Here is a 57,671-nt window from a genome sequence, read left to right as displayed (position 1 = left end):
AAATTCACCGTGTGAGGTTTTATTTTTATTATAACCTGATCATTATTTTCAAATGACTGGCCATATTGTGCAGCAACTTCAATTTCTTGTTCATCAATAACAAGCGAATAAACATACGCCGAACCAACAAAGCGACGACTTATGATTGTAGCTCGCTTGCTGAATTTGTCACTTTGGTTATCTGCCACTAATTCTATTTGATGAGGGCGCACATATATAAGCCCTGCACTTACATTATGCTTACTCTCAACATAAGATTCGACTAAACCAAATGGTGTTTTATATTCAGTTGCGGTTAACACTTCTGCGCTTAAGTATATGCCCTGACCCAGAAACTCTGCAACCTCCTTTGAACATGGAGCTGCAAAAAGCTGCTCAGGCGTGCCTTGTTGCTCAATTTTACCGCGATGCATAATGGCCAGTGTATCTGAAAAGGCAAATGCCTCTTCTTTTGAATGTGTAACAAATACAGCAGATACTTGAGTTGCCTTAATAATTCGACGTATATCAGCAATTAATTCAAAGCGTACTTGTGTGTCGATATTTGAAAAGGGCTCATCAAGTAGCAATAAACTAGGCTTATAAGCTAATGCACGAGCAATAGCTACACGCTGCTGTTGACCACCCGATAACTGGTGTGGAAACCTGTCAGCACAGCCAATTAAATGTACAAGCTTAAGCATTTCATCAACGCGTTGCTGCTTTTGAGCTTTGCTCATTTTACTAAGCCCAAATGCGATATTATTTGCCACCGTTAAATGCGGAAACAGCGCATAATCTTGAAACATCATGCCGATGTTACGGTGCTCAGGTGAGACAAAAGATTGCTCATCACTCACTAATTTACCGTCTATAAAAATAGACCCTTGCTTAGCTTCAATTAAACCTGCAATCGCTTTTAACGTGGTCGTTTTGCCACACCCACTCGCTCCAAGTAGACAAACAATTTCATCTTTACCCACCGTTAAATCTAAATCGTGAATAACCTTTGTGCCGTTATAGTGATAGCTCACGCCTTGTAAAATTAAACTACTCATTTAACTACGCTGCTCCATAGAACGATTAATAAAATACAAAGGAATAAACCCAACAATAACAATAAATAAAGCCGATATTGAAGCAAGCTCTAATTGCTCATCACTCACATACTGAAATACATGAGTAGCTAAGCTTTCAAAATTAAACGGTCTGAGCAATAGCGCAGCTGGCAACTCTTTCATACACTCAATAAATACCAATAAGGCAGCAGTGAGCAATCCTCTTCGCAGTAAAGGTAGGTGCACTAAACGCAGCGTTTGCCCTTGGCTTTTACCCATTGATTGGCTTGCCATATCAAGTGATGGACTAATACGTAAAAAACTCGACTCAATTGCTCCGTGTGCAATGGCGTAAAACCTAACAATATAAGCAATAATAATAGTAAGAATGCTACCTGTAAGCAGTAAGCCAATGTCTAAGTTATACTTCTCGAGCGCTGTGTTAATAGTGCTCTCTAATAATGTAAGAGGTAATAAAACCGCAATAGCGAGAACAGTTCCTGGCAACGCATAACCTGTGCTTGCTAAACGCCCAGGAATAAGCGGATACGCTTGCTTTGCAACACGCTGATAAAAAACCACAAAAACACTCAATGTAATGGTTATAACACTTACAACTCCCGCCACCTTTAAACTTTGCCAAGCGTAACTAAAAAACTCAACATTCCATGCTTTATCAAAGTAGGTAATGGCGTAATTTATAAGTACTGCAATAGGAATTACAAAAGCGATAAGTAAAATAAAGCTACAAAATGCCGTTGCGAGCCAAGCTGACTTTCCTTTTAATACATAGAGCGATTCGCTATTTACACTTGATTGGCGCTCAAATACCGCTTGATTACGACGACTAAAGCGCTCTGCCATTAATGCTAAAAATAACAGTAATAACATCACACCCGATATTTTAGCGGCCGCTGTAAGTGAGTAATAACCAAACCACGTATCGTATACGGCGGTTGTTAATGTACTTACGGCAAAATAACTCACTGTTGCAAAGTCGGCCATGGTTTCCATACTAATAAGTGCAAGAGCCGCCACAATTGCCCCACGAGAGAGCACTAAACTAACTTTAAAAAAGCTTTGCCAAGGAGATAGCCCCATTAACTGGCTAGCTTGTACTAATTTGAATGACTGCTCGCGAAGGGCCGTTTTAAAAATTAAAAATAAATACGGGTAAAGCACCAAGGCAATCATAACGATGGCGCCGGGTAATGTACGTATATCAAAAAACCAATAGTCGCTAGGCGATTGCCAGCCAAACCATTCTCTCAGCGCTATTTGCACCGGGCCCGCATAATCTAATAAATCAGTGTATACATAGGCAATAATATAGGTGGGCATAGCAAGGGGTAGCATAAGTGCCCATTCAAACTGTTTTTTACCCGGGAAACTACAGTAAGCCGTTAGCCACCCAAGTGGCAAAGCTATGGCGCAGCTAAGGACGCAAACACCTAAAACTAACAATACGGTATTGGTTATGTAATCCCAAAGCACGGTATCCCACAGGTGAGAAAACACCTCAGAGCTACCTTGTAGAGATTCAAAAAGAAGAAAAAACAACGGGGCCGATAGTATTAAGCCAGTCGACCACGCAAAGAGCTGCCATTTAGACAGCTTAAATTTATTAGTCATTAAAGATCGAACTTCACCTCATCAATTAGCTTAAGTGCTAACGGACGATATTTACTAATCTCATCAAGTGGCAAGCTGTCTTCTTTAAAGCTACCCCAAGAGGCAACCAAAGTTGATAATTCAACACCCGACTTAACTGGATACTCCATATTTAATGAGGCATACATGTTTTGTGCTTTGCTGTCGGTCATATACTCTATGAGCTTTAATGCATTTTCAGGGTTTTTAGCGTATTTGGTAATAACCGCACCCGATACATTTATATGTGAGCCACGATTAACTTGATTCGGAAAGTTAATATTTACGGCCTCTGCCCAACCTTTTTGTTCTTTATCTTCTAGCATTTTGCCAAGGTAGTAACTATTACCTAATGCCAAGTTACATAAACCTTCTTTAACAGCTTTAACTTGAGCACGATCGTTACCTTGGGGCTTGCGTGCTAAATTAGCCTTAACACCTTCAAGCCACTCTTTAGTTTGCGCTTCACCATGGTGTGCAATCATAGAAGCCACTAAACCTAAATTATATGGATGTTTGCCAGAGCGCGTACAAATTTGTCCTTTGTATTTAGAGTCTGCTAAATCTTCATAAGTGAGCTTAGGTAACTCACCAACTCGCTCTTTTGATGAATATACATTACGCACTCGCTTAGTAAGCGCAACCCATTGGCCATCACCGTCACGAAAGGCGGCTGGAACATTATTATTTACACTGTCACTTTTTATAGTTTGTGTTAATTTTAAATCTTCTAATTGAATAAGCGCGCTAAAGTTAGAGGTTAATACTAAATCAGCTTTACTGTGCTTGCCTTCGCGTTTAACACGCTCAATTAGCCCTTTTTTAGCAAAAACAACATTGGTTTTTATGCCTGTTTGCTTTGTAAAATCTTCTAAAATTGGCTGAATTAAAAACGGTTGACGAAAAGAGTAGATGTTAACAACATCGTTTGCAAAGACTGGTGCCGATGCAACTACCCCTAAAACAAGTGCAAATACTTTCTTCATTATTCCACCTAAATAACTATTATTATCAACGAATTCTACCGTGCTCATTCTAAAAGTGCACACTTTAAATAAATGTAAATATGTAAATAACGCCCAAAAAGGAAATACGGTGTAAGAGATGTCTTACGGATGTGACAGCTAATGAGTAAAAAACAAGATAAAAAACGACCTAAAAACAGTTAAACACATGATTCATATGTGATTTATTTTTATTACTATTGCAAAAACACTAATTGAATGTAGTTTTATCTCTATTTTAGTTGCTCTATTGCACTATAATTTACGCATCAACCAAGCAATGACGCTTATTGAGTAAAAGGAAATGGACTGCTTACTCAACCAACCAATGATTAGGTTATCAGGACAACACGGATTTTAGGACAGGCTCAGGATGAGTATCACAACGCAATGTTGTAAAAAGGACAGCGTCAGGAAGATGCGAAAAGGATAACAACAAGGCTAAGTTGTTCAACAGGATGTTGAAGGAATAAATGGACAGGCCTTTAAGGCAACACAAGGGATTGGTTAAAACAAGGATACACTAGGAAGTGTAATTAAGGATTTGGTAATAGTATTTACCCTACAGGATGTTTAGGAATTAAAGGATACAGGCCCGGACGGTCTACATTACATAGAACTAAAAAGTAATATAGTAATAAACATGGATTAGTGAAAATTGGAGTTGATTAAGTTCAATTGCAGGATGCAGAAAATTAGAAGATTCCGCAAGCGCGCCTAGAGATAGAGCGCGCTTTTCTTTGCCTAAAATTTGGGTGAGTAAAGCACTGAGCAACTATCACTAATCTTTACTGAGTAATATCGCATCCCTGCCAATCAATGCTAAGACCTTAAAATACTTTATTAATATTTTAAATTACGCTAAGTTTTTTATTAATTGCGCCGATAACTAAATAACGCAAGAATCATAAATACTCAATGGATATGAATTTTAAAACATCTCAAAGTAATACCTTTTTATGTAAAGTATCAGACGCAATTACAGCAAAACCAATTGGTGTATTTAGTGCCCAAACCCCCAGCGAAAATCCCTATAAAGCTTTATTTAACCCCAAAGGTTATAACTTTTTAAATATGCCAATGAGTGAGTTTAAAAATATACTTAACGAAATTATTCAGTTAGAACGCGACATTCGTATTAGCAAGTGGGGTGAAGGTGCTCGACCTGATGAGTTTAGCTATCAACTTAATAGAATAGCAGACGCAATTGCAACGACTCAATTTAATGGCAAAATAGACATTAGCTGCTACTTTTTGAAACGAGTTGAAGAAGCAAAAGAAATGATTGGTGAAGACTGTATCTCGTTTATTCAAGTGCATAATAGTATAAGTCAATTGTATAATACTGTTTTACAATTAACATCTGAAGAAGGCTTCAGAGCAATTCAAAATAAAGCACTTGCTCACTTAAAAAATCAGCAAGCATTTGCTTAACTTCGTAAAATTAACCTTCTAGCGGTCGGCCTTTATTGCGCTTACCCAATAAATACGCATCACGAAACTTAATAAAATGCTGCTCTAATTTTGTCGATGCATCCATTTCGCCCGCAAGTGCTAATACCATAATAGCCACTTCAGCAGTGCCTAGTTGATGTGCATGAGGGGCTACACGTAATCGGTAATCAGATAGTTTATCAGCAGTAACAGAAAGTACAGGCAAATTATCTAAATAAGGGCTTTTACGAATCATTTTTTTAGCTTCGCGCCACGTACCATCTAAGAATATAAATAGCGGCTTTTTACCTGATTCAATACTCACTTCTGTAATGGCTCTGCCCTCTTCTACATCTTCTGCGGGAAAGACGACCATAGGCTGATACTGCGAATCATTTATTAAAGCTAAAAGAGCGGGGTTAGGATCTGTTCTATCCCATCTAAATGCGTGGTTATCTGGCACTATTTCAGCAATTAAACGCCCTGTATTAGAAGGTTTAAAGCTTTCATTATGATACATCAGTAAGCATACAGCGGCCTTACAATCTGCATGCTCAACACCTTTACAAATACAGTAGTGCTTAGCAATCAGGCATTGTTCACAGCGATCTAATTTACCGCCTCGAGCATTAAACTCTCGACGAGATTCACTTATTTGTTGAGCGCGTAATGCTAAAACTGAGTTTTTCACTGTATTTACCTTCAATTAATTAAGCGCGCATTGTAACGACTTCTTGTTATTTAATCTTATATTTATCTAAGTTAAAAATAGACATAAAAAAACCCAACCGAAGTTGGGTTTTTTAAGCAAATACTAAGAAGTTAAATTACTTCTTTTTAGCTGCTTTTTTGTTTGGTAAATCAGTGATTGAACCTTCAAAAATTTCAGCTGCAAGGCCGATTGATTCATTCAATGTTGGGTGAGCATGAATTGTAAGCGCTAAGTCTTCACCATCAGCACCCATTTCAATACCTAAACCGATTTCGCCAAGCATTTCGCCCGCGTTAATACCGATCATAGCACCACCGATTATACGGCCACTTTCTTTATCAAAGATAAGTTTAGTAGAACCTTCAGTACGAGCAGATGCAATTGCACGACCAGATGCTGCCCACGGGAATACCGCAGTTTCAACTTTTAAGCCTTGCTCTTTTGCTTCTTTCTCAGTAACACCTACCCAAGCGATTTCTGGGTCTGTGTACGCTATTGAAGGAATACATTTAGGGTCGAAGAAATGCTTCTGACCAGAAATAACTTCTGCAGCAACATGACCTTCATGAACCGCTTTATGCGCAAGCATAGGCTGTCCAACTAAGTCACCAATTGCAAAAATATGGCTTACGTTAGTACGTAATTGCTTATCAACATTAATAAAGCCACGCTCATCAACGTTTACGCCCGCTTTTTCAGCATCAAGTAAGTTACCGTTTGGAGTACGGCCAACTGCAACAAGTACTTTATCGTAACGTACTGGTTCTGCTGGTGCGTTTTTACCTTCAAACGTTACGTATAAGCCGTCTTCTTTAGCTTCAACACCAACAACTTTAGTTGAAAGCATTACGTTGAATTTTTTGCTTACGTATTTTTGGTAAATTTTGATAATGTCTTTATCAGCTGCTGGTACTAATTGATCAGCAAATTCTACAACATCAATTGCAGAACCTAGCGCACGGTAAACCGTACCCATTTCAAGACCGATAATACCACCACCTAGTACAAGTAGCTTTTCTGGTACGTCTTTAAGTTCTAGTGCGCCAGTTGAATCAATTACACGGTCATCTTCTGGGATGAAAGGTAAGTTAACTGGTTTAGAACCTGCTGCAATAATCGCGTTATCAAACGTGATAGTTGTAGCGCCGTCTGCGCCTTCAACTACTAAAGTATTGCTGCCAGTGAATTTGCCGTATCCAGATACAACTTTCACTTTACGCATTTTGGCCATGCCTTCTAGTCCACCAGTTAACTGGCCAACTACAGAATCTTTCCAAGTACGAACTTGGTCAAGATCGATTTTTGGTGCGCCAAAAGTAACACCGTGAGATGACATTTCTGCTGCGTCATCAATCACTTTAGCTACGTGTAAAAGTGCTTTAGAAGGAATACAACCAACATTAAGACATACGCCACCTAATGTTTCGCGAGATTCTACTAATGTAACTTCTAAGCCCAAGTCAGCAGCACGGAAAGCCGCAGAATAACCACCAGGACCACCGCCTAGTACAACAACTTGAGTTTTTAATTCGTTGCTCATGCTTTTACCTTAATTGTTTGAACGGGACACTGCCCTAAAATTTAACTGCCATGTTTCTGCAAGGCAGAAAGAGTGAGCAGCGCACAAAGTGATGCAATTCGTACAAAGATTGTATCATTGCAAATGGTAAAAATCCCAGCTAAAAACAACTGGCTGGGATTTGATTCTATTTATTTTATTGTGTATACCAATTTTACTAAACTGGTTACATCACCAACTGGCGAATATCGCTCATGTAACTTGCAAGAGTCACAGTAAAGCGTGCAGCTAATGCTCCGTCAATAACCCTATGGTCGTATGACATAGACAGCGGAACCATTAGTTTTGGTTCAAACTCTTTGCCATTCCATTTAGGTTTCATTTCAGATTTAGATACACCTAAAATAGCAACTTCTGGCGCATTAACAATCGGCGTAAATGCCGTACCGCCGATACCGCCAAGGCTAGAGATAGTAAAACAGCCACCTTGCATATCAGACGATGTAAGCTTACCGTCACGTGCTTTAACAGATACTTCCATTAGTTCACGTGATAATTCAATAATGCCTTTTTTATCAACATCTTTAAACACTGGCACTACTAAACCATTTGGCGTATCAACAGCAACACCGATGTTAATGTACTTCTTAAGAATTAAACTTTCGCCGTCGCTAGACAGTGAAGAGTTAAATGTTGGGAAGTCTGCAAGTGCTTTAGCCGCTGCTTTCATCACAAACACAAGTGGTGTGATTTTAACGCCAAGCTTTTTCTTCTCGCTAAGTGCATTTTGCTCTTTACGGAATACTTCAAGGCTTGTGATATCAGCTTCATCAAACTGTGTAACATGTGGGATTTGTACCCAGTTACGGTGTAAGTTTTTACCTGATAGCTTTTGAATGCGAGACAGTTTTTTCTCTTCAATTTCACCAAATTTAGCAAAATCTACTTTCGGCCATGGAATAAGACCAAGCTCACTACCACCTGCGCTACTGCCTGCAGATAATTGACCAGATTCAACTTGCTTAACTAGGTTTTTAACGTAGTTTTGCACGTCTTCTTTAACTATACGGGCTTTGCGACCAGTGCCTTTAACGTTAGCTAGGTTAATACCAAACTCACGCGCTAAACGGCGAACAACGGGTGATGCATGAGCATACGCGCTGTTTTCTGTGAAGCTTTCATTACTTGCTTTTACAGGTGCTGCTTGAGCCGGTGCTGACTCAGTTTTAGCCGCTGATGCAGGTGCTGATTTTGCAGCTGGTGCAGATGCTGCTGGCGCACTGCCTGCAACTTCAAATACAAAAATTAATGAACCAGTCGATACTTTATCGCCAGCGGCTACTTTAATTTCTTTAACTGTACCTGCAAAAGGAGCTGGTACTTCCATTGCAGCTTTGTCGCCTTCAACGTTTAAGATTGATTGATCTTCTGAAACTTCGTCGCCAACGGCAACCATAATTTCAGTTACTTCAACTTCATCGCCACCAATATCAGGCACATTAACTTCTTTAGTGCTTGGTGCTGAACTTGCTGTTGAACTCTCAGCTGGCGCTTCTACAGGAGCCGACTCTTTAGCCGGTGCTGCAGATTCACTTCCTGCTACTTCAAAAACAAACACTAACGAGCCAGTTTTAACTGTGTCGCCAGCGGCTACTTTAATTTCTTTAACTGTACCGGCAAATGGAGCTGGAACTTCCATTGCTGCCTTGTCGCCTTCCACGTTTAAGATAGATTGCTCTTCTTCAACGGTGTCACCAACAGCAACCATGATTTCAGTTACTTCAACTTCATCATCGCCAATATCTGGTACAGTTACTTCTTTAATTGAAGAACCTGTAGAAGCAGCTGGTGCTGCCTCTTCAGATTTAGCTGGAGCAGCGGCTGATGTATTTTTCTCATCAGTGCCTTCACTCTCGCCTTCAAACAAAAATACTAAAGAGCCTGTTGTAACGGTGTCGCCAACGTTAACTTTAATCTCTTTTACAGTCCCCGCTTGAGAAGCAGGTATTTCCATTGATGCTTTGTCGCCTTCAACATTTAGTAATGATTGGTCAACATCTACTTTATCGCCAACGCTTACTAATATTTCGGTTACTTCTACTTCGTCGTCACCAATATCAGGTACTTTAATTTCAATACTCATTGCAAACCTCTTATGCGTACAGTGGGTTAAGTTTGTTAGTGTCGATGTTGAACTTTTTAAGTGCTTCAACAACTACTGACTTCTCAACTTCACCGCGTTTAGCAAGTTCAGATAACGTAGCAACAACAACGTAGCTTGCGTTAACTTCAAAGTGACGACGTAGGTTTTCACGGCTATCAGAACGACCGTAACCATCTGTACCTAACACTTTGTAGTTGCTGCTTGGAATGAATGAACGCGCTTGTTCTGCGTAGTTTTTCATGTAATCCGTTGCTGCAACAGTCACAGAGTCGTTTAATACGCTTGTGATAAATGCTGTTTTTTGCTCGCTTTCAGGATTAAGCATGTTGAAACGCTCAACATCTTGACCATCACGCGTTAGCTCATTGAAAGATGTTACTGAGTAAACATCTGATGCAATACCATATTCTTCGCTTAAGATTGAAGCAGCTTTGCGCACTTCAGTCATAATAGTACCTGAGCTTAATAGCTGTACGTTGGCTTTTTTACCTTCGTAACTTTCAAGCTTGTAAATACCTTTACGAATACCTTCTTCAGCGCCTTCTGGCATAGCTGGCTGATGGTAGTTTTCGTTCATAAGCGTTAGGTAGTAGTAAATATTTTCTTGGTCGTCACCGTACATACGACGAATACCGTCTTGTACAATAACAGCCACTTCAAACGCGTAAGTTGGGTCATAAGAAACACAGTTAGGAACCGTGTTTGCAAGAATGTGGCTGTGACCATCTTCGTGTTGTAAGCCTTCACCATTTAGCGTTGTACGACCCGCTGTAGCACCTAATAAGAAACCACGTGCTTGTTGATCGCCCGCCATCCATGCCATGTCGCCAACACGTTGGAAACCAAACATAGAGTAGTAAATGTAGAATGGGATCATTGGTAAATCGTTAGTGCTGTATGATGTTGCAGCAGCAACCCATGACGACATAGCACCTAACTCATTGATACCTTCTTGCAATACTTGACCTGAAGTTGCTTCTTTATAGTAAGAAACAATATCACGATCCTGTGGCGTGTAGTTTTGGCCATGCGGATTGTAAATACCGATTTGACGGAATAAACCTTCCATACCAAATGTACGCGCTTCATCTGCAATAATTGGTACGATATTTTTACCAATGCCTTTATCTTTTAATAAGATATTAAGTGCACGAACAAAGCCCATAGTAGTAGAAATATCACGCTTTTGCTCTTCAAGTAGTGGCTTAAATGCATCTACTTCTGGCAACGTAAGTTTTTCACTAAAACGTGGAATACGCTTAGGTGTGTAACCTTTAAGCTCATCACGACGCGCATGTAGGTACTTGTACTCAGGTGAACCTTCTTCAAGCTCTAGGTATGGTAATTCTTTTAATTGCTCTTCAGATACTAAGTCATCAAGACCAAGGCGTGAACGTAAATGTGCAACATGCGACATGTCCATTTTTTTCACTTGGTGCGCAATGTTTTTACCTTCAGCTGCTTCACCCATGCCGTAACCTTTTACAGTTTTAGCAAGAATTACAGTTGGACGACCTTTTGTCTCTTCTGCTTTTTTAAATGCAGCAAATAGTTTTGATGGCTCATGACCACCACGCTTAAGCGCAAAAATTTCGTCATCTGTCATATCTGCAACAAGGGCAGCTGTTTCAGGGTAGCGACCAAAGAAATGCTCACGCACGTATGCGCCATCTTTAGCTTTGTAAGTTTGGTAATCACCATCAATTGTTTCGTTCATCAATTGTAGTAATTTACCTGTAGTGTCTTTAGCAAGCAGAATATCCCAACCGCTGCCCCATACAAGTTTAATTACGTTCCAGCCAGCACCTTTAAACAAGCCTTCTAACTCTTGAATAATTTTACCGTTACCCATAACTGGGCCGTCTAAACGCTGTAAGTTACAGTTGATTAAATAACAAAGGTTATCTAGTTTTTCACGTGCAGCAAAAGAAATAGCACCACGCGATTCCGGCTCATCCATTTCACCGTCACCTAAAAACGCATATACACGTTGGTTTTTAGTGTCTTTTAAGCCACGACCATCTAAGTATTTTAAGAATCGTGCTTGATAAATTGATGAAATAGGACCTAAACCCATTGATACCGTAGGGAACTGCCAAAACTCAGGCATCAACTTAGGGTGTGGGTACGATGGTAAGCCTTCGCCATCAACTTCTTGGCGGAAGTTATCTAGTTGCGCAGCCGATAAACGACCCTCAACAAATGCACGTGCGTAGATACCTGGAGAAATATGACCTTGGTAATAAACTAAGTCACCACCGTCTACATCATTTGGTGCTTTAAAGAAGTGGTTAAAACACACTTCATAAAATGCAGCAGATGATTGGTAAGACGCCATATGGCCGCCTAAGTCGAGATCTTTTTTAGATGCACGTAGAACGATCATAATCGCGTTCCAACGTATAATTGAACGAATACGACGTTCAAGATTTACATCACCTGGGTAAGCAGGCTCTTGATCTACAGGAATAGTATTAACGTAGTTCGTGGTAATACCCGTTGGCATATCAACGCCGTCTAAACGGGCTTGCTCTAATACTTGCTCAAGTAAAAACTGAGCTCGTTCAACACCTTCTTCGCGCACAACTGATTCAAGAGCTTGTAACCACTCTTGTGTTTCTAGCGCGTCTACGTCAATTTTATTGACTTCAGACATATGGAGGTTTCCTTATGTTTAAAATACGAATATTGTTAATTTAATATCACAGCTACTTAATTTGTGTGTTCAAAGTAGTTATGTACTAACTTAATTTTGTTTAGTGCGTCTTAAACTACGTTCAATTCGCGAATGCTCTTTGCCTGCTTCAAGTAGTGCTTCTTCGATAAATGCTAAGTGCGCATTACTTGCTAAACGGGCTTGTTCTGGATTACCGTCAATAACGGCATCCATTAATAAACGCCTGTGTTGGGCTAACTGACTGCTAATATCTGACTTTTTTAATAGAACAGTTAAATTTTGCAATACATTTTGCTCAAGCAGCGCTTTCATACCTCTAACTAAATGCAGTAACACCACATTGTGCGAGGCTTCTGCCACGCTAAAGTGAAATGCATTAATTGCTTTTGCTTTTTGCTGTAAATCATCATTAACTAAGGCAATTTCATCAAAGCTTTGTTTTACTTTGCTAAAATCGTTGCTGGTCCCGCGCAGTGCTGCGTAGTAAGCAGCAATCCCTTCTAATGCATGACGAAATTCAAGTAAATCAAACTGCGACTCAGGGTGTTTACTAATCAAATCAAAAAGTGGATCAGTAAGCCCTTCTTCGAGCTGATTTTTTACAAACGTGCCGCCACCTTGGCGACGCGTAACTAAACCTTTCGCTTCTAATTTTTGAATTGCCTCACGCAGTGACGGGCGAGACACTTCAAATTGCTTTGCTAGTTCACGCTCTGGTGGCAACTTTTCACCTGGTGCTAACGAGCCTTCAAGAATCATATTCTCAAGTTGCTGTAAAATAACATCAGATAATTTTGCCGCTTTAATCTTTAAAGACATGAATCAACGTCCGCGTTGTATAAATACCAAGAGCCCATAAAACGGGGCTTTAAGTAGTATGATTTACCCAAAAGGTAAATTGGTCATACCAAAAATTTTCAATACGGTATCAAAAACACTATTAGCTGTCAATTTACAGGTAGTTTGAGCAATTAAAGTAGCGTAACGCATTTTGAACGAAGATCAAACAATGCGCAATTTACAAAAATTGTTATAACGTATTTGGGATGAAAACAATTGGTCTGACCAGAATAAATTAGAATATTAGCTCTATTTTATTGTACTTAAAAACTGCAGGAAGAGATTAAAGCACCTTACATTGCATAAGGTACTTTATTAAAAAAGTATTAACTTAAGACAGCCCACCAAATAATGTAAGCAACGCTATAAGTACTAAGTAAAATAATACATTGCGCTTAACAAGTTTAATCATACACGTGGCCTCGTAGGTACAGCCGTAATAACGCTTTTCAACTTGCTCTGCAGCAAGTGCAGTACATGTTACTACTTCGCGATTTGGAGACTTAAAGTTAAGCACGTAACGTAGCCAACAACTTGTGCCTTTATTAAAGTTACCTATTACTAAATAGCCAAAGCTGGTGATGCGTGCAGGCAACCAGTCAAGCCAGAACAGTAGTTTATGTATAAGTTTAAAACGCTTAGCAAATATTACTTTATGATCTTCTTGTACTAAATCAGCTAAAGTACGTACCAGTGCATATAAAACCGCGCCTGGCGCACCTAAAACAACAAACCAAAAAATCACCGCACAGTAAAATCTAAAGTTTACCCATGCCAATGTTTGCCCAAAGGTTTCGCCACCATCTTGATCATCAGTACGCTTTTGACCTATTTGCAGCGCATATAAAGATGCAGCAGTACCATCATCTCGCGTTAAGGCATTTAAGTAAGACTTATATAAAGCACGCTGCTTGGCACAACCAAAGCAAACCAAAAGCACAGCAATATTAATAGCTAACTGCCATAGTACAAAATCAGATAAACAATAAATAAACGCTATTGCTATTACTGGAAGTAACAGCCAAATTAAAAAGCCCGGAGCAGAACTAAATAAGCCTTTGTCACCTAGTAGCTTATTAGAGCGATTTAAATAACCATTTGTGTAATAGCTTATCTGCCAGTAATTAGACCGAGCCCCTAAACGCTCCAGAATTAATGCAATTATTATAGAAACTAAAATCATGGGAATAACTCTCTTAACTTAGTTGTTCAAGCATATTAAAAAACAATGGCCAATTAAAGCTACTGCCAGGATCGGTTTTACGTCCCGGGGCAATATCGCAATGCCCAACAATACGCGAAGGGGTAATTTTTGGATAGCGTTGTATTATAGATTTACTAAGTGTAGCTAATACTTCGTATTGCGCTAAAGAGTATGGCGTGGTGTCGGTACCTTCAAGCTCAATCCCAATGCTAAAGTTATTACAAGCAGATACGCCCTCAAACTCAGATTGCCCGGCATGCCAAGCACGTTTTTCAAAAGGCACGTATTGTATAACCTCACCGGTGCGCTTTATAAAGCAATGGGCCGACACACGTAAATTTTTTAAGTCACTAAAACTCGAGTGAGCATTACAATCAATGCTACCCATAAATAACTCATCAACAAAAGGTGTACCAAACTGCCCTGCTGGCAAAGATATATTGTGAATAACCAGTAAAGAAATATCAGCCTCATCAGGGCGCTCATCAAAATGCGAACAAGGCCGCTGCGCTACAGTACTTAAAACACCGTCTAAATCTATTTTCATGATACGTTTATTATATAAATATCAAGATATACATAGCACTGATGCTAAAGGATTTATTAAAACAATGATAGTAACAAACAGGTATAAAACCCTACCTGCAAATAATTCAACCCCACACGTAGGTGCTAATTTACGTCCGCTCATGTAACGTAACTTTTGAAATTAAAAGCGAGGTATAAAACCTCATCTACAGGTAATACAAACCCACACGTAGATACTAATTTACTATAAGCACTTATCTTTATATTGGTGAAAAGGCAATCGCTTCTCTTTCTTTTATAAACATAGTAAAATTTGCCTAATTTATTAACGCTTATGAGCATTCCATGTCTATTTCGCACACTCTTATTACTCAGCTTGTTACTCTAGCACTTGACGAAGATTTAAATTATCAAACAGCACAAGAAGGCGATATTACCGCGCAATTGATCCCTCAAAATGAGCAAGCAAACGCCAAAGTAATCACCCGCGAAGACTGTATTTTTTGCGGAAAAGACATCATCCTTGAAGTATTTAAACAAGTAGACCCAAGCGTTAAGGTTAATGTACTTATTAATGATGGCGACGCAGTTAAAGCAAACAGCACATTATTTACAGCCACTGGTTCAGCGCGTTCAATATTAACTGCCGAGCGTACTGCACTTAACTTTGTACAAACGTTATCGGGTACAGCCACTACTACAGCACATTATGTAAAAGAGCTAAGCGGCACAACAACGCAACTACTCGATACACGCAAAACCATACCAGGCCTTAGAGCACTTCAAAAATACGCAGTAAAATGTGGCGGCGGTGCAAATCATCGTATTGGTTTATTTGACGCATTTTTAATTAAAGAAAATCATATAGCGGCTTGTGGCACAATAAACAAAGCCGTAACTCAGGCTAAACAAAATCACCCAAACAAACCTGTCGAAGTAGAAGTAGAATCACTCCCTGAACTTAAGCAAGCAATTGAAGCTGGCGCCGACATAATTATGCTCGACAACTTTAGCGTAGAGCAAATTAAGCAAGCTGTAATTTTAACCAATAAGCGCGCAAAATTAGAGGTTTCAGGCAATATGACCCTAGAAACGCTCAAAACTTATTCACAAGCAGGTGTCGATTTTATATCAAGCGGGGCATTAACAAAAAACTTACAATCAATCGATTTGTCGATGCGTTTTGAACAATTTTAAAGCAATAATGGGTAATTAATACCGCTAATTAATTGACAAGTTAAGTAAAAAAGCATTAAATAACCCAAAAGGCTTACTTTGTAACAATTTGTTAAATTAAATCGCTTTTTTATAATAAGATACGTGCTAAATACTAAAATAAAATGGTAGACTAATTCTGTTGTACTATTTTATTTAAAAAGATAGTCATAAATAACTAGTACCTTTGGTTTTTAAAGACATAATTAAAAACTTAAGCAACTAAACTACTTACTTTATGCCTATACTATTTGTTGCTACAACATGTAGTGCTCTTAGTAAACTTTTATAGCTAGTACTAAACATAATGAATTCACATACGGCTTTTGTGTTTCATACTCTAAAGCTAAAGTGTAATAAAATTAAATTTAAGTAAAACTGTAAAGTAAATCAGTTAAATTAAGTGAGGCATTTTGCCGCTTAAGTGATTTAAGTTACAAAAATCTATCCTTTAGGAGAGGAAACATGAAAACAATGACTCAAAAACAACAGGGTTTCACCCTAATTGAATTAATGATTGTAGTAGCAATCATCGGTATTCTTGCTGCAATTGCATTGCCAGCATATTCAAATTACCAAGCATCATCTAAATTAACAGCGGGATTAGCTGAAATTTCAGCAGGTAAGACAGGTTTTGAAGTTGCTGCAAATGCAGGCGAAACACCTGACATTGCAGATGCAGGATTACAAGCCAGCACTGCGAACTGTGATATCACAGTAACAGGAACAACTATTGTGTGTGCAGTCAAAAATGCGCCAACTCAAATTGGTACATCTGCAAAAATCACTTGGACTAGAACCTCAACAGGTGCTTGGTCATGTGCAACAACTGGTATTACTGCCGCAAATAAAGATTTAGCCCCAAAAAGCTGCCCACAATCTTAATCATATATTGATTACTAAAAGCGCCTAATTTGGCGCTTTTTTAATGCGTAAGAATCAGCATTCATGAATATAGTAAATATAATAAAATCATCGCTTATCAGCTTGTTTTTTCTGTGTACGCTAATACCTTTAATACCCATAACTTCTTACGATTATCATAATCACCAACGTATAATTCAAATAGCTTTTTTACTTATCACAAGCCTTTTAGTGCTTACTGCTTTTTTAGGTAATAAAAAACCTACTTTTAAGCTTTCACTGAATAATAAAAGCAGTGTGTTGTACTTAATTTTTATTTTCAGTGGCTGCTTATCTGCACTGATGAGTATGGAGCAAAGTTTTAGCCTGCTGTACACGCTTCATATAAGCTTACTTATTTTAACTATGTATTATGTAAGTACCATAAATGACAAAAGGTCTATTTTATTTATCATTTATGCATTATTGATAGCTCATACGAGCTTAATTTTAATATGCCTACTTAATATAATTTTTACACTTTCTGAGCAGCAACCTTTAAATCCATACATAATTTACTCAGGCTTTATTAATATTCGCTTTTTTAATCAAGTACAGGTATTTATTCTTCCGTTTTTAGTGTTACTCCTAAAATTTAAAAGCATACAGCGCATTGTATTTATTATTTTATTTTTAAACTTATTACTTATATTTATTGGGCAAGCTCGCGGGGCTTTACTCTCATTTTTAGTTTTCTCTATTTTTGCTCTCGCTTTAAAAACTACATTAAAAAAACAAGTACTTATTGGATTAGTCTGCTTTGTTTTCAGTTGTATTACTTTTTATGTTTTGGATTCATTAAATAGAGGAGGTGCTGAAATACTACGCACATCCACCTCGGGCCGTATTGATTTATGGTTTAATACTCTTTCTAACCTATCTTTAAAACATTTATTTATCGGCAATGGTCCTGGAGTGTTTGAAATGTCACTTGGAAGTTCAGCTCCTTTTAGTCACCCTCATAATTCATTAATTGAAATTTTAAATGAGTGGGGACTAATCGCCCTTATATGTATTTTAACAGTTGTTTTTACAACCTTTAGAAAAGCGATTACACATTTAAAGCAACATAAAAAAGATATCATTACTGAAAGCCTCTTTTACTCTTTTGCTATAGGTATTACATACTCACTATTTTCTGGTGTGCATGTAATGCCGGTTTCGCAAACACTCTTATTTATAATGTGGGGGGTGCTACTTGGTAGAGTTGATAAAAAAAGAGGCAAAAGCATTTCAATAAATAAAGACTTAAAAGCTTTAGTAACCATTTTATTTGTTTTTGCATGGTACCTTTACTTACAAAAAGCGATAAGTATTTATAATAACATTAACCCTGATAAGGGCTATATTTACGGACCTAGATTTTGGTCCGTTGGGCAACGATTTTAAAGCACCCAACTTTTCTACCAAGAATCATTAGTTTAAGTTATGCTTATAATAATGAAGTTTTAAACCAAATTCAGCTGGGTACTCTTAATGGCAAAAAAACAACAAGATAAAGGCCTCGATACTTTTCAGTGGGTCGGTGTAAGTGCACGAGGGAAAAAACTTGAAGGCGAACTTACAGGAAATAGTATTGCATTAGTAAAAGCTCAACTTCGTAAACAAGGTATAACACCTTCAAAAGTAAAGCGTAAAGCAAAACCACTGTTTGGTATTCAAAGTGTTCAAAAGGTAACCCCTAAAGATATAGCACTACTTACTCGCCAAATTGCGACTATGTTGATGGCGGGAGTTCCTTTAATACAGGCCATTGAAATGATTGGCTCTGGCTCGACCAATAAAAGTGTCGCCAAATTAATGGAAACTATTGCTGATGAAGTCAAAGCGGGACAACCACTATCTACAGCACTTAGAAAACACCCACGTTATTTTGATGATTTATATTGCGATCTTGTAGCCTCTGGCGAGCAATCTGGTGCACTTGATAAGATATTTGACCGAGTTGCTTTATATAAAGAAAAGTCCGAAGCACTAAAATCTAAAATTAAAAAAGCGATGTTTTATCCTATTTCAGTATTAGTAATTGCCGGCATTGTAACCTCAATACTATTAATATTTGTAGTGCCGCAGTTTCAAGATATATTTGCAGGTTTTGGGGCAGAGCTTCCTGCATTCACTTTGTTTGTTATTGGCATATCAGACTTTATGCAAGCATATTGGTGGATGATATTAATCGCTATTGTAGCTTTTGGATACGCTTTTAAAGAAGCCAAGCTTAAAAGTTTAAAACTCAGAGATGCAACCGACCGAGCTATACTAAAACTGCCTGTTATTGGCATGATTTTAAATAAAGCAGCTGTTGCTCGCTATGCACGAACTCTTTCGACTACATTTGCTGCAGGTGTGCCGCTGGTTGATGCGCTTGACTCTGCCGCAGGGGCTTCAGGTAATGCTGTTTATCGTTACGCTATTTTAGATATCAAAGTAGAAGTGAGCTCAGGTAATCAAATGAACTGGGCAATGCGTAACTCAAAAATATTTCCTGATATGGTAATACAAATGGTTGCGATTGGTGAAGAATCTGGCTCACTAGACGGCATGCTTGCTAAAGTAGCGACTATTTACGAGCAAGAAGTTGATGATGCAGTAGATGGCCTTTCAAGCCTACTTGAGCCACTTATTATGGCCGTACTGGGTGTACTTGTTGGTGGCTTGATTGTTGCGATGTACTTGCCTATTTTCCAACTTGGCTCTGTTATTTAATTACTAAAAATAACAATTTACAGAAAATAAAACAGGGGCTTACTTTTTGGTAAGGCATAGCTATTAATGTCTTCTCATTTACTCTCTTTTATTTCTCTTTGTGATAAATACTTCACTTAATTTTTAAACGCTTAATTTTTAAAATAATTTTCAGGTAATATGATGCAAAGTATTATTGAAGTAATGCAAAGCCAGTTGTGGTTTTATTTAACCACTATTGGCTTAATTAGTTTGTGTATTGGTAGTTTTTTAAATGTGGTTATTTATCGCTTACCGTTGATGATGCAACGTGAGTGGCAAAGCGAATGCCGCATATTGCTAGATGATGAGCTTACAGCTAATAAATCTAAACAAGCCAATATCAATAAGCCTTTTAACTTAGTAAAACCCAACTCTACCTGCCCTAAATGCAAAACAGCCATAAAGCCTTGGCAGAATATCCCTATTATTAGTTGGTTAATACTTAAAGGTAAATGCGCAAGTTGCAGTAATCCTATTTCGGTCCGATACCCTGCTGTAGAGCTAATTACTGCCCTATTAAGTTTAATTGTTGCCTATAGCTTTGGTGCGACCGAGCAAGCCCTTTTATATATTTTTGTAACGTGGATATTGGTAGCTCTGACCTTTATTGATATTGACCACATGTTACTGCCAGATCAACTTACACTTCCGCTTGTTTGGCTTGCACTTATTGCCTCGGTAATGGGTTACACAATTACACCTACCGATGCCATTATTGGCGCAGCTTGCGGTTATTTAAGCTTATGGAGCGTGTTTTGGCTATTTAAGTTATTAACCGGTAAAGAAGGCATGGGCTATGGCGATTTTAAATTGCTTGCTGTATTTGGCGCTTTGCTTGGCTGGCAGTCATTACTTACAATTATTCTGCTTTCGAGCGTAGTAGGTGCCATAATAGGTATTGCACTGTTGAGCATACAAGGTAAAGACAAAGCAACGCCCATTCCATTTGGCCCTTATTTAGCGATAGCAGGCTGGATCACCATGCTTTGGGGCAACCAAATTCAAGGCGCTTATTTTAATTTAATTGGTTATTAAAATGAGTGAGCAAATAACTAAAGTAAACAGCTGGGTATTAGGTTTAACAGGCGGTATTGGCTGTGGTAAAACGGCCATCAGTAACATGTTTGAAGAGCTTGGTATTACAATAGTTGATGCCGATATAATTGCGCGCGAAGTCGTACTCCCAAATAGCAAAGGGCTAAAAGCGATTACAGCCCGCTTTGGCAAAGATATTTTATTGCCTGATGGCACATTAAATAGAGCAGAGCTTCGCGAAAAAATATTTACTAACAACAATGATAAAGAATGGCTTAATGCGTTGATACACCCTCTTATACGGATAAAAATACTAAACGATTTAAATAATGCAACTAGCCCTTATGTTGTTTTAGTAGCGCCTTTATTGTTTGAAAACAACCTTGATAAATATTGCGACCATACCTTACTTATTGACGTACCAAGCTGTGTACAAATAGCGCGTACAGCAAAACGTGACAACACAAGTCGTGAGCAAGTTAAAAGTATTATTGCCTCGCAAATGTCACGTGCCGATAAACAGCAAAAAGCGGATGATATTTTAAATAACGACCGTAGTTTAAACCTAGTGCATATAGAACTTGTTGATCTGCATAAAAAGTACCTACAATATGCATTACACAACAAAACTAACTCACATTAACACTGTCCTAACTCACACAAACTCGTATTTTAGTTAGTAAAATCACAACAAAGAATGAAAGGTGATGTAATCACCTTCTTTTTTCTGATAAATTGCTTACTATTGAAGGAATAAAACAGGTGCGCAATGAATATTAACTCACCGTTATTGAGAAAATTTATAACCCTTGGCCGCATTGATGCCGACACGGTTAAAAACAAACAAAATGAATTTGCCTCAACAGCTGAGCTTATTTCTAAATGTGGAAAAATCGATAGTAAAGATTTAGCTGAACAATGCATTGATTTGTTTCGCGTACCTTATTTTGATTTAAAAGACTTTGATCCTACAAGAATCCCGGCCGATCTCGTAAAAGAAAAACTCATACGTAAACATCACATTTTACCGCTTGTTCAAAAAGATCGAAAAGTTTATATAGCAGCATCAGACCCAACAGATTACGGTGCATTCGAAAACTTTGAGTTTAGTACCGGTCTTTCATGCGAAATTGTTGTTGTTGATTATATTCAACTCGATAACAAAATTGAGCAATTACTAGATGCCACTGGCAGCTTAAATCTAACTGATGACGAGTTTCAAGAATTTGCTGACTTAGACTCAGAAAGCCAAAGAGATACAGCACCACAAGATGACGATAAAGATGATGCGCCTATCATCGTATACATCAACAAAATTTTAATGGATGCCATTAAAAAAGGCGCCTCTGATTTACATTTTGAACCGTATGAGCACAAGTACCGTATTCGCTTTCGTATTGATGGCATTTTGCATGAAGTGGCAAGCCCACCTAATACATTAGCAACCAAGCTTTCTGCGCGTATTAAAGTAATGTCGCGACTCGATATTGCCGAAAAACGCAAACCACAAGATGGTCGTATAAAGCTAAAAATTACTGAACGCAAAAGTATCGACTTTCGTGTAAGTACCATGCCTACCTTGTGGGGCGAAAAAATAGTAATGCGTATCCTTGATTCATCAAGCGCTATGTTAGGCATTGATGTATTAGGCTATGAGCCTGAGCAGAAAAAGCTCTACATGGACGCGCTTGCCCAGCCTCAAGGGATGATACTTGTAACAGGGCCAACGGGTTCTGGTAAAACAGTATCGCTATACACAGGTTTAAATATACTAAACCAACCTGAGCGTAATATTAGTACTGCGGAAGATCCGGTTGAGATTAACCTTGAAGGTGTAAACCAAGTACAAATAAATATTAAAGCCGACATGACTTTTGCCAACGCACTGCGCGCATTTTTACGTCAAGATCCTGATGTAGTTATGGTAGGTGAAATACGTGACTTAGAGACCGCAGAAATATCAATAAAAGCGGCGCAAACAGGTCACTTGGTTTTATCAACATTGCATACAAACTCAGCGCCGGAAACAATCACTCGTTTATTAAATATGGGTGTACCCGCTTATAACGTAGCAAGTTCGATTAGCTTAATTATAGCCCAGCGTTTAGCACGTCGCTTGTGCCCTAAATGCAAAACGCCAGAACAACTTCCGAGTGAAGAACTTGCTCGCCAAGGATTTAGTGCCGAGCAAATTGAAGAAATGACGTTATATATGCCTAAAGGGTGTGATAGCTGTACTGATGGTTACAAAGGGCGTGTGGGTATTTACGAAGTAATGCAAATTACTCCTGAAATAGCCCAAATTATTATGCGCGGTGGTAATTCGCTTGAAATAGCAGACGTATCACTTAAAGCCGGTTTTAATAATTTACGTTTATCAGGTTTACGCAAAGCAGCCGATGGCCTTACATCCCTTGGTGAAATTAACCGCGTAACCAATTTTTAAAAGTCCCACAGTAAAAGATATAAGGCTCTAAGCGTTAAGCTCAGAGCCTTATAGCTAGAGACTCATATCTAAGTAATGTAATATGCACCAAAAATTTGTAGAGAGTAATTTATGCCTACTGTTGTAAACTGCCCAACCTGTAAAACTAAAGTTGAATGGTCAGAGCAAAGCCCATTTCGCCCTTTTTGCTCAAAGCGCTGCCAACTAATTGATTTAGGTGAATGGTCGTTCGAAAATAATAAAATTTCTGCACCAATTACCTCGGCTGAAGAGTTTAGCCAAGACATGATAGAAGATATTGAGGCAATGATGGCTAAAAATGAAGATGACTTTTTTAAATAATTTATCTTCATAATACCCTAAATACAAAAACCAGCATTACGCTGGTTTTTTAGTATTTACAAAAAAGTAAAATTAACTTTTTTGTTTACGGTGCTTTTTATTCATACGCTTTTGCATTTTAGCAAACTTCTCTTTTTGCTCAGCGTTAAGCACTTGCATTACTTGGTGTTGTGTTTTTAGTTTAATTAAACCAAATTGCTCACCTTTTGCATGACGTTCATTTAATAGCTCTTTTGCTGCATTTTCGTCAAATGTCGCAGCCGAAAGTAATGCATCCATTTTTGCTTTGTGCGCTTCACGCATCGCTTTGCGGGCTTCTTTATCGTCGCCACGCAGTGCTTTCATTTGTGTTTTTTGCGCTTCAAAAATAGCCTTTAGCTTAGTTTGCTGCTCATCTGTTAGGTTTAATTTTTCAACGCCGCGCTCAGAAAGTAAAAAACGAGCTTGAGAATGGCCTTGCTTATGTCCGTCGCCTTTAGCTAACACGCTACCAGCACCAAGCGTTGCTGTTGCTAAGCCACAGATAAGTACTAATTTTGAAAGTGTGTTTAATTTAGTCATAATCATTACCTTAATATTGGGTTGGTTGTGGCTGCTAAGCCAGTGAGTTAACTATACCTAACTCAACGCAAAGTAACGCAAAGCAGTGTAAAGGTTGTGTAAAGATTCACCTTTGCACTATTTAGCGGGTAAAATAACGCTATAAACAACTCTAAGGGTTTGTAAATGAAACTATTAATGATTGATGATGACACTGGCCTTTGTGAGCTATTAAGTGAATATTTAACTGCCCAAGGGTTTGAAATACAAAGCGTACACGACGGTGAACAAGGCCTTAAACTAGCACAAGCAAATGACTACGGCCTGATATTGCTAGATGTAATGTTACCAACGCTTGATGGTTTTGAAGTACTTAAACAACTTAGGCAAACAAAACTCACACCGGTAATAATGCTTACAGCAAAAGGTGAAGACTTTGACCGTATTTTTGGTCTAGAGCTAGGCGCTGACGATTACATTCCAAAGCCTTTTAATCATCGTGAATTACTAGCCCGCGTAAAAGCAATAACTCGCCGTATAGAGCACATTAATAGCTTAAATGTAGCTACAACTAGTAAGTTACTCGTTAATGGCATTACTGTTAACCTTGCAGCTCGAGAGGCCTCAATAGACGGCTCTACACTAACGCTTACTGGTACAGAGTACGAAATACTCACGCTATTGTGTAAAAATGCAGGTGAAGTGGTTAGTAAAGAGCAAATTAGTGAAGAAGTACTAGGTAGGCGTTTAGCTTCTTTTGATCGCTCTATCGATATGCATGTAAGTAATATCCGCAAAAAAATAGCAGAGCATATTCCAGGTGAGCGAATTAAAACAATGAGAGGTACGGGTTATGTCTTTATCCAAGGCGAATAAAAGCACTTACTTTGCTTGGTTAAAACACCCTGGGCACTACCTGTTTTTTAAAATATTTATTTGGTTTTGGTTAACTATAATCGGCACCGTTGCAGCGCTTATATTTTTAAGTAACATTACCGCTATTAACGCGGTAACTAACGAGCCGCTTTATGGCCCTATGAAAAAAAACTTAATATATACCGCCAAAAGTATCGAGCGCACTGCTATTAAACATAAGCGCAGCCTAGGCGATGTATTAGTACACCCTCGCCTATCAAAGCGTAAACTTTTATACTTAAGCGCAGCTCAAAGCGAAGACTCCCTTAGTAGTAAAGAGGTGCCAGAGAGCATCGACTTAAGTTTATTAAACTTTACTCAAAATATGTCACCACAAATTATTTTTACTGAAAAATATCAAGCCTTCGGCCCTGTTAATATAAACGTGCCTGAAGGGAGTTTTTATCTTTATGAAATAGATATTAACCATCAACCGCCGCTATTAATGCGCTTTAAGCTTATGCCTAATTGGATGAAAATAGTCATCGCAATTGTTGCCTCTCTTATTTTAAGCTTTGTATTTAGCCGTAACTTAATAGCCCCTATAAATAGTCTTAAAAAAGCAGCTATTAAACTATCAGCGGGCAACCTAAGCGCAAGAGCCGACATTTCTGTAAACCGAAAAGATGAGCTGGGAATACTTGGGCGAGACTTTAACAGCATGGCCAATCAGCTAGAGCTTTTAATTAGTTCACAAAAACGCTTATTAGCCGACATATCACATGAGTTACGCTCACCCCTTACGCGTTTAAAAATGGCTACCGGTCTTGCGCAAATGCAAGCTAACGACGCTAGCCAATCGTATTTATTACGCATAGAAAAAGAAGCAAACCAACTTGATAAGATGATTGCAGACGTGCTGCAAGTTTCTCGCTTAGAAGCAAAAAGCCAAGCGCTTTCACTGCAAAAACAATCATTACAAATAATTGTAGATCACGTTATTAACGATGCGCAGTTTGAAGCAAAACAAAATAATAAGCAGCTAAATATAGTGGGCGCTGTAGAGGTAAATATTAATTGCGACGAAACACTTATTGCCAGTGCGCTTGAAAACCTACTTCGTAACGCTATTAAATACGCAAACAATACAATTAGCATTACTCTAAAGCACACAGATGCCATTTATATAGAAATATGTGATGATGGCTCTGGTGTGCCAGATAATCAACTGAGCAAGCTTTGTGAGCCCTTTTTTAGGCAATCAGATGCGCGGGATCGCGTAAGTGGTGGTACGGGTTTAGGGCTGGCGATTGCTAAAAATGCTATTACTGCGCATGGTGGCAGTTTAGTATTATCAAATAAAGAACTAGGTGGCTTGTGTGCTAATATAACCTTGCCATTAATAAAAGAGTAAAGCATGTTTTATAGTTCAGAAGCCCAGCTTGAGAGCAATCAAGAGGCCATTAATGTTTTTTATACTTCAAATTTAATTAAAAGCTACTTAGATACGCCATCAGGAAAGCTATTTTACGCATACGCAATCCCTAAAAACGCGACAACCGCAATAGTAGTAAGTACAGGGCGTATTGAAGGCCTAGAAAAATATAAAGAACTACTCTGGGAGCTGTATTGTAATAATTTTGCTGTGTTTATTATGGATCATCAAGGTCAGGGCCGCTCTTACAGGCACCTTAAAAATAAACATAAAGGCTTTGTAAAACATTATAATAACTACAGCAGTGACCTAAATAACTTTGATCAGCAAATAGTTTCAAAACATTGGCAAGGTAAAAAAATCATGCTGGCTCATTCAATGGGTGGCGCCATTGCTATTGATTATTTAGCAAAATTTGAAAATAGCTATAAAGGCGTGTTTTTGTCTGCTCCTATGTTTGATATTTTTACAAAAGACGTACCAAAAATACCAACGAAGTTTATTGTTAAATTAGCCACTTTACTTGGTTTACACTCTTGCTATGCATTTGGACAAGGCAACTACAACCCGATCCCATTTACCGAAAACGTACTTACTAGCAGCGAGAAGCGTTACACCTACTTTAGGCAAACCTATAAATTAGAACCTAACATACAATTAGGTGGCGTTACGTTTGGCTGGCTAGCAGCTACGATATCGTTTTTAAAGTCTGTTGATAACCTAAACGTACCAATCCCTTTGTTTATAGCAAGTGCAGCTAGCGATACAGTGGTAAACAACGAAGCACAGTACAGTCTTGCAAAAAGGCATGCTCATGCAACGATTGAGAGTTTTGAAGGCGCTAAACACGAGCTACTTTTTGAACGTGACGAAATTCGAAAGCCGCTATTAACTAACTTTTATCAATTTTGTGATTCGGTGACGGCTTAACAAGTACTGACAAAGGGTCGAGGTGGATCAGTATATCTACCTCCGACTCAAAACGTTCTTTGAGCATTGCCTCTACTTCATCAGCCACATTGTGCGCGCGAATCAAACTCAAATGATCATCAAGCTCTAAGTGCATTTGAATAAACTTAACTTTACCGCCTTGGCGAGTACGAATGTCATGCACGCCATGCACATCAGCATGGGCTCTGGCTATGTCAAATATGCTTTGTTTTTCGTCATCCGGGAGCTCTTTATCCATTAAGTGATCGGCACTATCGCGAGCTATATCCCAACTGTTATAAAGTAAGTAACCCGCTACACCTATTGCAAAAATAGGATCTGCATACAACACGCCATAATAAGCTAACAAAATAGCTAACAGCACAGCAGCGTTTAATATTAAATCGCCTTTGTAATGTACTGAGTCGGCTTTTATAGCAATTGAATCGGTATACTTAACCACTTTGTTTTGTACAAATACAATGACGAGCGTACACGCAATAGCAAAAATACTTACCCATACACCTAATAAAGAATGGCTTAACTGTATAGGATTAAATAACCGCTCAATACCATGAAAAGCAAGTAGGCAACCTGAGCCTGCAATAAATGCGGCTTGGCCTAGTCCTGCAAGTGCTTCAGCTTTTCCGTGTCCAAATCTATGATCATCATCCGCTGGGCGCAGTGCGTAACCCAACACTAAAAAGCTCATTGCGGTGGCAGTAATATCCATTAACGAATCAGTTAACGAGCCAAGCATTGAAGCTGAGCCAGAAGCCAGCCAGGCCCATGTTTTTGCGCCGATCATTAAGCTAACCATGACCATGGTAACAATGCTGGAAGTTTTAACCCAAAATTCGTAGCTACGGTTATGCACGCGTGTATCCATTAATCACTGTATTGAATGTGTTGAGTATATCATTTTTTTAAAAGGTTTCGTGTATACTGCCCTTCGTCAAACTACAGATTATTTTATAAGGCTCATTATGCTGGATATTGTTTTATACCAACCTGAAATACCGCCTAACACAGGTAATATTATTCGCCTATGTGCCAATACTGGCTATGCATTACATTTAATTGAGCCATTAGGTTTTGAATGGGACGATAAACGCGTGAAACGTGCGGGCCTTGATTACCATGAATTTAGCCATGTTCAACGCCATGCCTCATTTGAGGACTACCTTGAGAAATGCAAACCTAAAAAAGTGTATGCCTGTACAACTAAAGGCAGTCAATTTCATCATGAAGCAAGTTACGAAGCTGGCGACTGTTTAGTGTTTGGTCCTGAAACACGCGGCCTGCCTGATGAAATGATTCAAGCATTACCAAACGATCAGCGTGTACGTATTCCTATGCAAGCAAATAGTCGTAGTATGAACCTGTCAAATGCAGTCGCCGTGTTTGTTTACGAGTCGTGGCGTCAGTTGGGCTTCCCTAACGCCCAGTAAATATAATCCGTTAGGCAATAAAAAACCGACATAGTGTCGGTTTTTTAGTTAAGGCCTAGCTCAAGCGCTTATTCAGCGCGTTGTTCTCGTCCTAAAAGAGCCATAGCGGCTTCTTTCATGTCTTTATTTTCATAAAGTACTTTATAAATTTGCTCAGTGATTGGCATTTCTACGCCAGCACGCTGCGCTAGTAAGTACACTTCTTTAGTGTTTCTAAAGCCTTCAACTACTTGGCCAATAGACTCAATAGCAGCATCAACGCTCTCGCCTTTACCTAACGCCAAACCAAATCGACGATTACGTGATTGGTTATCTGTACAGGTTAGTATTAAATCACCAAGGCCTGCCATTCCCATAAAGGTTTCTGGCTTAGCACCCAAAGCACAGCCTAAACGAGTGAGCTCTGCAAGGCCTCGGGTAATGAGCGCGGTACGCGCATTAGCACCAAAACCTACACCGTCCGAAATACCGGCGCCAATTGCAATTACATTTTTAACCGCACCACCGAGCTGTATACCAATAAAGTCATCATTGTTATACACACGGAATGAGCGACCACAATGAAGTAAATCAGCCAGTTGCTGCGCAAATTCAGGTGACGTAGAAGACACTGAAATAGCTGTAGGTGACCCCATCGCCATTTCTTTTGCAAACGTAGGACCCGAAAGTACCGCAAGTGGTATGTCATCACCCAATTCTTGCAAAGCAACTTCTTGTAACAAACGTCCAGTATTAGGCTCAAGCCCTTTAGTTGCCCACGCTACTTTAGCACCCTCTTGCAATGCAGGTTTTATCTGCGCAAGCGTGTCGCCAAAAGCATGGCTTGGCACAACAACAAGTACAATAGCACTGCTAGCAACGGCATGTTGTAGGTTAGCTTCAAGAGTAAGAGTATCTGGGAAAGGAGCATCAGGTAAGTAACGTTGATTTTTCCGCTCAGCTGCAAGCGTGGCAACGTCGTCGCTATTTCTTCCCCAAAGTGTCACCTGGTGACCATTTCGGGCTAAACAAATAGCAAGGGCGGTGCCGTAAGACCCCGCCCCTAATACAGTAACAGCTGTAGTTGCTGTACTCATAAGTTATGCGTCTGCTGAAGCCTGGTCAGCTTGCGCAGTACGTTGTTGCATGTATTGTGCAAATAACGCATCAAAATTAACTGGCGCAAGGTTAAGCTGTGGGAAAGTACCACGGTTAACAAGATTTGAAACAGCTTCACGTGCATATGGGAATAACACGTTAGGACAAAATGCACCTAGCATGTGCGCAAGTTGCACTTCTTCAACTTCAGCAATAGTAAAAATACCTGCTTGTTGAATTTCACATAAGAACGCAGTTTCTTCACCAATAGATGCAGTTACAGTTAGCGCTAAAACAACTTCAAATACACCTTCGTCCAACTTGTTTGAGCGTGTATCTAGGTCTAGCTTAACTTCTGGTGTCCATTCTTTTTGAAAGATGGCCGGAGAGTTTGGCGTTTCAAACGATACATCTTTAGTGTAAATGCGTTGAATAGTAAATTGTGCGCCAGCTTCTGCAGCTGCTACGTTTTGATTTTCTTCGTTCATTGTTATTCCTAACTTGTTCGTTATTATAATTAAATTAAGCGTTTAGCTTAGCGTCAAGTTTACCTTGCGCTTCAATAGCCATCATGTCGTCGCAGCCACCGATATGTTCATCATTAATAAAAATTTGCGGTACTGTGCTTGCACCACCTGCTTTGGCAATCATTTCATCGCGTAGCTCAGGCTGCACACCAATATCATAATTTGTGTATTCAACGCCTTTGCTGTTTAAAAGCGAAAGAGCACGCTGACAAAATGGACAATACGCCTTGGTGTATAAAACAACATTACTCATAATAAATCCTCTATCGGCCTAGCTAAATTGATTAGCGACCTGTTGTAGTTGGTAAGCTGGCAGATTGCCACGCCCCCATGCCACCTGCTAATAAGTAAACTCGTTCAAAACCAGCTTTACTCATAGCGGCTGCAGTACCTTGGGCAGTCATACCTGTAGTACATACAACTATAATGGGTTTAGTCTTGTACTTTTCAAGGCTTGAAAAGTCAGATTTTTTCGCATTCTCTGGGCTCAAATGCTCAGCACCAGAAATACGCCCTGCATTAAACTCTTTTTGCGCACGTATATCGATTACTTGACCGTCATCACGGTTAATAAGTAACGTAAGCTGCTGAGGATTTATTTGACGAACAGCTGAAAGCTTACTCTTTATCCAGCCACTAACAATAAGGAAAACAATACCAACCCAAGCAAGGCTTAAAATGGGATGATTTGTAATAAATTCAATATATTGATCCATTCTACTTCCACTATGAAATTATGTTTTAAACCTAGGGCGTGTTGGCCTTTGTGGATTGAAATTTGTTCAATCTAGGGGCGATTAAATCGCGGCGCGAGATTTGTAACCTAGTGGGCTAAGTAAAAACCGAGCAACAAAGAGGTAATAGTCCCTAGAAAGAACCCAACGGGCAGCGTATGTTTGGTATTTATGCTACGTTATCGCCTATTTATGGGGAGTAACCACACTTCATAGGCTCTGCCTTGCCTAAAAACCAAACATACTGCTGCAAATTCAACCACCAAAGTGCAACACGCCCTAATATTTTAAGGATTTTGTACTTTAGCCACGCAAGTATACCCAAACCAACCTAAAATGCGAGTTTAGGAGCACTTAGAGGCGTTTAAAAAACGATAAAGCCCCCCCATATATAGTAGTAAGTGAAAAAATTTAATATCTTGTTTTCAATGCTGATCCTAGCTTAAAAACACGGTATGCTAAAACCACGCTAATAAACCTTTTTAGGTGCACAGTATCCATCAACAGATACTAATTTTCAGGAGCTATTATGACAGAGCATAAAAAACCACTGGTATTAATGATTTTAGACGGTTGGGGACACCGCGAAGATATGCAAAGTAATGCTATTCTTGCAGCTAACACACCTGTATTAGACAACTTATGGGCCACCCGCCCACACACATTAATATCTGCTTCGGGTTTAGATGTTGGTCTTCCTGATGGTCAAATGGGCAACTCAGAAGTTGGCCATGTAAACTTAGGTGCAGGGCGCATTGTGTATCAAGATTTTACCCGTATCACCAAAGCAATTAACGATGGCGAGTTTGATTCAACCCCAGCCTTAGTTGAAAACATAGACAAAGCAGTAAGTGCTGGTAAAGCGGTTCACATAATGGGTCTTTTAAGCCCAGGTGGTGTGCATAGCCATGAAGATCATATAGTTGCAAGTATCGAACTGGCGGCAAAACGTGGTGCTAAAGAAGTCTATTTCCATGCATTTTTAGATGGCCGTGACACACCTCCACGTAGCGCAAAAGCATCCATCGAACGAATTGAAGCGTTATTTAGTAAACTTAAGTGCGGACGTTTAGCATCACTTATTGGCCGTTACTACGCAATGGACAGAGACAACCGTTGGAACCGTGTAGAAAAAGCTTACAACGTAATGACGCTCGCCGAAGGCGACTTTAATTTTGATAATGGTGTTGAAGCACTTAATGCAGCGTACGAGCGCGACGAAAACGACGAGTTTGTAGCAGCTACGACTATTACGCCAACAGGCGCCACTCCGGCTTCAATAAACGATGGTGACACCGTTATTTTTGCTAACTTTAGAGCAGATAGAGCCCGCGAAATTACCCGCGCTTTTGTTGAGCCTGAATTTGATGGTTTTACTAAAAAAAGAACGCCAGAGCTTAGCGCATTTGTAATGATGACAGAGTATGCAGCCGATATAGACGCACCTGTTGCATTTGGACCTACACCACTAATAAACGTACTCGGTGAATGGTTTGAAAAAAATAATAAAACACAGCTTCGTATTTCAGAAACCGAAAAATACGCACACGTTACATTTTTCTTTAGTGGCGGACGTGAAAGCGAATTTAAAGGTGAAACACGCGAGCTAATTCCTTCGCCGCAAGTAGCAACCTACGACCTACAACCTGAAATGAACTCAGAAATGCTAACCGACAAACTGGTAGAAGCAATTAAAAGCGGTAAATACGATGCTATTATTTGTAACTACCCTAATGGCGATATGGTTGGTCACTCAGGTGTATTTGAAGCCGCTGTTAAAGCTTGTGAAGCTGTAGATAGCTGTATCGGACGTGTTGTTGATGCGCTAGAAGAGTTTGGTGGTGAAGCACTAATTACAGCCGATCATGGTAATGCTGAGCAAATGGCTGATCTCAAAACAGGCCAAGCACATACTGCCCACACTAGCGAACCGGTGCATTTTATTTATGTTGGTCGCGATGCAGAGCCAATGCAAGGTAAAGCCTTGAGTGATGTAGCCCCAACAATGCTTCACTTAATGGGTATGGAGCAACCAAAAGAAATGACTGGTACGCCTATCATGATGTTGAAATAACACATGAACAAACGTATTAACCGGTTAATTAAGTGCGGTTTGATACTAACTTCATTAGTGGCTGCATCTGCAGTTGCTAATGAAGATCGTACTAAAAAAGACTTATCAGAGGTTCAAAATGCACTTGAGCAAAGCCAAGCTGAATATAACGCCCAAAGAAAAAAAATAGCGTCGCTACAAAAAAATCTAAAAAGCCATGAACTCGATATAGCTAAAAATGCTAAAGCACTTAACATGGCAGAGCAATCCGTAAAAGAGACTAAAACACAGCAAAAAGAGTTACAAAGTAAAGCCGATGAGCTCGATAAAAAGCACACTCAGTTTCAGAAAATTTTAGCCGCGCAACTCAAAAGTGCCTATATGGCCGGTGGCGACGACTACTCTAAAATGCTGTTGAATCAAGAAGACACAGCAAAGTTTGAGCGCACACTTAGCTATTACAATTACTTAAATAAAGCCCGTATTGAACAAATCGAAGATCTAAAAGATCTTCAACAGCAAATAGTACAAAACCAAGAAGAGCTTGTTAAAACACAAGAAAAACTAGAGCTTTTATATGATGAACAAAAAAGACGTCAAACTGCATTACTTAATGCACAAAGTGAACGCCAAGCTAATCTTAAAAACTTACAAGCTCAGCTCAACAGCACTAAAAGCTCAATAAATTATTTAAAAGAAAACCAACAAACTTTAGTAACAACGATTAAAGAGCTCGAAAAAGAAAAAACACAAAAAATAGAATTACTTGGCCTAAATAAGAGTAAGGGAAAATTAGACTGGCCGAGCAAAGGCAAGTTAGAGCACACATTCGGCCAACGTAAGCATGGTGGTATTGATTGGAAAGGCGTATTAATTGGTGCAAAAGAAGGCACTAATATTAATAGCGTGCACAACGGGCAAGTTGTATTTGCCGATTGGCTAAAAGGTTATGGATGGGTAATTGTTGTAGACCATGGTGAAGGTTTTATGAGCCTATATGGCCACGCTCAAACGCTACTAAGAGATGTAGGGGATATGGTACGTGAAGGCGAAACCCTCGCTTTAGTAGGCCAAAGCGGCGGACAGGCAAGTTCTGGTCTATACTTTGAAATACGCCACAAAGGACGCGCAGTAAATCCTGTAAAATGGTGCAAACGTATTTAATTAGATAAATCGCTGCATCGCCCTGGAGCAGCTGATGACAACTAAAAAACACACAATAAATACCGTTAATAAAAAAAGTGCAGACTTTTATATAAGTCTGTACTTGCTTGTATTACTAACCCTAATTACCTTTACTAGTAATGCACTAGCAAGCTCAATTAAAGATCTTAAAAGACAACAAATAGACGAAATACTCTTCAACATTCATACCTATTACGTTGAAGATCTCACCTTACAAAATAGCCACCATATTAAATATAACAACCAACAGTTTGAGCGTTTATATTCAAAACTCGACTCCTATTCTAAGTACTTAAATGAGTATGAATTAGCCTCATTATTTGATAACACAAATGGTCGTTACACAGGTATTGGTATAGAAGTTAAGAACATAGACGAGAATATGACTATTGTTAACGTGGTTAATAATTCGCCCGCAAAAGCGGCAGGTATTTTACCAGGCGATATTATTGTAAGTGTAAACAACAACGCAGCCCAAAACCGTACTATCGACGAAGTAGCAACACTAATAAGAGACAGTGAATTTTCGAGTATAGATATAATTGTAAATCGCGATAACAATAAAAACCCACTCACTTTTCATGTCACACGTCGCCAAATAAACCTCGAAAGTGTAACAAGCGAACTTTTAGATTTTGGAACTGGTTACATAGCTATCAATAACTTCTCTAACCACACATTACATGAAGTTGCACTACAAGTTGCCGCCCTGCAAAGCCATTTTGGCTACCCACTTAAAGGCTTAGTAATTGATTTACGTGATAACCCAGGGGGGACATTACAAAGCGCAGTGGCTGTATCAGACCTATTTTTACAAAGTGGCACTATAGTGACGACTAAAGGACGTTTTTACGATGCTAACCAAGCATTTTATGCAAAGCGTGGAGACATTCTAAAAAATGCGCCCATAGTTGTGCTTATAAACGAAAATTCTGCCTCTGCAGCCGAAATACTTGCAGCAGCACTTAAAGATAATAACCGAGCAACCATTGTTGGCAGCCAATCTTTTGGGAAAGGCTCTGTACAATCACTCATTCCACTCGGTGATGGCAATACCGCATTAAAGCTCACCACAGCGAAATACTTCACACCGTTAGGTAAATCGATTGATGGAATAGGAATAACCCCAGATGTGGCGGTTAATCAAACAAACCTTTCACAAAGTAATAAAGCCGTTATAATAAAAAATGAACACACTAACAATAATGCGCAATTACTTACTGGTAATCTAACCGATTTACAGTTGGTTAAAGCCAAACAATTACTCAGCATGCAATAGCTTGTATAAGTGTATAAATAAAGCTAAAAAGATAATAAAAACTATAAACGTGAAAATAATAAAATGGCTAACATTAGCTATTTGTTTTAGCTCTGCAACAATTAGCGCCAAGCAAATAGCAATAGTGATAGACGATATAGGCTATCATCAACGGGACTTAGAGTTCCTTTCCTTACCTGGGCAATTGTCGTATTCAATTTTGCCCCATACCCCTTATTCGCAAATTTTTGCAACACTTGCCAGTCAATCAAATAAAGAGTTATTGCTTCATGTACCTATGCAAGCACTTAACGGTAAAGAACTAGGGCCTGGTGCGCTTACTTTAAATATGAATAAAGAGCAGCTTCAGCAAACTCTTGGAACAGCTCTCGCTAGTTTACCGCAAGTTAAAGGCGTTAATAACCACATGGGCTCAGCGCTTACGCAAAAAAGCCAAGCTATGAAGTGGACAATGGAAGTACTTAAAAAGCGTCATTTATATTTTTTAGATAGTCGCACAACCGATTTGAGTCAGGCACAAAATGCCGCTAACTTTTTGGGTGTTGCTAATATTAGTCGCCAAGTGTTTTTAGACAACATAACTACACCAGAACAACTGCAGCTAAGGCTTGAAGAGTTAAAACAATTAGCCATTTCCCATAGCTTTGCCATTGCAATTGCTCATCCCTACCCTGAAACCATCGAATTTTTACGCCATGCCTTACCAGAGCTAACTAAGCAAGGTTTTGAACTCGTACCGGTTTCGCAATTAGTTGAACGTAAGTACATTCAGTTAGCGCATGCTGAGAGAAAGGGAGTGAGTGCTAGGTAATATAAGCTTTAAATAATGCTATATCCGAATAATAAACCAATACCAATTCGCTTAATTAAGTGGTCTATTTTGAGGGCGGAAAAACGTGTTGATAGCTAGGCAAAAAATTCACTATTCAGTTGTTCTAAATGAGACTTTTTTAACGCAGGTAGCGACACGTTTAGCCTCGCAAAATGATTAAGTATTATTGCGGATTGGTATAACCATTCAATAATGCAGAATATCGGTATTACTTGATTAGATATTTTATCGTTGGGTTTCGCTTCGCTCAAACCAACCTACTCAAAAGCAAAAAGCCCCGCATTTTCATGCAGGGCTTTTTAAATTTTGCTGCTTGAGCAATATTAGCTCATAGCGCTTTGTAACTTTTTCATCGCTGTTTTTTCAAGCTGACGAACACGCTCAGCAGATACACTGTACTTTTGTGCAAGCTCCTGAAGCGTCGCTTTATCATCAGACAACCAACGTGCGCTAACAATATCTTGTGAACGTTCATCTAGTGTTTTAAGTGCGCTAAATAAACGGGTATGCGCTTGCTCTTTCCACTGCTCTTGTTCAACGTCGTCAGCTAAGTCAGCTGCGCCATCTGTTAAATACTGTACTGGAGAGTATGTACTTGTTGGTGCATCGTCGTTATCGTCACCAGTTAGGTCAAAGCCCATGTCTTGGCCGCTCATGCGCGATTCCATTTCACGTACTTCTTTTTCACTCACACCTAGCTCGCTAGCAACAGTGCTAACCTCAGCTTGGTTGAACCAGCCTAAACGCTTTTTGTTTTTACGAAGATTAAAAAACAATTTACGTTGCGCTTTAGTGGTTGCAACTTTAACTATGCGCCAGTTTTTAAGAACAAACTCGTGAATTTCGGCTTTAATCCAATGCACTGCAAACGACACTAAACGTACACCCACTGTAGGGTCAAAACGTTTAACCGCTTTCATCAGGCCTATATTACCTTCTTGAATAAGGTCAGCTTGTGGTAAGCCGTATCCCGAGTAGCTTTTAGCAATATGTGCTACAAAGCGTAAATGCGACATAATGAGTTGCTTGGCAGCACTAAGATCGCCTTCTTCCTGAAGTCTTTTAGCAAGTTCTTGCTCTTGTTCAACTTTAAGCATAGGAATAGTGCTTACCGCTTGAAGGTAACCGTCCATGCTTGCGCTTTGTTGTCCGACTGTAAGTGCCATTGCGTATAAATCTTTACTCATTTTTCACCTCGGTGATAAACATTTGAAACTATCTTAGCACTCTTTCTCTAAGAGTGCTAACCCCAATTTAAAACTTTTTAAAAGTATAAATCAAGCAGTTTTTAGTATGTGTTTAGTCTACTACAAGCGACTGAATAAGTGATGAATTGAGGGATTGCAGCCAATTAACCTAACCGCATCACCTTATTTACAACTCATTACTTTATGGGAGGATAGTACACAAATATGACAGTTTTAGTAACGGGAGGTACAACCCAGTCCGATACGATACGCATATCAAGCTGGGTTGGTTCACTTATAGTTTGCAGGGTTTTTTATACTTTATCGGGTTCTATTTCTTTAATATATCGATTTACAGAAAGGTACGAGCCTACAAATCCTAAGCTTGTTGCAAGTAACACTAAAAAGCCGAGTTCATTAAGCGATAATCCTATTAACGAAAAACTTGTTTGATACACCCCCGCTACACTGCTCACAGCGCTTGAAAGCCACCACATCATCAGTCCTACGCATATAAAGGCAAACAAACCACCTATTACACCATACCAAATACCGGTCCACAAAAATGGGGCATGTATAAAGGTGTTCGTTGCGCCTACTAGCTTCATTACTTGTATTTCTTCTTTTTTATCCATGATCGACAAACGAATGGTGTTACCAATAATAAGTGTCACTGAGGTAAGTAGTAATAATGCGATGGTTATTACACTTTCTTTAAGTAAATCTAGTAATGCATTTAAACGCTCTAACCAGGCTATATCGAGCTTACCAAAATCAACTTCACGTTCACTTTCTAATTTAGTTAGCAGTACTTTAGCGGCATTTGGGTGTCTGTGACGTTTTGTTGGAGTAACGAGTACCACATCCGGTAATGGATTTTTATCTAAGTACTCCAAAGCTTGCCCAAAGCCAGATACATCTTTAAATTCAGTTAATGCCTGTTGTTTTGAAATAAACTCAACACTTTCCACTTCTGGGTAAAGTGCTAAACGCTTTACTAATGTTTGCGTTTCTTGCTCGTTCATACTTTCTTTAACGAACAACGATATTTCACTCGCCTCTTCAAAGCCACTACTCACTTGCTGTACGTTTTTAACGACTAAGTAAAGTGTTGCAGGTAACGTTAGGCTCAAACCAAGTACAGCGATAGTCATCATAGACGCAAGCGGCGTGCGCCACATTTCACCTAAGCTATGCACACCTTGGCGAAAAATATTAATAATAAAAAAGTAACCGCCAGCTAATACTGATTTTTTTTGCTTGTCGTTACTATTTTGGCGACCTTTAAAAAGTAAACTCATAGTGCCCCCTCAGCAAGCGGGTCTTGAAGCATACGGCCATCTTTTAAGGTTAAGCTGCGATACTTCATACGTGCAACCAAACCCAAATCATGCGTTGCGATAAGAACAGTGGTACCGTGTTTATTAAAGTCTTCAAACAACTTGAGTATTTCCATTGAAAGCTCTGGGTCAAGATTACCTGTTGGTTCATCAGCTAGTAAAATTGGTGGGGAGTTTACAATAGCTCTGGCAATACCAACACGTTGTTGTTCGCCTCCAGATAGCATTGAAGGATGACATTTCACTTTGTCAATTAGGCCTACCTTGTCAAGCGCGCCATGGACCCGTTTAGCTATTTGCTTATGGTGAGTCCCCTCAATAATGAGAGGTAATGCCACGTTATCAAAAATAGTATAGCGCTCTAATAACCTATGATTTTGAAAAATAATACCTATATCACGACGAGCATAAGGAATTTGACGCGAGTTTACTTTGTTTAAATCAACACCGTTGATAAATACACTACCTGCTGAAGGACGTTCCATTAAGCTAATTAACTTAAGCAACGTACTTTTACCCGCACCACTGTGGCCAGTTAAAAAGGCAAGTTCACCCGGTTTAATATGAAAATTAACTTTTTCGAGGGCGCGGTGCCCTCCAGGATAGGTCTTACTTACTTGCTGAAAATTTATCATCTTTTTATTATGCCAACTCCATTAACACATTAATGAAATTAGTATTCCTCGCAATTAAAAAGGGAGCTAGCTCCCTTTTTTGGTAAATTAAACGTCGTCCTCATCTTGGCTAAATAACGCATCAATAAAATCATCGCTTTTAAAAGCGCGTAAATCATCAATACCTTCACCAACACCAATGTAACGAATTGGAATATTAAACTTATCTGCAACCGCAAAAATAACACCCCCCTTTGCAGTTCCATCAAGTTTTGAAAGCGTAATACCAGTTAAACCAACACATTGATTAAACAGGTTTACTTGGCTAATTGCATTTTGCCCTGTGCCTGCATCGATAGTTAGCATCACTTCGTGCGGCGCATCAGGATCAATCTTTTTCATTACACGAGCTATCTTTTCAAGCTCTTGCATTAAATTATCTTTATTTTGCAAGCGCCCAGCTGTATCAGCAATTAACACATCTATATTACGTGCTTTAGCCGCTTGGAATGCATCAAACACAACTGATGCACTATCTGCACCTGTATGCTGTGCAATAACGGGAATGCTGTTACGTTCTCCCCAAACCTGAAGCTGCTCAACAGCTGCCGCTCTAAACGTATCACCAGCAGCCAGCATAACCGACTTACCTTCGTTTTGAAATTGCTTAGCCATTTTACCAATAGTCGTTGTTTTACCAACACCATTTACACCTACCATTAAAATAACAAACGGCTTTTTATCTTCGCTTATGACTAAAGGCTGTTCTGCCGTTTTAAGCATCGCAGCCATTTCTTGTTTCATTAACTCATAAAGCGCATCACCATCTTTTAACTGTTTACGGTTCGCTGCATCAGTTAAACGATCAATCAACTTCATGGTAGTATCAACGCCTAAATCGGCGGTGAGTAATTGAGTTTCAAGATCTTCAAATAATTCGTCGTCTATTTTTTTTCCACTAAAAATAGACGCAAAACCAGAACCTATATTAACGCGAGTCTTTAACAAGCCTTTTTTTAGACGAGAGAAAAACCCTTCTTTTTTTGGCTTTTCGGCTTTTTTAGCTTCTTCAATTGCAAGTTCTGCTGTGATACGTTCTTGTTCTAAACGCTCATTTTCTGCTTCTTCAGCTGCAATACGTTCTTGCTCTAAACGCTCATTTTCTGCTTTTTCAGCCGCAAGGCGTTCTTGCTCTAAGCGTTCATTCTCTGCTTTTTCAGCAGCAAGGCGTTCTTGTTCTAAACGCTCGTTTTCTGCTTTTTCAGCTGCAAGGCGTTCTTGCTCTAAGCGTTCATTCTCTGCTTTTTCAGCTGCAAGGCGTTCTTGCTCTAAACGCTCGTTTTCTGCTTTTTCAGCTGCAAGGCGTTCTTGCTCTAAGCGTTCATTCTCTGCTTTTTCAGCTGCAAGGCGTTCTTGCTCTAAACGTTCATTCTCTGCTTTTTCAGCTGCAAGGCGTTCTTGCTCTAAGCGTTCATTCTCTGCTTTTTCAGCTGCAATACGTTCTTGCTCTAAACGCTCGTTTTCTGCTTTTTCAGCTGCAAGGCGTTCTTGCTCTAAAATCATCTGCGCTTCTTGTTCTGCTAAGCGCTTCGCTTGCTCTTGCCTTTGAGCTTCAGCATCCGCTTGTTCTTTTGCTAATAACTCAGCATTCGCTTGCTCTATTGCAAGCTTTTCGGCTTTGATCGCCTCATCTTGTTTTTCAAGGCGTATTTGCTCTAGTCGCTCAGCCTCTACTTTTTCTGCCGCTAATCGTTCTTGCTCTAAGCGCATCTCTTTTTCTTGATCGGCTAAACGGTGCGCATGTTCTTGTCTTTGCGCCTCGGCATCTGCTTGCTGTTTTGCAAGCAATTCAAAATTGGCATGCTCAATGGCAATCTTTTCCGCGTTTTCAGCACGCTGGCGTTCTTGTTCTAAACGCTCTGTTTCAGCCTCTGCTTTTAACCGTTCAGCTTCAGCTTGCTCTTGCGCTAGTTTTTCTTGCTCTAGCTTCTGGGCCTCTTCTTGCGCTAATACTTGTTGTTTATCAGCTGCTGCTTTTTGCTCTGCTTCTTTTTTATCTGACTTGCCAAAACCGAGCCACGACATGAATTTACTTTTTTTTGTCATACTTGCTAATAACCACTTATAAAAATCTGATAAACTAAAATTTGAAATAGCTTGGCAATGCCCAGCAATAGTTGCTAATAAATACAACCATTCAAAACGTAAGTGTTTAATAGTAACACTTTTAATGCGGTTGAAAAATGAAGCTACACGTAATCGCCCATAATATTATCTGAGCTAGATACCATATACCATTTTTTAGTGAGCTAAATGAGAAAAAAAACAACGCAAAATAAAGCTGCTAACAAGCCAAGTGATGGCTTTATTAGAGTGATTAGTGGTCAATTTCGAGGCCGTAAACTCCCGGTTAAAAACGTAGAAGGCTTGAGACCTACTACCGATCGAATTAAAGAAACTGTATTTAATTGGCTAATGCAAGATACGCGTGACGCAAATGTACTTGATTGTTTTGCCGGTTCTGGTGGATTGGGATTTGAAGCGCTATCACGATATGCTAAAAGCGCTACATTTATCGAGCTCGACTCATTAGCTGCTAAGCAATTAGAACAAAATATTAGCACTTTAAAGCTCGACAACGCATACGTTAAACATACTAATTCGCTCTCCTTTTTAGAGCAAAAAAACACAAACGAAGCTTTTAATCTTGTATTTGTTGACCCACCATTTCGTAAAGATTTAGCGCAAACAACCTGCGATTTATTAGAAAAAAACCAATGGTTAAGCAACGACGCATTAATTTATGTTGAAGTAGAGGCAGAGCTAGCCGCCTTAGAAACACCAACCAACTGGTTGTTAATTAAAGAAAAAAAGGCGGGGCAAGTACTTTGCCAACTGTACCAGCGCCAAGCAAATTAATACTGTTTAACGTAATGCGTTTCTGTTAATATTGTCCTTTACATGTGGTGTTGCTTCGGATTACAATACCGCACCATTTTTGAACCACTTGATCAATGTTTGATCAACTTGAGCAACGCTCATAATTTAGGTAGGTGAATTTTTAATGCCAGTAATTAAAGTAAGAGAGAACGAACCGTTTGACGTAGCACTTCGTCGCTTCAAGCGTTCATGTGAAAAAGCAGGAATCCTTTCAGAAGTTCGTCGTCGCGAGCACTATGAAAAACCAACAGCTGAGCGTAAGCGTAAAAAAGCTGCTGCAGTTAAACGTCACATGAAAAAACTTTCTCGTGATAACGCTCGTCGCGTTAAATTATACTAATATATTAGGTCTTGTATAAATGAGCCTTTTAATAACGCTAAAAGATGCGCAAAAAGATGCGATGAGAGCTAAAGACAAGCAACGTCTTAACCCTATTCGTATGGTACTTGCTGCAATCAAGCAACGTGAAATTGACGAGCAAATAACGCTAGACGACGCAGGTATTACCTCCGTTATAGTGAAGCTTGTTAAACAACGTCGTGACTCTTACACTCAGTACAAAGATGCTGGGCGTGATGATTTAGCTGATATTGAAGCCAATGAAATAGTAGCGCTTGAAACTTTTTTACCTCAACAATTGAGTGAAGAAGAAATAATTGCTCTCATTGACGCGGCTATTGCTGATACTAATGCAGCAGGTATGCAAGACATGGGTAAAGTAATGGGTATAATCAAAAGCAAAGCTGAAGGTCGAGCCGATATGGGTAAGATTTCTGGTTTAATTAAGCAACGATTAACTGCCTAATACTCCCACATACATTAAAGTATGATTGAAGTAAACCGAGCCTAGCGCTCGGTTTCTTTGTTTTTAACTTTAATAAAAAGTACACCGATTAGGTTACTTTAAAATGAAATTTTTTATAGCTTCCCTATTTATTTCGCTGTCATTTTGGTAAGTTAAAGCACACTATATTTTGCATCAAGCAAGTATAAAAAAGTAAATTTCATATTCGTTCTTCTTATTATTTCAGGACTGTATTTTACTAATGGCCGGAAAGATCCCACGTAACTTTATAGACGATTTACTTGCCAGAACCGATATTGTCGACCTGATAGACTCAAAAGTAGGTCTAAAAAAAGCAGGTAAGGATTATCAAGCTTGCTGCCCATTTCATAACGAAAAATCTCCCTCATTTACTGTATCGCAAGACAAACAGTTTTATCACTGCTTTGGGTGTGGCGCTAATGGTAATGCAATTTCGTTTGTAATGGAGTACGAAAAGCTAGAGTTTGTAGATGCTATTGAAGAAATAGCCAGCATGCTTAACTTAGAAGTACCTCGAGAACAAGGCGCAAATTCAGCACCAGAGCGTACGGCTGCGCAAAAGCGCTCCGATTACGACTTAATGCTTCATACTGCTCGCTTTTATCAGCACCAATTAAAACACCATAGTAATTCTGCTGCTGTTATTGAGTATGTTAAAGGCCGTGGTTTAAGCGGTGAAACTGTTAAAAAATTTATGATTGGCTACGCTCCCAGTGAATGGGATGGGCTATGCCTACAGCTTGGTCGTAATAAAGAACAAAAAGAGCAATTGGTTGAGCTAAAGCTAGCTTCAGAAAAAACACCAGGCAGACAATTTGATTTTTTTCGCGATCGCCTAATGTTCCCTATTCGCGATAAACGCGGACGCGTTATTGCATTTGGTGGGCGTGTAATGCAAGCCGACCAAGGGCCAAAATATCTAAACTCGCCAGAAACCCGAATTTTCCATAAAGGCTTTGAGCTTTATGGGCTTTACGAAGCAAAGCAAGCCCATAAAAAACTTGATCATGTAATGATTGTTGAAGGTTATATGGATGTTGTTGCCTTAGCTGAACAAGGGATTGAATATGCAGTTGCATCACTGGGGACAGCAACAACAAGCGAGCACATGCACACTTTATTTAGAACTACTGATAAAGTAATCTGTTGTTACGATGGCGACAGGGCTGGCCGTGACGCTGCTTGGCGGGCACTTGAAAATGCACTCCCTTATTTAAACGATGGTAAAGCACTACAATTTGCATTTTTACCAGATGGCGAAGACCCTGACTCGCTTGTACAAAAAGAAGGTAAGGAGCAATTCGAATTGCGCCTAAGCCAAGCAGATGACTTTACCAAAGTATTGTTTAATAAATTAAGCCAAGAGGTTGATTTAACACTCGATTCAGGAAAAGCTAAACTTCTTAGTGCAGCACTTCCACTAATTGAAAAAATTCCAAGTGAGTTTTATCAAGAAAACATTCTTGAACAATTAGGACGCTTAATTGGCAGAACGCGTGAGCAGTTGAATAGCCGTTTAAAAACGCCTAAACAACAACACTCTATTGAACGTAAATTTAAAATAACACCTATGCGCCAAGCTATCGGTATATTGATCCAGCACCCTAATTTAGCTAAAAGTGTGCCGTATTTACCTGAACTTGCACAAATGAACATTGCTGGCATAGGGCTGTTATTACGATTACAAGAACAAGCTTTAGAAAAAGAAAATGTGACCACTGCGCAACTGCTCGAGTTTTTTCGAGGAACTGAAGATTACGAGCCATTAATCAAGCTTGCAACGTGGCAACATGAGATAAATGAAGAACGTTTAGAGACGGTTTTTAAAAATACTTTCAAGTTTATTGAAGATCAGTGTTTAAATTATCGACTCGAGACCCTATTAATAAAGGACAAGACACAAGGCCTTAGTAGCGATGAAAGGCTTGAGTGTCATTTGTTAATGACAGCGTTAAAAGCGACTAACAGTTAGGGTCTGTTTATCTTTCGAGGTTAAGTTTACAGCAGTGTGTTTGGTATTTAGACAAGACAGAGCTTATGTAGTGTGGTTATTCCACATAAATAGGCGATAACGCAGCATAAATACCAAACACGCGCTGCCCTTTGGGTTCGACCCAAGGGAGGTTTACTCTTTGTTGCTCGGTTTTTACTTAGCCCACTAGGTTACAAACCTCGCGCCGCGATTAAACCACCCTTGGATAGAACAAACTTTAATCCTGAAAGACCAACAGACCCTAGTCAAAATTGATTTAAACTGTTATACTGTGCTATTCACTGCGTCACATTATTCTAGTTAGCTTTAATGCAAACTACATGATGGCGCCTGTTGTATCAACTTATCAGAGTGGAAGAAACAATCTCTATGGATCCAACTCCTCAGTCACAATTAAAACTTCTGATTCAGAAAGGTAAAGAGCAAGGCTACTTAACTTTTGCAGAAGTAAATGATCACCTTCCACAAGACATTATAGACTCAGATCAAGTAGAAGATATCATAAGCATGATTAATGACATGGGTATCAAGGTTAGCGAAAACGCGCCTGATGCTGATGAATTAATGATGCAAGAAACAACGACAGACGAAGACGCAGCTGAAGCTGCCGCTGCAGCCCTTGCGACTGTAGAAAAAGAAATCGGCCGTACAACGGATCCAGTTCGCATGTACATGCGCGAAATGGGTACTGTTGAACTTCTTACACGTGAAGGCGAAATTGTAATCGCTAAACGTATTGAAGAAGGCATTAATCAAGTACAGATTTCTGTTGCAGAGTACCCTGAAGCAATCACTTACCTACTAGAGCAGTGGGATAAGTTTGAAGCTGAAGAAATGCGTTTAAGCGATATTATCGTTGGCTTTATCGATCCTAATGAAGATACAGCGCCAATTTCAGCAACTAACATCGGTTCAGAATTAAGTGCTAAGCAACTTGAGGACGACGATAAAGATGACAAAGATGATGCTGATAGCGATGATGAAGATGAAGAAGAGATAGACACAGGGCCAGATCCTGAAGAAGCTCGTATTCATTTTGAAAATTTACGTGATTTATATAATAAAGCACGTGATACGTTTGAAGCTAAAGGTCGTTCGCATCCTGAATCACAAGCAGCCATTTTTGAAATTGGTGAGCTTTTCAGAACATTTAAATTAATACCTAAACAGTTTGACCGCATGGTAAATAACATGCGTGAAATGATGGATCGTGTTCGTGTTCAAGAACGCCTAATCATGAAGCAAGCTGTTCAAATTGCTAAATTACCAAAGAAAACATTCGTTAAGCATTTTGCTAATAACGAAACTGACGCTTCTTGGGTTGATTTAGAAATTTCAGGTAACGAAAAGTATTCAGCTAAACTTGAAGAAGTTAAGCCAGAAATCATTCGTAGCATTAATAAATTATCTGTTATTGAACAAACAACAGGTTTAAGCATTGAGCGTATTAAAGACATCAACCGTCGAATGAGCATAGGTGAAGCGAAAGCACGCCGTGCGAAAAAAGAAATGGTTGAAGCTAACTTACGTCTTGTAATCTCAATTGCTAAAAAATACACAAACCGTGGCTTACAATTCTTAGATTTAATCCAAGAAGGTAACATTGGTCTGATGAAAGCGGTTGATAAGTTTGAATATCGCCGTGGTTATAAGTTCTCTACTTATGCTACGTGGTGGATACGTCAAGCAATCACACGCTCTATTGCTGACCAAGCAAGAACAATCCGTATCCCTGTGCATATGATTGAAACGATTAATAAACTTAACCGTATCTCTCGTCAAATGTTACAAGAAATGGGTCGTGAGCCAAATCCAGAAGAATTAGCAGAACGCATGATGATGCCTGAGGATAAAATCCGTAAGGTACTTAAGATTGCTAAAGAGCCAATTTCAATGGAAACACCAATCGGTGATGATGAAGATTCTCACTTAGGTGACTTTATCGAAGATACAACTATTGATTCGCCAATCGATTCGGCAACAATGGAATCTCTTCGTGGCGCAACTAACGATGTACTTGCAGGCTTAACAGCTCGTGAAGCTAAAGTACTACGTATGCGTTTTGGTATTGATATGAATACCGACCACACCTTAGAAGAAGTAGGTAAACAGTTTGACGTAACACGTGAGCGTATCCGTCAAATAGAAGCGAAAGCGCTGCGTAAATTACGCCACCCTTCTCGCTCAGATTTACTGAAAAGCTTTTTAGACGCTAAATAATTTTAGCGCTACTATATAAACTAAAAAGGCCGCTATAGCGGCCTTTTTTCTATTTGAAGGAAATAACCATGGCTTGGATCCAAATTCGTATTAATGCCAATGCTGCAACAGCTGATGCCGTAAGCGATCTATTAATGGAAGCGGGTAGCGCTTCAGTAACCTTTATTGACGCAAAAGACACCCCTATCTACGAGCCTAAAATTGGCACCGTTGTGTTCTGGGCTGATACCACAGTTATTGGCCTGTTCGAAGCTAATCATGATATGAACGCAGTCGTTGCGTTATTGAAGCGCCATGATGAGCTAAAAGACAATTTAGTATACAAAATCGAGCAACTTGAAGATAAAGACTGGGAACGTGAATGGATGGATAACTTCCACCCTATTCAATTTGGCGAAAAACTATGGATTTGCCCAAGCTGGCGCGACATTCCTGACCCTGATGCTGTAAATGTATTGCTAGACCCTGGCCTTGCTTTTGGCACGGGTACGCATGCAACAACGGCCTTGTGCCTTAAATGGTTAGAAAGCCAAGATCTGACGGGTAAAACGGTTGTTGATTTTGGTTGTGGCTCAGGCATTTTAGGTATTGCAGCTATAAAACTAGGTGCAGAGCGTATGATTGGGATAGATATTGACCCTCAAGCGCTTGAAGCTAGCCTTGATAACGCGAACCGAAATGGTGTTGCAGACAAACTCGAAGTATACCTTCCAGAAAACCAACCTGAGTTTAGTGCAGATATAGTAGTGGCCAATATTTTAGCCCAGCCACTTCGCGAATTACATAGTGTGATTTTAGGGTTATTAAAGCCAGGTGGTAAAATTGCCATGTCAGGTATTTTAGAAGAACAAGCACAATCGGTTGCTGACATTTATGCACCGTTTATTGAACTAGATGACATTGCCGTTGAAGGTGATTGGACTCGAGTAAGTGGCACTAAAAAAGCGTAATAAATCGAACAAGCAAATCTAGAGCATTAACTCAAAACATGCATGTAAAGCCTGTATTTAACAGGCTTTACTATTTTTTTACATATCAAAAAATTTTCTAGTTATCTTGTAAAAAATAAAATCTGTATGAATTTCAAACAAATCAACCTACTTGTCATGTGGTTATCAAATGTCAATACGAAAAGGGCAAAAAAAAGTTACTTTTGTTCAATTTATAGCCTTTGATTTTTGTGAAAAAAACCGTAAACTTAGCGCCCCTTGAAAAGAGGCCTATTGAATATAGTGCGTATCGGTAAATACCAACTTGAGAATAATGTAATTGTCGCGCCAATGGCAGGCATTACAGACAGACCATTCAGACAACTTTGTCGACGCTTAGGTGCGGGCTTAGCTGTGTCTGAAATGCTATCGTCAAATCCTAAGGTTTGGAAAACAGAAAAGTCGATGAACCGTATGGATCACAGCGGTGAGTCGGGTATACGCGCGGTGCAAATTGCAGGAGCAGATCCTGAGCTTATGGCGCAGGCCGCACAATTCAATGTTGCTAATGGTGCACAGATCATAGATATCAATATGGGGTGCCCAGCAAAAAAAGTGAACAAGAAACTCGCAGGCTCTGCCTTATTACAGTTTCCTGAACTTGTGGAAGAGATTATTGATGCAGTTGTTAATGCTGTTGATATACCTGTGACACTTAAAATCCGTACCGGATGGGATCCGGATAACCGTAATGGTGTAGAGATTGCGAGAATAGCTGAACGTTATGGCATTGCATCACTTGCTGTACATGGGCGTACGCGCGCATGTATGTACAAAGGTGAGGCTGAGTACGCCACGATTAGGGATATAAAACGTTCAGTGTCGATTCCTGTAGTTGCCAATGGTGATATTACATCACCAGAAAAAGCAAAACAGGTTTTAGACTATACGGGTGCAGATGCCATTATGATTGGCCGAGCCGCCCAAGGTCGCCCTTGGATATTTAGGGAGATAGACCACTATTTGCGAACTGGGGAACATTTACAGCCACCTGCTATTGCAGAGGTGCGCAGTATATTAATGGAGCATTTAACAAACCTCCATATGTTTTACGGTGAGCCAATGGGAGCGCGAATTGCTCGCAAACATGTATCTTGGTATTTGCAAACCCATGACAGTGATGGTCAGTTTAGGCGAGTATTTAATGCGCTCGACAACCCACAGGCACAGGTCGTCGCATTAGAGCAATACTTTAAAACACTAGCAGCTAACTAAGAAAGAAAGAGACTTAATAATGTTCGAACAAAACGTGACTTCTCCATTTATCACTAACCCTCATGTTCAGTCACACGAGAAACCGCAGCCATTGCGTGATGCAGTAAAAAAAGCTGTTCACCACTATTTAAAGCAGCTTAACGGTCAAGATGTGCAAGACGTTTACGACCTTGTTCTTTCAGAGCTAGAAGCGCCATTACTTGAAGAAGTAATGACATATACACGTGGTAACCAAACTCGTGCAGCAATTTTACTAGGTATCAACCGTGGTACTTTACGTAAAAAGCTTAAAAAATACGGCATGAACTAATACCAATTATATTGAAAGCGTAAGTATTCTAACGAGCTAAACAAGCCCATAACGTCGTTAAAAGTTTTTTATGTAGAATAACTACACTGCAAAATTTTTGCCTTGTTGTAGACTTGTTTTTCTATCGTTATTACTACTTACTAATCCAATACAACTGGTATTTTGCAAAAACAGCACCTTAGGGTGCTTTTTTTATGCCTACAGTTTATTAACTAAATTGCAAAATGCTCACGCTTATTGAGCCTTTATAAGTCGTTTTTTGAGTAGTAATCAGTTAAAATGCCCGCTTCTAAGCTAGCTCATTAACTGAGGAAATCAAACTACAATGGATACTCATCGTCCCATTCGTCGCGCACTATTAAGTGTGTCTGATAAAACCGGTATTGTTGAATTTGCCCGCGCACTTGAAGCGCAAGGCGTTGATATTTTATCAACTGGCGGCACATGTAAACTACTTGCTGATAACGCCATAAAAGTGACTGAAGTATCAGATCACACAGGCCACCCTGAAATCATGGATGGTCGCGTAAAAACTCTTCACCCAAAAATTCACGGCGGCATATTAGCCCGTCGCGGACAAGATGAAAGCGTAATGGCAGATAACAACATTTCTGCTATCGACATAGTTGTAGTTAACTTATACCCCTTTGCGAATACAGTCGCTCAAGAAAACTGCAGCCTTGAAGATGCCATTGAAAATATTGATATTGGCGGCCCTACAATGGTTCGTGCAGCCGCTAAAAACCACAAAGATGTAACAATCGTGGTAAACGCGAGCGACTACGACCGTGTTATTAGCGAAATGCAAAACAACAATGGTTCAACAACGTACAAAACACGTTTTGATTTAGCGATTGCCGCCTACGAGCACACTGCACAATACGATGGCATGATTGCTAACTACTTCGGTAAAATGGTTCCTGATTACACCGAGGAAGCTGCTGTAGAGACTAAATTCCCACGTACTATCAATATGCAGTTCACTAAAAAGCAAGATATGCGTTACGGTGAAAACTCACATCAAGATGCTGCTTTTTATGTTGAAAATGACATTGCTGAAGCATCAGTTGCAACAGCAACTCAATTGCAAGGTAAGGCCCTTTCGTTTAACAACATTGCAGATACCGATGCAGCACTTGAATGTGTTAAAGAATTTGACGTACCTGCGTGCGTAATTGTAAAACATGCTAATCCGTGTGGTGTTTCAATTGGCGACAATATTCTACAAGCATACGAGCGCGCTTTTAAAACAGACCCTACATCAGCATTTGGTGGCATTATTGCCTTTAACCGAGAGCTAGATGCAGCAACTGCACAAGCAATTGTTGACCGTCAGTTTGTTGAAGTAATTATTGCACCTAGTATTTCGAGCGACGCTGCAAAAATTGTTGAAGCTAAAAAGAACGTGCGCCTATTAGAATGTGGACAGTGGACAGGTAAAGCAGCTGGCCAAGATATTAAACGCGTTAACGGCGGTATTTTAGTTCAAGACCGCGACTTAGGCATGGTAACGCAAGGCGACTTAAAAGTTGTTTCTAAGCGCCAGCCTTCTGAGCAAGAACTTAAAGATTTACTGTTTTGCTGGAAAGTAGCTAAATTTGTTAAATCAAACGCAATTGTTTATGCCCGTGACGGTATGACCATTGGTGTAGGCGCAGGCCAAATGAGCCGCGTATACTCAGCTAAAATTGCAGGTATAAAAGCCGCCGACGAAAACCTTGAAGTTAAAGGTTCAGTTATGGCGTCTGACGCATTCTTCCCATTCCGTGATGGCATTGACGCAGCCGCAGCCGCTGGCATTACTGCGGTAATTCAGCCTGGTGGCTCAATGCGTGATGAAGAAGTGATTGCAGCTGCTGATGAAGCTGGCATGGCAATGGTACTAACTGGTATGCGCCATTTCCGCCACTAATCACACAAAGGGTTAAACGTTGGTTTAACCCTTTTTGTTTGCTATAAATTCACGTATTCTGATTATTCAATAACCTATTTAAAATTATAATGTGAAGGAACAAACAATGAAATTTGCGCTAAAATCGCTACTTGTAGCCACACTAACAATGACATCGACTATGGCGCTTAGCCATAACCACGAATCAAGCCTTGAACATGCACTTCAATCAAGCGAACGCAGTGCTAAAAACAGCGCTCGTGATGAATATCGTCACCCAGCTCAAACACTTGCATTTTTTGGCTTTAAACCAACCATGACAGTTGTTGAAATTGCACCCGGTGGTGGTTGGTATAGTGAAATTTTAGCGCCAGCATTAAAAGAGCAAGGCACTTATTATGCCGCGCACTTTCCTGCTGATTCATCAGTTGGCTACTACCAACGCTCTCTTGCAGGCTTTAAACAAAAAGTAGCTGAAGATGAGCGCTTTAGTAGCGTTAAAATTACTGAATTTGCACCTGTAACACATTTAGATATTGCACCAGCTGGCAGTGCCGATATGGTTTTAACATTTCGTAATGTACATAACTGGTATATGGGCAAAGATAAAAGCGGTGCATTAAGTGCATTCCAAGCTTTTTATAAAGCCCTTAAACCAGGTGGTACATTAGGTTTAGTTGAACACCGTTTAGCTGAAGAGCGTGCTGATGAAGATCAAAAAACATCAGGTTATATGAAGCAGAGCTACGTAGTAGACCTTGCTGAACAAGCTGGGTTTGAATTAGTAGCAAGCAGTGAAATAAATGCAAATCCAAAAGATACAGCCGATCACCCTAAAGGTGTATGGACGCTGCCACCAAGCTTAAGACTCGGCGAACAAGATGCTGACAAATATAAAGCCATTGGTGAAAGCGACCGCATGACGCTGAAATTTAAGAAACCGCTTTAAATAGGAATTTTCGCCATGAATGTTTTAGTCATTGGCAGCGGCGGCCGCGAACACGCACTTGCGTTTAAAGCCGCTCAAAACACCAAAGTAAATACTGTATTTGTAGCCCCTGGTAATGCAGGTACTGCACTTGAACCAAAACTTGAAAACGTAGCAATAAACGTTGACGACTTAGATGGTTTACTTAGTTTTGCACAGCAAAATAAGGTAGAGCTTACTATTGTAGGTCCAGAAATACCGTTAGTACTGGGTGTTGTTGATAAGTTTCGTGAGCATAACATGGCTATTTTTGGACCAACGGCGGGCGCAGCTCAGCTTGAAGGTTCGAAATCGTTTACTAAAGACTTTTTAGCACGTCATAAAATCCCAACTGGCGACTACCAAACGTTTGAACAGATTGAGCCTGCCCTTGCTTATTTAAAAGAGAAAGGCGCGCCAATTGTTGTAAAAGCAGATGGTTTGGCTGCGGGTAAAGGCGTAATTGTAGCCATGACGGAGGCCGATGCCGAAGAAGCTATTCGCGATATGCTTGCGGGTAATGCTTTTGGCGATGCGGGAAGTCGTGTTGTTATTGAAGAGTTTTTAGACGGTGAAGAAGCGTCTTTCATTGTAATGGTTGATGGTAAAAACGTATTACCATTTGCAACAAGCCAAGATCATAAACGCGCTTACAATGGCGATGCGGGTCCTAACACGGGTGGCATGGGTGCATACTCACCTGCGCCAGTTGTTACTGATGAAATCCACCAGCGTATTATGAACGAAGTGATCTACCCTACGGTAGAAGGCATGGCAAGCGAAGGCCATCCGTACACCGGCTTTTTATATGCAGGTTTAATGATTGACGAAACAGGCACCCCTAAAGTAATTGAGTACAATTGTCGCTTTGGCGATCCTGAAACTCAACCAATGATGCTACGTTTGCAATCAGATTTGGTTGAGTTGATTGAAGCTGCTAACCGTGTAGAACTTGATAAAACAACAATTGAGTTTGACCCACGCGCAGCCGTTGGTGTTGTAATTGCCGCTAAAGGCTACCCTGGTGATTACCCTAAAGGTGACGCTATTTCGGGGCTAAAAGTGGATTACCCTGCAGGTGAAAAAGTGTTTCATGCGGGTACTAAACAAAGTGGCAATGACGTTGTAACCGCAGGCGGTCGCGTATTATGCGCAACAGCACTTGGTAACACTGTTACGCAAGCGCAGCAACGCGCCTATGAGCTTGTTAAACAAATTAGCTGGGATGGTATGGAATATCGTACAGATATAGCTTACCGTGCTATTGCACGCGAGCAATAGCCTTAATACCTATTCATTGGTATAACCAATTAATTTAACTAAAAAAGCGCAGTTTCCCTGCGCTTTTTTAGTGCTACACTAATTAAAAGGTTTTTTAAAAGTAAATTAACGTTGGAACTAAGAACTTTACGTTACCATGCAATTGCTGTTGCCATACTGATTTTTATATTTTTTATAATCAGTACATTGGCATCAAACTTAGTCGTGCCTACACGATATACAATTGATAAAACGGCTCCAATGTACCTCGATTACGCCTACTATATTGACGAAACCAAAACTAAAACATTCGATACCATCATTAACCAACCTGAATTACTTACTCATCAACCATTTTCAGATGTTCCATGGAGCTTTAGCCAACAAAATTATTGGTTGTTTCTTGATTTAGAAAATAAAAGCCTTAACAAGCAAAATGTTGTAGCACATTTTGACAACCCTATGGTCGATCACCTTACGGTTTATCGCCTCGATAAAAATAACAAACTAGTTGAAACATACAAACTCGGCGATAAAGAAGAAGCCCTCTCTTTATTTGAATACAGCGTGCCGCATATTCGCTTTTTAGTAGAAAGAAAATCATCACAACGCCTAGTAATAAAAATAGACACAATAGGCATAAGTAAAACACCTGTAAACTTGTATCGTGATAAAGAGTTTATTGACTTAGTGCGCTCTCAAACTGGGATCTGGGGTATTTTTGTAGGCGTGCTATTGATGGCTGCGCTTTACAACTTGGTGCTTTATTTTGGTATAAAAGACCGTGTTTATTTAATTTATATTGGCTACATCGTCAGCGCTATTACACTAATGGGTGCAGTACTGGGCTTTGGTTTTTATTTATGGCCTAAGCAATGGCAGCTCTTTATTCACGAACAAATTGTGTTTAGTAATTATGGGGTCGCCTTTTTCACCCTTGCTTTTTGCACCATGTTTTTGCGCTATCATAAAGATAAATGTTGGCGTTACAAAATGAGTATAGCTCTACTTTGGCTTATGTTTACTCTTGCTGTATGTAGCTTGTTTATTCCTGAAAATATAGCGGCTCCTATATTTTTTGGTGTAATGGTACTGCTTTATATTACTTGTATTATTTTAATATATAACAAGTTACGCAGTGGTTTTAGGTGGGCTAAGTTTTATGTTTTATCATGGATACCGCTAATTTTTGGTGCGGCAATTCAACCTATGGAACTCACTGGTGTTTTACCGTATACCTTTGCAACCCGCCATGCCTTTTTAGTCGCTATTTTGTGCGAAGTTATTTTAATGGCGATGGCATTAGCAGACAGGGTAAGGTATCAGCGAGAACGTGCGCTTTACCATGCCACGCATACACAACAAACACGATTACTTAACAGCTCCAAGCTAAAACAAGCATTTATGGCACTACAGAGCCAAAATCGCTCAACAACGTTGTGTTTAATAAAAATACGTCACTTTAATTCACTCAATACGATTATTACCTCTTCTCAGGGCTACACACTTATAAAGCATATAGCCAAAGAGCTTGAATTAGAACTCAGCCATGAACGTGAATTTACAAACCTCGAAACAGATTTAAACACCAGTCCTCGCTTAGCCGATTTAAGCAGTGGTGTATTTGCCTGTATTTCTACAAAAACACAAAACCAAGAAATGCTAGAAGCACTACTGACTAAAATAATTAGTAGCCTACCAAAACAATATGAAATTAAAGGGCTAAACCTGCAGCTTAGTTACAGTATAGGTATTAGTAGTGCAGGCAAGACTAACGACTTTGAATATTGGTTAAAGCGTGGTTATTTAGCGCTTAAAAAAGCAAAAGGTAGCGTTAATCAAGTTGGGTCATCGTCAAACGGTAATAATCTGATGATGGACGTTGCTCTAGCCGCTAAGCTGCAACAAGCAATCAAAACAAATCAACTGGCGCTTTATTACCAACCTCAAATAAACTTATTAAGTAACCACGTAAGTGGTGCTGAAGCTTTATTACGTTGGCCCGACCCAACTTACAGCAACTTATCAATTGAAGAGCTAATAATACTTGCTGAACACACCGGTATTATTAACGAGCTAACACTGTGGGTAATAGAGCAAGCTTGTAAAGACATAGTTGAGCTTACTAAAAATGGCTATAACGAGCACACAATTAGCGTAAATTTAAGTGCTAAAAACTTAACCATAAATAACTTAGCCGAAAAAGTAGAAAATATTTTAATTAAATACCAAGTGCCGGCACACTTACTTAAATTTGAACTAACCGAATCGGCCTTCGTAGATAGTCAAGATGCACTTATAAAGTTAGTTGATGAGTTAACCGCATTAGGTATTAAAGTGGTACTGGATGACTTTGGGACAGGCTACGCGTCACTTAGCTACTTAGTTAATTATCACTTTAGTGAGCTTAAAATAGATAAGTCATTTGTTTTTGATTTGCCTAATAACCCAACTCACCAAGTTATTGTACAAACAGCCATTGATATGGCGCATAACCTCAATTTATCAATAACAATTGAGGGGGTAGAAACCCAAGAAATCCATCACTTGCTCAAAGATATGAACGCTGATTCCGCCCAAGGTTATTTATACGCAAAAGCACTGCCTTACACCGACTATTTACACTTCTTAAAAAGCCAATATAGCTTAAAAATGTTAGACTCCTCTTTTTAACATCTTTAGGGGCCAAGTAAAGATGCAAGGCACACTGCGTAAACTAAAATCGAGCTTAACCGAACCAGTACAATATCACTTACCTGTAGGTGAACACTTAGTAGACTTAAATGCATTTATAGGTAAGGAGCTTACGCTTACCTTTAGTGGCACTATTTTATGTTCTAACTGCGGTAAAAAAACCAAAAAAAGCTATTCTCAAGGTCACTGTTTTGTATGTATGCGCAAGCTTGCTAGTTGCGATATGTGCATAATGAAACCAGAAACCTGCCACTACGATCAAGGCACTTGCCGAGAGCCGCAGTGGGGCGAAGAAAACTGCATGATCCCACACTATGTGTATCTCGCTAACACCTCAGGTTTAAAGGTAGGTATTACCCGCCACACACAAATACCGACTCGCTGGGTTGATCAAGGCGCCACTCAGGCATTACCTATTTTTAAAGTGCAAACTCGCCTGCAATCTGGTTTAGTAGAAGTTGCATTGGCTGAATTTATTGCCGACAAAACTAATTGGCGCAATATGCTAAAAGGTCAAAACGACGCAATTGACTTAAAAGCAGCGGCAGCCGAGCTGATCCCACAAATTAGTGAAAAGCTAAACGAGCTCAGTGAATTATTTGGCGCAACAGCAATAGAGCAACTTGATGAAGATGTGGTTGATTTAAACTTTCCAGTAACCGAATACCCAACAAAAATCAGCTCATTTAACTTTGATAAAGACCCTGTTGTAAGTGGTGTTTTACAAGGTATTAAAGGTCAGTACTTAATCTTTGAAAAAGGCGTTATTAATATACGTAAATTTACGTCTTATGAAGTAACCGTAGGCTAACGGGCCATGTTAAACAGCTACCCACAATTATTGGTTATTTATAATGAGCTTGAGATAGCCCATAACCAACAAGAGCAA

Annotated in this window: 51 protein-coding genes (2 of these 51 running past the window's edge); 31 read left to right on the top strand and 20 right to left on the bottom strand. The window is 39.5% G+C overall.

Going from position 1 to position 57,671, the window contains the following annotated elements; all coding sequences use genetic code 11:
• The 3 genes in view from H5117_RS08060 to H5117_RS08050 are tightly spaced (each overlapping or abutting the next) and all read right to left on the bottom strand, a layout consistent with a single transcriptional unit that may run on beyond the window.
• A protein-coding gene (locus tag H5117_RS08060) for an ABC transporter ATP-binding protein (protein ID WP_182732907.1) crosses the window boundary here: on the bottom strand, positions 1-1,037 show its 5' portion. The gene continues 13 nt to the left of window position 1, outside the view; the window shows 1,037 of its 1,050 coding nt (coding positions 1-1,037); its start codon is at positions 1,035-1,037; the stop codon falls past the left edge of the window.
• Entirely contained in the window at positions 1,038-2,669 is a 1,632-nt protein-coding gene (locus tag H5117_RS08055; protein ID WP_182737083.1) for an iron ABC transporter permease, read from the bottom strand.
• A complete protein-coding gene (locus H5117_RS08050) occupies positions 2,669-3,673 on the bottom strand; it encodes a Fe(3+) ABC transporter substrate-binding protein (protein WP_182694322.1) in 1,005 nt (334 codons plus the stop codon). The genes H5117_RS08055 and H5117_RS08050 overlap by 1 nt, the downstream gene beginning before the upstream one ends.
• Before the next feature lie 942 nt (positions 3,674-4,615).
• Between H5117_RS08050 and H5117_RS08045 the strand changes: the two genes are divergently transcribed.
• Positions 4,616-5,125 carry a hypothetical protein gene (locus H5117_RS08045; RefSeq protein WP_259404286.1) on the top strand — a complete coding sequence of 170 codons (510 nt, stop codon included), beginning with the start codon at positions 4,616-4,618 and terminating at the stop codon, positions 5,123-5,125.
• A gap of 10 nt (positions 5,126-5,135) precedes the next feature.
• Here H5117_RS08045 and H5117_RS08040 read toward each other — a convergent pair whose 3' ends face one another.
• The 7 genes from H5117_RS08040 to ampD form a co-directional block, all read right to left on the bottom strand.
• Positions 5,136-5,816, bottom strand: coding sequence for a tRNA-uridine aminocarboxypropyltransferase (locus H5117_RS08040; RefSeq protein ID WP_024594643.1), 681 nt, complete (start codon positions 5,814-5,816; stop codon positions 5,136-5,138).
• A gap of 136 nt (positions 5,817-5,952) precedes the next feature.
• Positions 5,953-7,377, bottom strand: coding sequence for a dihydrolipoyl dehydrogenase (lpdA, locus tag H5117_RS08035; protein ID WP_002957761.1), 1,425 nt, complete (start codon positions 7,375-7,377; stop codon positions 5,953-5,955).
• A 205-nt stretch (positions 7,378-7,582) separates the two neighbouring features.
• Complete coding sequence (gene aceF / locus H5117_RS08030) at positions 7,583-9,499, bottom strand: pyruvate dehydrogenase complex dihydrolipoyllysine-residue acetyltransferase (protein WP_182737076.1); 1,917 nt, start codon at positions 9,497-9,499, stop codon at positions 7,583-7,585.
• 10 nt (positions 9,500-9,509) lie between these two features.
• Positions 9,510-12,176, bottom strand: coding sequence for a pyruvate dehydrogenase (acetyl-transferring), homodimeric type (gene aceE, locus H5117_RS08025; RefSeq protein WP_002957763.1), 2,667 nt, complete (start codon positions 12,174-12,176; stop codon positions 9,510-9,512).
• Positions 12,177-12,266: 90 nt separating this feature from the next.
• Positions 12,267-13,016 carry a pyruvate dehydrogenase complex transcriptional repressor PdhR gene (gene pdhR / locus H5117_RS08020; protein WP_002957764.1) on the bottom strand — a complete coding sequence of 250 codons (750 nt, stop codon included), beginning with the start codon at positions 13,014-13,016 and terminating at the stop codon, positions 12,267-12,269.
• A 352-nt stretch (positions 13,017-13,368) separates the two neighbouring features.
• Complete coding sequence (ampE, locus tag H5117_RS08015; protein WP_182737064.1) at positions 13,369-14,220, bottom strand: beta-lactamase regulator AmpE; 852 nt, start codon at positions 14,218-14,220, stop codon at positions 13,369-13,371.
• A gap of 13 nt (positions 14,221-14,233) precedes the next feature.
• The gene (ampD, locus tag H5117_RS08010; RefSeq protein WP_182715890.1) at positions 14,234-14,788 is read right to left on the bottom strand and encodes a 1,6-anhydro-N-acetylmuramyl-L-alanine amidase AmpD; all 555 of its coding nucleotides are present in this window, start codon (positions 14,786-14,788) and stop codon (positions 14,234-14,236) included.
• 326 nt (positions 14,789-15,114) lie between these two features.
• Here ampD and nadC point away from each other — a divergent pair, with 326 nt between their 5' ends.
• The 8 genes from nadC (at position 15,115) to yacG (ending at position 23,437) form a co-directional block, all read left to right on the top strand.
• Positions 15,115-15,966 carry a carboxylating nicotinate-nucleotide diphosphorylase gene (nadC, locus tag H5117_RS08005; RefSeq protein ID WP_182682553.1) on the top strand — a complete coding sequence of 284 codons (852 nt, stop codon included), beginning with the start codon at positions 15,115-15,117 and terminating at the stop codon, positions 15,964-15,966.
• Between the two features lie 483 nt (positions 15,967-16,449).
• Positions 16,450-16,869: a pilin gene (locus H5117_RS08000; protein WP_182737049.1), complete on the top strand. Its 420-nt coding sequence runs from the start codon at positions 16,450-16,452 to the stop codon at positions 16,867-16,869.
• Positions 16,870-16,932: 63 nt separating this feature from the next.
• Complete coding sequence (locus H5117_RS07995) at positions 16,933-18,276, top strand: O-antigen ligase (protein WP_182737044.1); 1,344 nt, start codon at positions 16,933-16,935, stop codon at positions 18,274-18,276.
• A gap of 87 nt (positions 18,277-18,363) precedes the next feature.
• Positions 18,364-19,593, top strand: a complete 1,230-nt coding sequence (locus H5117_RS07990; RefSeq protein ID WP_182737041.1) for a type II secretion system F family protein — start codon at positions 18,364-18,366, stop codon at positions 19,591-19,593.
• A 162-nt stretch (positions 19,594-19,755) separates the two neighbouring features.
• Complete coding sequence (locus H5117_RS07985; RefSeq protein WP_182720037.1) at positions 19,756-20,649, top strand: A24 family peptidase; 894 nt, start codon at positions 19,756-19,758, stop codon at positions 20,647-20,649.
• Between the two features lies 1 nt (position 20,650).
• Positions 20,651-21,292 carry a dephospho-CoA kinase gene (gene coaE, locus H5117_RS07980; protein WP_182737037.1) on the top strand — a complete coding sequence of 214 codons (642 nt, stop codon included), beginning with the start codon at positions 20,651-20,653 and terminating at the stop codon, positions 21,290-21,292.
• Positions 21,293-21,418: 126 nt separating this feature from the next.
• Entirely contained in the window at positions 21,419-23,095 is a 1,677-nt protein-coding gene (pilB, locus tag H5117_RS07975) for a type IV-A pilus assembly ATPase PilB (RefSeq protein ID WP_149603263.1), read from the top strand.
• A gap of 111 nt (positions 23,096-23,206) precedes the next feature.
• Positions 23,207-23,437 (top strand): DNA gyrase inhibitor YacG, encoded by a 231-nt coding sequence (gene yacG, locus H5117_RS07970; protein WP_002957774.1) that lies wholly within the window; start codon positions 23,207-23,209, stop codon positions 23,435-23,437.
• Positions 23,438-23,509: 72 nt separating this feature from the next.
• Here yacG and H5117_RS07965 read toward each other — a convergent pair whose 3' ends face one another.
• Entirely contained in the window at positions 23,510-23,998 is a 489-nt protein-coding gene (locus tag H5117_RS07965) for a periplasmic heavy metal sensor (protein ID WP_002957775.1), read from the bottom strand.
• A 165-nt stretch (positions 23,999-24,163) separates the two neighbouring features.
• On the opposite strand from H5117_RS07965, the gene H5117_RS07960 reads away from it, so the two are divergent.
• From H5117_RS07960 to H5117_RS07950, 3 genes are read left to right on the top strand one after another with little or no spacing between them, the layout of a single operon-like run.
• The gene (locus H5117_RS07960) at positions 24,164-24,853 is read left to right on the top strand and encodes a response regulator (RefSeq protein WP_182737033.1); all 690 of its coding nucleotides are present in this window, start codon (positions 24,164-24,166) and stop codon (positions 24,851-24,853) included.
• Positions 24,831-26,246 (top strand): ATP-binding protein, encoded by a 1,416-nt coding sequence (locus H5117_RS07955; RefSeq protein WP_182737027.1) that lies wholly within the window; start codon positions 24,831-24,833, stop codon positions 26,244-26,246. Before H5117_RS07960 ends, H5117_RS07955 begins: the two co-directional genes overlap by 23 nt.
• A gap of 3 nt (positions 26,247-26,249) precedes the next feature.
• Positions 26,250-27,197: an alpha/beta fold hydrolase gene (locus tag H5117_RS07950; RefSeq protein WP_182737016.1), complete on the top strand. Its 948-nt coding sequence runs from the start codon at positions 26,250-26,252 to the stop codon at positions 27,195-27,197.
• Here H5117_RS07950 and H5117_RS07945 read toward each other — a convergent pair.
• Entirely contained in the window at positions 27,160-28,023 is an 864-nt protein-coding gene (locus H5117_RS07945; RefSeq protein WP_182194048.1) for a cation diffusion facilitator family transporter, read from the bottom strand. The genes H5117_RS07950 and H5117_RS07945 overlap by 38 nt on opposite strands.
• A gap of 160 nt (positions 28,024-28,183) precedes the next feature.
• On the opposite strand from H5117_RS07945, the gene trmL reads away from it, so the two are divergent.
• A complete protein-coding gene (gene trmL / locus H5117_RS07940) occupies positions 28,184-28,648 on the top strand; it encodes a tRNA (uridine(34)/cytosine(34)/5-carboxymethylaminomethyluridine(34)-2'-O)-methyltransferase TrmL (RefSeq protein ID WP_002957780.1) in 465 nt (154 codons plus the stop codon).
• Positions 28,649-28,716: 68 nt separating this feature from the next.
• Here trmL and gpsA read toward each other — a convergent pair whose 3' ends face one another.
• From gpsA to H5117_RS07920, 4 genes are read right to left on the bottom strand one after another with little or no spacing between them, the layout of a single operon-like run.
• Positions 28,717-29,724 carry an NAD(P)H-dependent glycerol-3-phosphate dehydrogenase gene (gene gpsA, locus H5117_RS07935; protein WP_024597561.1) on the bottom strand — a complete coding sequence of 336 codons (1,008 nt, stop codon included), beginning with the start codon at positions 29,722-29,724 and terminating at the stop codon, positions 28,717-28,719.
• Between the two features lie 3 nt (positions 29,725-29,727).
• On the bottom strand, positions 29,728-30,213 hold the full coding sequence (secB, locus tag H5117_RS07930; protein WP_002957782.1) for a protein-export chaperone SecB: 486 nt from the start codon (positions 30,211-30,213) through the stop codon (positions 29,728-29,730).
• A gap of 34 nt (positions 30,214-30,247) precedes the next feature.
• Positions 30,248-30,505, bottom strand: a complete 258-nt coding sequence (gene grxC / locus H5117_RS07925; RefSeq protein ID WP_002957783.1) for a glutaredoxin 3 — start codon at positions 30,503-30,505, stop codon at positions 30,248-30,250.
• A 31-nt stretch (positions 30,506-30,536) separates the two neighbouring features.
• Complete coding sequence (locus H5117_RS07920; RefSeq protein ID WP_002957784.1) at positions 30,537-30,968, bottom strand: rhodanese-like domain-containing protein; 432 nt, start codon at positions 30,966-30,968, stop codon at positions 30,537-30,539.
• Positions 30,969-31,515: 547 nt separating this feature from the next.
• Between H5117_RS07920 and gpmM the strand changes: the two genes are divergently transcribed.
• From gpmM to H5117_RS07900, 4 genes are read left to right on the top strand one after another with little or no spacing between them, the layout of a single operon-like run.
• A complete protein-coding gene (gene gpmM / locus H5117_RS07915) occupies positions 31,516-33,060 on the top strand; it encodes a 2,3-bisphosphoglycerate-independent phosphoglycerate mutase (protein ID WP_182737004.1) in 1,545 nt (514 codons plus the stop codon).
• A 3-nt stretch (positions 33,061-33,063) separates the two neighbouring features.
• Entirely contained in the window at positions 33,064-34,203 is a 1,140-nt protein-coding gene (locus H5117_RS07910) for a murein hydrolase activator EnvC (RefSeq protein ID WP_182724364.1), read from the top strand.
• A 34-nt stretch (positions 34,204-34,237) separates the two neighbouring features.
• On the top strand, positions 34,238-35,503 hold the full coding sequence (locus H5117_RS07905; RefSeq protein WP_182732896.1) for a S41 family peptidase: 1,266 nt from the start codon (positions 34,238-34,240) through the stop codon (positions 35,501-35,503).
• Positions 35,504-35,552: 49 nt separating this feature from the next.
• Entirely contained in the window at positions 35,553-36,314 is a 762-nt protein-coding gene (locus tag H5117_RS07900; protein ID WP_182720031.1) for a divergent polysaccharide deacetylase family protein, read from the top strand.
• 344 nt (positions 36,315-36,658) lie between these two features.
• Here the strand turns inward: H5117_RS07900 and rpoH are convergent, their stop codons facing one another.
• The 4 genes from rpoH to ftsY form a co-directional block, all read right to left on the bottom strand.
• Positions 36,659-37,522, bottom strand: coding sequence for an RNA polymerase sigma factor RpoH (rpoH, locus tag H5117_RS07895; protein ID WP_002957791.1), 864 nt, complete (start codon positions 37,520-37,522; stop codon positions 36,659-36,661).
• A 314-nt stretch (positions 37,523-37,836) separates the two neighbouring features.
• Entirely contained in the window at positions 37,837-38,823 is a 987-nt protein-coding gene (gene ftsX / locus H5117_RS07890; RefSeq protein ID WP_002957792.1) for a permease-like cell division protein FtsX, read from the bottom strand.
• Positions 38,820-39,497, bottom strand: a complete 678-nt coding sequence (ftsE, locus tag H5117_RS07885) for a cell division ATP-binding protein FtsE (protein ID WP_002957793.1) — start codon at positions 39,495-39,497, stop codon at positions 38,820-38,822. The genes ftsX and ftsE overlap by 4 nt, the downstream gene beginning before the upstream one ends.
• 87 nt (positions 39,498-39,584) lie before the next feature.
• Complete coding sequence (ftsY, locus tag H5117_RS07880; RefSeq protein ID WP_182736992.1) at positions 39,585-41,582, bottom strand: signal recognition particle-docking protein FtsY; 1,998 nt, start codon at positions 41,580-41,582, stop codon at positions 39,585-39,587.
• A 207-nt stretch (positions 41,583-41,789) separates the two neighbouring features.
• Here ftsY and rsmD point away from each other — a divergent pair, with 207 nt between their 5' ends.
• From rsmD to H5117_RS07810, 14 genes are all read left to right on the top strand, one after another.
• Complete coding sequence (gene rsmD / locus H5117_RS07875; RefSeq protein WP_024597555.1) at positions 41,790-42,395, top strand: 16S rRNA (guanine(966)-N(2))-methyltransferase RsmD; 606 nt, start codon at positions 41,790-41,792, stop codon at positions 42,393-42,395.
• A 145-nt stretch (positions 42,396-42,540) separates the two neighbouring features.
• Positions 42,541-42,756, top strand: coding sequence for a 30S ribosomal protein S21 (gene rpsU, locus H5117_RS07870; protein WP_002957797.1), 216 nt, complete (start codon positions 42,541-42,543; stop codon positions 42,754-42,756).
• Between the two features lie 19 nt (positions 42,757-42,775).
• Positions 42,776-43,222: a GatB/YqeY domain-containing protein gene (locus tag H5117_RS07865; RefSeq protein WP_007376027.1), complete on the top strand. Its 447-nt coding sequence runs from the start codon at positions 42,776-42,778 to the stop codon at positions 43,220-43,222.
• A 241-nt stretch (positions 43,223-43,463) separates the two neighbouring features.
• Complete coding sequence (gene dnaG, locus H5117_RS07860; protein ID WP_165744708.1) at positions 43,464-45,215, top strand: DNA primase; 1,752 nt, start codon at positions 43,464-43,466, stop codon at positions 45,213-45,215.
• Between the two features lie 390 nt (positions 45,216-45,605).
• A complete protein-coding gene (rpoD, locus tag H5117_RS07855) occupies positions 45,606-47,456 on the top strand; it encodes an RNA polymerase sigma factor RpoD (protein ID WP_002957800.1) in 1,851 nt (616 codons plus the stop codon).
• A 68-nt stretch (positions 47,457-47,524) separates the two neighbouring features.
• Positions 47,525-48,406 (top strand): 50S ribosomal protein L11 methyltransferase, encoded by an 882-nt coding sequence (gene prmA, locus H5117_RS07850; protein WP_002957801.1) that lies wholly within the window; start codon positions 47,525-47,527, stop codon positions 48,404-48,406.
• 282 nt (positions 48,407-48,688) lie between these two features.
• Entirely contained in the window at positions 48,689-49,660 is a 972-nt protein-coding gene (gene dusB, locus H5117_RS07845) for a tRNA dihydrouridine synthase DusB (RefSeq protein WP_024597553.1), read from the top strand.
• Positions 49,661-49,679: 19 nt separating this feature from the next.
• On the top strand, positions 49,680-49,970 hold the full coding sequence (gene fis / locus H5117_RS07840) for a DNA-binding transcriptional regulator Fis (protein WP_002957804.1): 291 nt from the start codon (positions 49,680-49,682) through the stop codon (positions 49,968-49,970).
• Positions 49,971-50,295: 325 nt separating this feature from the next.
• Positions 50,296-51,882 carry a bifunctional phosphoribosylaminoimidazolecarboxamide formyltransferase/IMP cyclohydrolase gene (gene purH / locus H5117_RS07835; RefSeq protein ID WP_024603688.1) on the top strand — a complete coding sequence of 529 codons (1,587 nt, stop codon included), beginning with the start codon at positions 50,296-50,298 and terminating at the stop codon, positions 51,880-51,882.
• A 106-nt stretch (positions 51,883-51,988) separates the two neighbouring features.
• Complete coding sequence (locus H5117_RS07830; protein ID WP_182682566.1) at positions 51,989-52,810, top strand: class I SAM-dependent methyltransferase; 822 nt, start codon at positions 51,989-51,991, stop codon at positions 52,808-52,810.
• Between the two features lie 15 nt (positions 52,811-52,825).
• A complete protein-coding gene (purD, locus tag H5117_RS07825) occupies positions 52,826-54,109 on the top strand; it encodes a phosphoribosylamine--glycine ligase (RefSeq protein WP_182736988.1) in 1,284 nt (427 codons plus the stop codon).
• 111 nt (positions 54,110-54,220) lie between these two features.
• Positions 54,221-56,761, top strand: coding sequence for an EAL domain-containing protein (locus tag H5117_RS07820; protein WP_182682567.1), 2,541 nt, complete (start codon positions 54,221-54,223; stop codon positions 56,759-56,761).
• A gap of 22 nt (positions 56,762-56,783) precedes the next feature.
• On the top strand, positions 56,784-57,593 hold the full coding sequence (locus H5117_RS07815; protein WP_024597548.1) for a DUF2797 domain-containing protein: 810 nt from the start codon (positions 56,784-56,786) through the stop codon (positions 57,591-57,593).
• A 6-nt stretch (positions 57,594-57,599) separates the two neighbouring features.
• A protein-coding gene (locus H5117_RS07810; protein WP_002957811.1) for a hypothetical protein crosses the window boundary here: on the top strand, positions 57,600-57,671 show its 5' end (the start). The gene runs 222 nt beyond the window's last position; the window shows 72 of its 294 coding nt (coding positions 1-72); the start codon lies at positions 57,600-57,602; the stop codon falls past the right edge of the window.

Source organism: Pseudoalteromonas sp. SG45-1, from assembly GCF_014164135.1.
Lineage (GTDB): Bacteria > Pseudomonadota > Gammaproteobacteria > Enterobacterales > Alteromonadaceae > Pseudoalteromonas > Pseudoalteromonas distincta.
Note: the sequence above shows the minus strand (reverse complement) of the source record. Positions and strands in the feature narration are given on the sequence as shown.

Bases quoted from the DNA above. Each gene is read 5' to 3' on its own strand.
- H5117_RS07965 (WP_002957775.1), bottom strand. From the start codon at position 23,998: ATGACTAAATTAAACACACTTTCAAAATTAGTACTTATCTGTGGCTTA.
- H5117_RS07990 (WP_182737041.1), top strand. From the start codon at position 18,364: ATGGCAAAAAAACAACAAGATAAAGGCCTCGATACTTTTCAGTGGGTC.
- coaE (WP_182737037.1), top strand. From the start codon at position 20,651: ATGAGTGAGCAAATAACTAAAGTAAACAGCTGGGTATTAGGTTTAACA.
- aceE (WP_002957763.1), bottom strand. From the start codon at position 12,176: ATGTCTGAAGTCAATAAAATTGACGTAGACGCGCTAGAAACACAAGAG.
- H5117_RS08045 (WP_259404286.1), top strand. From the start codon at position 4,616: ATGAATTTTAAAACATCTCAAAGTAATACCTTTTTATGTAAAGTATCA.
- aceF (WP_182737076.1), bottom strand. From the start codon at position 9,499: ATGAGTATTGAAATTAAAGTACCTGATATTGGTGACGACGAAGTAGAA.
- H5117_RS07815 (WP_024597548.1), top strand. From the start codon at position 56,784: ATGCAAGGCACACTGCGTAAACTAAAATCGAGCTTAACCGAACCAGTA.
- H5117_RS07995 (WP_182737044.1), top strand. From the start codon at position 16,933: ATGAATATAGTAAATATAATAAAATCATCGCTTATCAGCTTGTTTTTT.
- H5117_RS07950 (WP_182737016.1), top strand. From the start codon at position 26,250: ATGTTTTATAGTTCAGAAGCCCAGCTTGAGAGCAATCAAGAGGCCATT.
- purD (WP_182736988.1), top strand. From the start codon at position 52,826: ATGAATGTTTTAGTCATTGGCAGCGGCGGCCGCGAACACGCACTTGCG.
- prmA (WP_002957801.1), top strand. From the start codon at position 47,525: ATGGCTTGGATCCAAATTCGTATTAATGCCAATGCTGCAACAGCTGAT.
- dnaG (WP_165744708.1), top strand. From the start codon at position 43,464: ATGGCCGGAAAGATCCCACGTAACTTTATAGACGATTTACTTGCCAGA.
- H5117_RS07955 (WP_182737027.1), top strand. From the start codon at position 24,831: ATGTCTTTATCCAAGGCGAATAAAAGCACTTACTTTGCTTGGTTAAAA.
- H5117_RS07960 (WP_182737033.1), top strand. From the start codon at position 24,164: ATGAAACTATTAATGATTGATGATGACACTGGCCTTTGTGAGCTATTA.
- grxC (WP_002957783.1), bottom strand. From the start codon at position 30,505: ATGAGTAATGTTGTTTTATACACCAAGGCGTATTGTCCATTTTGTCAG.
- secB (WP_002957782.1), bottom strand. From the start codon at position 30,213: ATGAACGAAGAAAATCAAAACGTAGCAGCTGCAGAAGCTGGCGCACAA.
- H5117_RS07830 (WP_182682566.1), top strand. From the start codon at position 51,989: ATGAAATTTGCGCTAAAATCGCTACTTGTAGCCACACTAACAATGACA.
- ftsE (WP_002957793.1), bottom strand. From the start codon at position 39,497: ATGATAAATTTTCAGCAAGTAAGTAAGACCTATCCTGGAGGGCACCGC.
- rsmD (WP_024597555.1), top strand. From the start codon at position 41,790: ATGAGAAAAAAAACAACGCAAAATAAAGCTGCTAACAAGCCAAGTGAT.
- ampE (WP_182737064.1), bottom strand. From the start codon at position 14,220: ATGATTTTAGTTTCTATAATAATTGCATTAATTCTGGAGCGTTTAGGG.
- H5117_RS07945 (WP_182194048.1), bottom strand. From the start codon at position 28,023: ATGGTCATGGTTAGCTTAATGATCGGCGCAAAAACATGGGCCTGGCTG.
- H5117_RS08055 (WP_182737083.1), bottom strand. From the start codon at position 2,669: ATGACTAATAAATTTAAGCTGTCTAAATGGCAGCTCTTTGCGTGGTCG.
- trmL (WP_002957780.1), top strand. From the start codon at position 28,184: ATGCTGGATATTGTTTTATACCAACCTGAAATACCGCCTAACACAGGT.
- lpdA (WP_002957761.1), bottom strand. From the start codon at position 7,377: ATGAGCAACGAATTAAAAACTCAAGTTGTTGTACTAGGCGGTGGTCCT.
- rpoD (WP_002957800.1), top strand. From the start codon at position 45,606: ATGGATCCAACTCCTCAGTCACAATTAAAACTTCTGATTCAGAAAGGT.
- rpsU (WP_002957797.1), top strand. From the start codon at position 42,541: ATGCCAGTAATTAAAGTAAGAGAGAACGAACCGTTTGACGTAGCACTT.
- gpmM (WP_182737004.1), top strand. From the start codon at position 31,516: ATGACAGAGCATAAAAAACCACTGGTATTAATGATTTTAGACGGTTGG.
- rpoH (WP_002957791.1), bottom strand. From the start codon at position 37,522: ATGAGTAAAGATTTATACGCAATGGCACTTACAGTCGGACAACAAAGC.
- H5117_RS07910 (WP_182724364.1), top strand. From the start codon at position 33,064: ATGAACAAACGTATTAACCGGTTAATTAAGTGCGGTTTGATACTAACT.
- gpsA (WP_024597561.1), bottom strand. From the start codon at position 29,724: ATGAGTACAGCAACTACAGCTGTTACTGTATTAGGGGCGGGGTCTTAC.
- ftsY (WP_182736992.1), bottom strand. From the start codon at position 41,582: ATGACAAAAAAAAGTAAATTCATGTCGTGGCTCGGTTTTGGCAAGTCA.
- yacG (WP_002957774.1), top strand. From the start codon at position 23,207: ATGCCTACTGTTGTAAACTGCCCAACCTGTAAAACTAAAGTTGAATGG.
- ftsX (WP_002957792.1), bottom strand. From the start codon at position 38,823: ATGAGTTTACTTTTTAAAGGTCGCCAAAATAGTAACGACAAGCAAAAA.
- pdhR (WP_002957764.1), bottom strand. From the start codon at position 13,016: ATGTCTTTAAAGATTAAAGCGGCAAAATTATCTGATGTTATTTTACAG.
- H5117_RS07905 (WP_182732896.1), top strand. From the start codon at position 34,238: ATGACAACTAAAAAACACACAATAAATACCGTTAATAAAAAAAGTGCA.
- H5117_RS07920 (WP_002957784.1), bottom strand. From the start codon at position 30,968: ATGGATCAATATATTGAATTTATTACAAATCATCCCATTTTAAGCCTT.
- fis (WP_002957804.1), top strand. From the start codon at position 49,680: ATGTTCGAACAAAACGTGACTTCTCCATTTATCACTAACCCTCATGTT.
- H5117_RS08000 (WP_182737049.1), top strand. From the start codon at position 16,450: ATGAAAACAATGACTCAAAAACAACAGGGTTTCACCCTAATTGAATTA.
- H5117_RS07985 (WP_182720037.1), top strand. From the start codon at position 19,756: ATGCAAAGTATTATTGAAGTAATGCAAAGCCAGTTGTGGTTTTATTTA.
- pilB (WP_149603263.1), top strand. From the start codon at position 21,419: ATGAATATTAACTCACCGTTATTGAGAAAATTTATAACCCTTGGCCGC.
- ampD (WP_182715890.1), bottom strand. From the start codon at position 14,788: ATGAAAATAGATTTAGACGGTGTTTTAAGTACTGTAGCGCAGCGGCCT.
- H5117_RS08050 (WP_182694322.1), bottom strand. From the start codon at position 3,673: ATGAAGAAAGTATTTGCACTTGTTTTAGGGGTAGTTGCATCGGCACCA.
- nadC (WP_182682553.1), top strand. From the start codon at position 15,115: ATGTCTATTTCGCACACTCTTATTACTCAGCTTGTTACTCTAGCACTT.
- H5117_RS07865 (WP_007376027.1), top strand. From the start codon at position 42,776: ATGAGCCTTTTAATAACGCTAAAAGATGCGCAAAAAGATGCGATGAGA.
- purH (WP_024603688.1), top strand. From the start codon at position 50,296: ATGGATACTCATCGTCCCATTCGTCGCGCACTATTAAGTGTGTCTGAT.